Source organism: Virgibacillus siamensis, assembly GCF_900162695.1.
In the GTDB taxonomy this organism is placed as follows: Bacteria; Bacillota; Bacilli; order Bacillales; family Amphibacillaceae; genus Lentibacillus; species Lentibacillus siamensis_A.
Map to the genome: position 1 here is coordinate 2,185,306 of NZ_FUIH01000007.1, position 57,671 is coordinate 2,242,976.

51 protein-coding genes, 1 pseudogene and 2 riboswitches (2 of these 54 only partly in view) are annotated in these 57,671 nt (G+C 42.5%); of the genes and pseudogenes, 15 read left to right on the forward strand and 37 right to left on the reverse strand.

Annotated elements, in window-relative coordinates:
* On the reverse strand, nucleotides 1-767 hold the 5' portion of the coding sequence (sat, locus tag B1K71_RS14730) for a sulfate adenylyltransferase (protein WP_077328362.1). The gene continues 385 nt to the left of window position 1, outside the view; only the first 767 of its 1,152 coding nucleotides appear in the window; the start codon lies at nucleotides 765-767; its stop codon lies off the left edge, out of view.
* Between the two features lie 189 nt (nucleotides 768-956).
* Between sat and B1K71_RS14735 the strand changes: the two genes are divergently transcribed.
* Nucleotides 957-1,976 carry an NADP-dependent oxidoreductase gene (locus B1K71_RS14735; protein WP_077328364.1) on the forward strand — a complete coding sequence of 340 codons (1,020 nt, stop codon included), beginning with the start codon at nucleotides 957-959 and terminating at the stop codon, nucleotides 1,974-1,976.
* A 512-nt stretch (nucleotides 1,977-2,488) separates the two neighbouring features.
* On the opposite strand, the gene uidA is transcribed toward B1K71_RS14735, so the two are convergent.
* The 6 genes from uidA to uxaC all read right to left on the reverse strand — a co-directional run bounded on the left by uidA (nucleotide 2,489) and on the right by uxaC (nucleotide 9,390).
* The gene (gene uidA, locus B1K71_RS14740; RefSeq protein ID WP_077328366.1) at nucleotides 2,489-4,291 is read right to left on the reverse strand and encodes a beta-glucuronidase; all 1,803 of its coding nucleotides are present in this window, start codon (nucleotides 4,289-4,291) and stop codon (nucleotides 2,489-2,491) included.
* Nucleotides 4,292-4,434: 143 nt separating this feature from the next.
* Entirely contained in the window at nucleotides 4,435-5,436 is a 1,002-nt protein-coding gene (locus B1K71_RS14745; protein WP_077328368.1) for a sugar kinase, read from the reverse strand.
* 4 nt (nucleotides 5,437-5,440) lie between these two features.
* A complete protein-coding gene (locus B1K71_RS14750) occupies nucleotides 5,441-6,070 on the reverse strand; it encodes a bifunctional 2-keto-4-hydroxyglutarate aldolase/2-keto-3-deoxy-6-phosphogluconate aldolase (protein WP_077328370.1) in 630 nt (209 codons plus the stop codon).
* A 14-nt stretch (nucleotides 6,071-6,084) separates the two neighbouring features.
* Nucleotides 6,085-6,936 (reverse strand): SDR family oxidoreductase, encoded by an 852-nt coding sequence (locus tag B1K71_RS14755; RefSeq protein ID WP_077328372.1) that lies wholly within the window; start codon nucleotides 6,934-6,936, stop codon nucleotides 6,085-6,087.
* A gap of 4 nt (nucleotides 6,937-6,940) precedes the next feature.
* On the reverse strand, nucleotides 6,941-7,975 hold the full coding sequence (uxuA, locus tag B1K71_RS14760; RefSeq protein ID WP_077328373.1) for a mannonate dehydratase: 1,035 nt from the start codon (nucleotides 7,973-7,975) through the stop codon (nucleotides 6,941-6,943).
* A 17-nt stretch (nucleotides 7,976-7,992) separates the two neighbouring features.
* On the reverse strand, nucleotides 7,993-9,390 hold the full coding sequence (uxaC, locus tag B1K71_RS14765; protein ID WP_077328375.1) for a glucuronate isomerase: 1,398 nt from the start codon (nucleotides 9,388-9,390) through the stop codon (nucleotides 7,993-7,995).
* Between the two features lie 181 nt (nucleotides 9,391-9,571).
* Here uxaC and B1K71_RS14770 point away from each other — a divergent pair, with 181 nt between their 5' ends.
* The 4 genes from B1K71_RS14770 (at nucleotide 9,572) to B1K71_RS14780 (ending at nucleotide 13,430) form a co-directional block, all read left to right on the forward strand.
* Entirely contained in the window at nucleotides 9,572-10,759 is a 1,188-nt protein-coding gene (locus tag B1K71_RS14770; protein WP_077328377.1) for an ROK family transcriptional regulator, read from the forward strand.
* A 257-nt stretch (nucleotides 10,760-11,016) separates the two neighbouring features.
* Nucleotides 11,017-11,127, forward strand: a complete 111-nt coding sequence (locus tag B1K71_RS20325) for a symporter small accessory protein (RefSeq protein ID WP_342742148.1) — start codon at nucleotides 11,017-11,019, stop codon at nucleotides 11,125-11,127.
* Between the two features lie 37 nt (nucleotides 11,128-11,164).
* Nucleotides 11,165-12,748 carry a sodium:solute symporter family protein gene (locus B1K71_RS14775; RefSeq protein WP_077328379.1) on the forward strand — a complete coding sequence of 528 codons (1,584 nt, stop codon included), beginning with the start codon at nucleotides 11,165-11,167 and terminating at the stop codon, nucleotides 12,746-12,748.
* A 229-nt stretch (nucleotides 12,749-12,977) separates the two neighbouring features.
* Nucleotides 12,978-13,430, forward strand: coding sequence for a YndM family protein (locus B1K71_RS14780; protein WP_077328381.1), 453 nt, complete (start codon nucleotides 12,978-12,980; stop codon nucleotides 13,428-13,430).
* Between the two features lie 214 nt (nucleotides 13,431-13,644).
* Here the strand turns inward: B1K71_RS14780 and B1K71_RS14785 are convergent, their stop codons facing one another.
* From B1K71_RS14785 to B1K71_RS20180, 11 genes are all read right to left on the reverse strand, one after another.
* A complete protein-coding gene (locus B1K71_RS14785) occupies nucleotides 13,645-14,559 on the reverse strand; it encodes a type II secretion system F family protein (protein ID WP_077328384.1) in 915 nt (304 codons plus the stop codon).
* Between the two features lie 2 nt (nucleotides 14,560-14,561).
* The gene (locus B1K71_RS14790; protein WP_245799295.1) at nucleotides 14,562-15,491 is read right to left on the reverse strand and encodes a type II secretion system F family protein; all 930 of its coding nucleotides are present in this window, start codon (nucleotides 15,489-15,491) and stop codon (nucleotides 14,562-14,564) included.
* A 5-nt stretch (nucleotides 15,492-15,496) separates the two neighbouring features.
* On the reverse strand, nucleotides 15,497-16,993 hold the full coding sequence (locus B1K71_RS14795; RefSeq protein WP_077328386.1) for a CpaF family protein: 1,497 nt from the start codon (nucleotides 16,991-16,993) through the stop codon (nucleotides 15,497-15,499).
* Nucleotides 16,920-17,810, reverse strand: a complete 891-nt coding sequence (locus tag B1K71_RS14800) for an AAA family ATPase (RefSeq protein WP_175631924.1) — start codon at nucleotides 17,808-17,810, stop codon at nucleotides 16,920-16,922. Before B1K71_RS14800 ends, B1K71_RS14795 begins: the two co-directional genes overlap by 74 nt.
* A 90-nt stretch (nucleotides 17,811-17,900) precedes the next feature.
* On the reverse strand, nucleotides 17,901-18,740 hold the full coding sequence (gene cpaB, locus B1K71_RS14805; protein ID WP_077328390.1) for a Flp pilus assembly protein CpaB: 840 nt from the start codon (nucleotides 18,738-18,740) through the stop codon (nucleotides 17,901-17,903).
* A gap of 8 nt (nucleotides 18,741-18,748) precedes the next feature.
* A complete protein-coding gene (locus B1K71_RS14810) occupies nucleotides 18,749-19,660 on the reverse strand; it encodes a pilus assembly protein TadG-related protein (protein WP_077328392.1) in 912 nt (303 codons plus the stop codon).
* A gap of 10 nt (nucleotides 19,661-19,670) precedes the next feature.
* The gene (locus B1K71_RS14815) at nucleotides 19,671-20,057 is read right to left on the reverse strand and encodes a TadE/TadG family type IV pilus assembly protein (RefSeq protein WP_077328394.1); all 387 of its coding nucleotides are present in this window, start codon (nucleotides 20,055-20,057) and stop codon (nucleotides 19,671-19,673) included.
* Nucleotides 20,054-20,560 carry an A24 family peptidase gene (locus B1K71_RS14820; RefSeq protein ID WP_077328396.1) on the reverse strand — a complete coding sequence of 169 codons (507 nt, stop codon included), beginning with the start codon at nucleotides 20,558-20,560 and terminating at the stop codon, nucleotides 20,054-20,056. Before B1K71_RS14820 ends, B1K71_RS14815 begins: the two co-directional genes overlap by 4 nt.
* A gap of 293 nt (nucleotides 20,561-20,853) precedes the next feature.
* Complete coding sequence (locus tag B1K71_RS14825) at nucleotides 20,854-21,033, reverse strand: Flp family type IVb pilin (RefSeq protein ID WP_077328398.1); 180 nt, start codon at nucleotides 21,031-21,033, stop codon at nucleotides 20,854-20,856.
* A 35-nt stretch (nucleotides 21,034-21,068) separates the two neighbouring features.
* Nucleotides 21,069-21,431 (reverse strand): DUF192 domain-containing protein, encoded by a 363-nt coding sequence (locus B1K71_RS14830; protein ID WP_245799296.1) that lies wholly within the window; start codon nucleotides 21,429-21,431, stop codon nucleotides 21,069-21,071.
* 199 nt (nucleotides 21,432-21,630) lie between these two features.
* A complete protein-coding gene (locus B1K71_RS20180) occupies nucleotides 21,631-23,730 on the reverse strand; it encodes a response regulator transcription factor (protein WP_245799297.1) in 2,100 nt (699 codons plus the stop codon).
* Between the two features lie 321 nt (nucleotides 23,731-24,051).
* Here B1K71_RS20180 and B1K71_RS14840 point away from each other — a divergent pair, with 321 nt between their 5' ends.
* Nucleotides 24,052-24,870: a metallophosphoesterase gene (locus tag B1K71_RS14840; protein WP_077328402.1), complete on the forward strand. Its 819-nt coding sequence runs from the start codon at nucleotides 24,052-24,054 to the stop codon at nucleotides 24,868-24,870.
* A gap of 282 nt (nucleotides 24,871-25,152) precedes the next feature.
* On the opposite strand, the gene B1K71_RS14845 is transcribed toward B1K71_RS14840, so the two are convergent.
* From B1K71_RS14845 to B1K71_RS14860, 4 genes are all read right to left on the reverse strand, one after another.
* Nucleotides 25,153-25,776, reverse strand: coding sequence for a queuosine precursor transporter (locus B1K71_RS14845; protein ID WP_077328403.1), 624 nt, complete (start codon nucleotides 25,774-25,776; stop codon nucleotides 25,153-25,155).
* Between the two features lie 50 nt (nucleotides 25,777-25,826).
* Nucleotides 25,827-26,324 carry a preQ(1) synthase gene (gene queF, locus B1K71_RS14850; RefSeq protein WP_077328405.1) on the reverse strand — a complete coding sequence of 166 codons (498 nt, stop codon included), beginning with the start codon at nucleotides 26,322-26,324 and terminating at the stop codon, nucleotides 25,827-25,829.
* A gap of 67 nt (nucleotides 26,325-26,391) precedes the next feature.
* Nucleotides 26,392-26,438, reverse strand: a riboswitch (PreQ1 riboswitch).
* A 123-nt stretch (nucleotides 26,439-26,561) separates the two neighbouring features.
* The gene (locus tag B1K71_RS14855; RefSeq protein ID WP_077328406.1) at nucleotides 26,562-27,539 is read right to left on the reverse strand and encodes a LacI family DNA-binding transcriptional regulator; all 978 of its coding nucleotides are present in this window, start codon (nucleotides 27,537-27,539) and stop codon (nucleotides 26,562-26,564) included.
* A gap of 39 nt (nucleotides 27,540-27,578) precedes the next feature.
* Nucleotides 27,579-28,940 (reverse strand): glucose transporter GlcP, encoded by a 1,362-nt coding sequence (locus B1K71_RS14860; protein WP_077328408.1) that lies wholly within the window; start codon nucleotides 28,938-28,940, stop codon nucleotides 27,579-27,581.
* Nucleotides 28,941-29,174: 234 nt separating this feature from the next.
* Here B1K71_RS14860 and B1K71_RS14865 point away from each other — a divergent pair, with 234 nt between their 5' ends.
* The 3 genes from B1K71_RS14865 to B1K71_RS14875 are packed head-to-tail and all read left to right on the forward strand — an operon-like array spanning nucleotide 29,175 to nucleotide 32,894.
* Nucleotides 29,175-30,347 (forward strand): galactokinase, encoded by a 1,173-nt coding sequence (locus B1K71_RS14865; RefSeq protein WP_077328410.1) that lies wholly within the window; start codon nucleotides 29,175-29,177, stop codon nucleotides 30,345-30,347.
* A gap of 1 nt (nucleotide 30,348) precedes the next feature.
* The gene (gene galT, locus B1K71_RS14870; RefSeq protein WP_077328412.1) at nucleotides 30,349-31,854 is read left to right on the forward strand and encodes a UDP-glucose--hexose-1-phosphate uridylyltransferase; all 1,506 of its coding nucleotides are present in this window, start codon (nucleotides 30,349-30,351) and stop codon (nucleotides 31,852-31,854) included.
* The gene (locus B1K71_RS14875; RefSeq protein WP_077328414.1) at nucleotides 31,851-32,894 is read left to right on the forward strand and encodes an aldose epimerase family protein; all 1,044 of its coding nucleotides are present in this window, start codon (nucleotides 31,851-31,853) and stop codon (nucleotides 32,892-32,894) included. The genes galT and B1K71_RS14875 overlap by 4 nt, the downstream gene beginning before the upstream one ends.
* 189 nt (nucleotides 32,895-33,083) lie before the next feature.
* Here B1K71_RS14875 and B1K71_RS14880 read toward each other — a convergent pair whose 3' ends face one another.
* Nucleotides 33,084-35,027 (reverse strand): LTA synthase family protein, encoded by a 1,944-nt coding sequence (locus tag B1K71_RS14880; protein ID WP_077330279.1) that lies wholly within the window; start codon nucleotides 35,025-35,027, stop codon nucleotides 33,084-33,086.
* A gap of 303 nt (nucleotides 35,028-35,330) precedes the next feature.
* Between B1K71_RS14880 and B1K71_RS14885 the strand changes: the two genes are divergently transcribed.
* A complete protein-coding gene (locus B1K71_RS14885; RefSeq protein WP_077328416.1) occupies nucleotides 35,331-36,302 on the forward strand; it encodes an N-acetylmuramoyl-L-alanine amidase in 972 nt (323 codons plus the stop codon).
* 47 nt (nucleotides 36,303-36,349) lie between these two features.
* Here the strand turns inward: B1K71_RS14885 and B1K71_RS14890 are convergent, their stop codons facing one another.
* Entirely contained in the window at nucleotides 36,350-38,902 is a 2,553-nt protein-coding gene (locus tag B1K71_RS14890) for a beta-N-acetylglucosaminidase domain-containing protein (RefSeq protein ID WP_245799299.1), read from the reverse strand.
* 431 nt (nucleotides 38,903-39,333) lie between these two features.
* Nucleotides 39,334-39,440, forward strand: a riboswitch (SAM riboswitch).
* Between the two features lie 160 nt (nucleotides 39,441-39,600).
* Between B1K71_RS14890 and B1K71_RS14900 the strand changes: the two genes are divergently transcribed.
* Nucleotides 39,601-40,047: an OsmC family protein gene (locus B1K71_RS14900; RefSeq protein ID WP_077328420.1), complete on the forward strand. Its 447-nt coding sequence runs from the start codon at nucleotides 39,601-39,603 to the stop codon at nucleotides 40,045-40,047.
* Between the two features lie 80 nt (nucleotides 40,048-40,127).
* Entirely contained in the window at nucleotides 40,128-40,664 is a 537-nt protein-coding gene (locus B1K71_RS14905; protein ID WP_077328422.1) for a TraR/DksA family transcriptional regulator, read from the forward strand.
* Between the two features lie 217 nt (nucleotides 40,665-40,881).
* Here B1K71_RS14905 and B1K71_RS14910 read toward each other — a convergent pair.
* Both B1K71_RS14910 and B1K71_RS14915 read right to left on the reverse strand, forming a co-directional pair.
* A pseudogene (locus B1K71_RS14910) lies at nucleotides 40,882-41,910 on the reverse strand (DUF3231 family protein).
* Between the two features lie 128 nt (nucleotides 41,911-42,038).
* Nucleotides 42,039-42,680 (reverse strand): LuxR C-terminal-related transcriptional regulator, encoded by a 642-nt coding sequence (locus B1K71_RS14915; protein WP_077328424.1) that lies wholly within the window; start codon nucleotides 42,678-42,680, stop codon nucleotides 42,039-42,041.
* Between the two features lie 370 nt (nucleotides 42,681-43,050).
* On the opposite strand from B1K71_RS14915, the gene B1K71_RS14920 reads away from it, so the two are divergent.
* From B1K71_RS14920 to B1K71_RS14930, 3 genes are read left to right on the forward strand one after another with little or no spacing between them, the layout of a single operon-like run.
* Nucleotides 43,051-43,488 (forward strand): hypothetical protein, encoded by a 438-nt coding sequence (locus tag B1K71_RS14920; protein WP_139343337.1) that lies wholly within the window; start codon nucleotides 43,051-43,053, stop codon nucleotides 43,486-43,488.
* A gap of 13 nt (nucleotides 43,489-43,501) precedes the next feature.
* Nucleotides 43,502-44,272 (forward strand): hypothetical protein, encoded by a 771-nt coding sequence (locus B1K71_RS14925; protein WP_077328428.1) that lies wholly within the window; start codon nucleotides 43,502-43,504, stop codon nucleotides 44,270-44,272.
* A gap of 56 nt (nucleotides 44,273-44,328) precedes the next feature.
* Nucleotides 44,329-44,793, forward strand: coding sequence for a hypothetical protein (locus tag B1K71_RS14930; protein WP_077328430.1), 465 nt, complete (start codon nucleotides 44,329-44,331; stop codon nucleotides 44,791-44,793).
* 52 nt (nucleotides 44,794-44,845) lie between these two features.
* On the opposite strand, the gene B1K71_RS14935 is transcribed toward B1K71_RS14930, so the two are convergent.
* From B1K71_RS14935 to B1K71_RS14985, 11 genes are all read right to left on the reverse strand, one after another.
* Nucleotides 44,846-45,703 (reverse strand): fumarylacetoacetate hydrolase family protein, encoded by an 858-nt coding sequence (locus tag B1K71_RS14935; RefSeq protein WP_077328432.1) that lies wholly within the window; start codon nucleotides 45,701-45,703, stop codon nucleotides 44,846-44,848.
* A 205-nt stretch (nucleotides 45,704-45,908) separates the two neighbouring features.
* Nucleotides 45,909-46,808, reverse strand: coding sequence for a methylisocitrate lyase (gene prpB, locus B1K71_RS14940; RefSeq protein ID WP_077328434.1), 900 nt, complete (start codon nucleotides 46,806-46,808; stop codon nucleotides 45,909-45,911).
* 19 nt (nucleotides 46,809-46,827) lie between these two features.
* The gene (locus tag B1K71_RS14945) at nucleotides 46,828-48,261 is read right to left on the reverse strand and encodes a bifunctional 2-methylcitrate dehydratase/aconitate hydratase (protein ID WP_077328436.1); all 1,434 of its coding nucleotides are present in this window, start codon (nucleotides 48,259-48,261) and stop codon (nucleotides 46,828-46,830) included.
* Between the two features lie 16 nt (nucleotides 48,262-48,277).
* Nucleotides 48,278-49,657, reverse strand: coding sequence for an SLC13 family permease (locus B1K71_RS14950; RefSeq protein ID WP_077328438.1), 1,380 nt, complete (start codon nucleotides 49,655-49,657; stop codon nucleotides 48,278-48,280).
* Between the two features lie 4 nt (nucleotides 49,658-49,661).
* Complete coding sequence (locus tag B1K71_RS14955) at nucleotides 49,662-51,149, reverse strand: tripartite tricarboxylate transporter permease (protein WP_077328440.1); 1,488 nt, start codon at nucleotides 51,147-51,149, stop codon at nucleotides 49,662-49,664.
* A 19-nt stretch (nucleotides 51,150-51,168) separates the two neighbouring features.
* Nucleotides 51,169-51,618, reverse strand: coding sequence for a tripartite tricarboxylate transporter TctB family protein (locus B1K71_RS14960; protein WP_139343338.1), 450 nt, complete (start codon nucleotides 51,616-51,618; stop codon nucleotides 51,169-51,171).
* Nucleotides 51,619-51,672: 54 nt separating this feature from the next.
* Entirely contained in the window at nucleotides 51,673-52,686 is a 1,014-nt protein-coding gene (locus tag B1K71_RS14965; RefSeq protein ID WP_077328442.1) for a tripartite tricarboxylate transporter substrate binding protein, read from the reverse strand.
* A 175-nt stretch (nucleotides 52,687-52,861) separates the two neighbouring features.
* The gene (locus tag B1K71_RS14970) at nucleotides 52,862-53,545 is read right to left on the reverse strand and encodes a response regulator (RefSeq protein WP_077328444.1); all 684 of its coding nucleotides are present in this window, start codon (nucleotides 53,543-53,545) and stop codon (nucleotides 52,862-52,864) included.
* Nucleotides 53,546-53,565: 20 nt separating this feature from the next.
* Entirely contained in the window at nucleotides 53,566-55,161 is a 1,596-nt protein-coding gene (locus tag B1K71_RS14975) for an ATP-binding protein (RefSeq protein WP_077328446.1), read from the reverse strand.
* Between the two features lie 225 nt (nucleotides 55,162-55,386).
* Nucleotides 55,387-57,150 carry an L-lactate permease gene (locus B1K71_RS14980; RefSeq protein ID WP_077328448.1) on the reverse strand — a complete coding sequence of 588 codons (1,764 nt, stop codon included), beginning with the start codon at nucleotides 57,148-57,150 and terminating at the stop codon, nucleotides 55,387-55,389.
* Between the two features lie 116 nt (nucleotides 57,151-57,266).
* Nucleotides 57,267-57,671 carry the 3' portion of a fumarylacetoacetate hydrolase family protein gene (locus B1K71_RS14985; RefSeq protein WP_077328450.1) on the reverse strand. Its footprint extends 360 nt past the window's final position, so the window shows 405 of its 765 coding nt (coding positions 361-765); its start codon lies off the right edge, out of view; its stop codon occupies nucleotides 57,267-57,269.

The following is a 57,671-nucleotide window of genomic DNA, read 5'->3' on the forward strand; positions in this document are numbered from 1 at the left end:
ATTGCCAGACGGGTACGATCTTCCGGATAATAATGCTTTAGGATTGTCTGGTAGCTTTCCATCCGCACATCAGCAGGGATGTCGTCTGCTTTTGTTTCCCCGACTAATGGGTTCAGGAGCAAACCGTCAACTGCTTCCAGGGCACATTTTTGGATGTACTCGTGTGCACGATGCACTGGGTTACGTGTCTGAAATCCGACAATTGTTTTCCAGCCGAGATCATCAAACATTTTACGTGTTTCGGTAGGATCCATGTAAAATGCATTGAATTCGCCATGGTCCGGACGCTGCAGCAATGTAATTGGTCCGCCAAGATAAACATCACCGCGCTCATACAATTTTTTAACACCAGGGTGCTTGTCTTCGGTCGTTCCATAAATGTTTTGCGCTTCAAGTTTACTGTCATATGTAAACTTTTCTTCCAGTTCAATGGTTCCGTAAATAATACCATCTTCACCTTTCAGCGCTACCTCATCTCCAATTTTTAATTCTTCAGCCTGCGCTTCTGTTACCGGCAACGTAATCGGAATCGTCCAAACCGTTCCGTCTGCCAAACGATAATTATTTACAACACTTTCATAATCAGCCTGACCCATAAACCCTTTCAATGGGCTGAATCCGCCAATTCCAATCAATTCAATATCTGAAACAACCCACTTGTTCACTGTCAGTGATGGGAGTGTTTCGGCTTTTTTTATCGCTTCTTCTTTTTCCTGTCCTTCCAGTTCGCGGTTAATCAAAGTACCGCCATGTGGTTCATTTGCCATTCTATTACCTCCAAAATCTGATTTCATACACTTTTACAGTATACCATTGTTTTTCGTCAATTTCTATCATTATTCGGGGGTGTTCGCTATAAAACAATAAGCAGGAATCCGGAAAAAACCGCTACTTTTGACTGCTGATTTTCAGGGGAATAGAATAGTGGTAAATCATTTGTGAAAAAGGTGGTTATCATGACAAAGGAATTGCAAAATCAGCAGATTATACTTGCCAAACGCCCATCTGGAATGCCAGCAGCGGAACATTTTTCTTTTCAGGACGCACCAATTGCAAACCCTGAAGATGGGCAAGTTCTGATTCAGACACTTTATATTTCCGTTGATCCGTATATGCGTGGAAGAATGAATGATGAAAAATCATATGTAACACCATTTAAACTGAACGAACCCATTAACGGACGGATTGTGGGAAAAGTTCTGCAATCGGAATCTGATCAACTGCAGGTTGGTGATAACGTAGTCGGCATGCTTGACTGGAAAAAATACAATGTGACTAGTGCAAGCAATGTTCGTAAAATTGAAGAAACCGGCGCACCGCTCCCAGCCTATTTAAGTGTCCTCGGAATAAACGGACTTACAGCATATTTTGGCCTGCTGGATATCGGTCAGCCCCAAAAAGAGGAAACCGTTGTCGTTTCAGGCGCTGCCGGTGCGGTCGGTATGATCGTGGGGCAAATTGCAAAACTTAAAGGCACACGGGTTGTCGGAATTGCCGGGACTGATGCCAAGACAGACTTTTTGAAAAATGAACTCGGATTTGATGATACGATTAATTATAAAACAACGGATGACATATCCAAGGCCATAGCTGCATCTTGCCCAAACGGAGTCGATGTTTATTTCGATAATGTCGGCGGCCCAATATCAGATGGAGTCATGAATCATTTGAACGATTTTGCGCGCATTCCATTATGTGGTGCCATTTCATCCTACAATCGGACAGATGGTGACCTTGGAACAAGAATCCAGCCGAAATTAATAAAATCCCGTTCCATGATTAAAGGCTTTATCGTCGGTGATTACAGTGACAGATTTGGCGAAGGAATGCGGGACCTGTCAACATGGCTGGCAGAGGGGAAACTCAATTACCGGGAGAACATTATAGAAGGATTTGAAAATGTACCGGACGCATTTCTTGGTTTATTTAAAGGTGATAATCTAGGTAAACAATTGGTTAAAGTCGCAGAAGAATAACATTTTGTATAATTGCTGTTGCAGAGAGAAAACTGCAACGTTAATTGTTGTGATTTTGTCATTTTCAAGGGATAAAAAATAGACCGCCCTTGAGTGGAATGGAGCAGCGGTCTATTTAACCGTGTCGCCGGCCCCTCTTAAAGGGGATCGACTATTGTTCGACCGTTGGCGTTGCTGCGTCAGCGGTCTTTAATTAGTTTATTCAAAAGCTAACTTTCTATGTTCATCATACTACTTTTAATCTACTTGTACATTTAATTTAAATAAAATACAATTACGCTGATAAACTGAGTGGCAATAATTTAACAATCGGACCAGGCCATTACAAGGCCTTTTCCAATGCGAAAAGGCTTCAGTATTTAGCCTTGGCAAGTTAATTAAGTTAAAATTAGGACTGCAAGGAAATTTTTATAGAAATTAAATTAAATTACTCAATCGATAAGTTTTCTCCAGGCACATTTCTTTACAATTTCTCTTACAGGGGTATATTTAGGACAGTCCCATGTTCCAGCTTACTTTTTATAATTAAAATCAGCTATGCTCTTCCAGCGTTTACGCATTAGTTGTGCAGCAGATTTTGGCTTGCGGTCACGGGTGAACAGACCTTTTTTGTTACCCTGTACACGCATCGCACCCTGGCTCGTGTTAAAATCAGCAAAATTCCAGATGTGTTCGCCTGCGAAGTTTTTAAATTCATCAAAGACATCATGATTCGCCTTTAAATATGCAGCCTGATATTCCTCTGTAAACATTACAGGTTCCACATCATGCAGGCCAGCCACAGTGTCTGCACCATACTCAGTCATAATTACAGGTTTTTCGGGACAGCGTTTCTCCCAGCCTTCAAGTTCTTTACGCAGTTTGGCCTTGGCGACATCCAATTCACCGCCATGTACATACCACCCATAATAACGATTCAATGCTAGCACATCGACAAAATCGCCAACTTTACACGTTTCCGGTGTGGACCACATATGTGTAACAATTGTAACCGGTCGTTTTTGCGGATCACACTCTTTTGTCAGTTCAACTAACGGTCGGAAGTATTCAGCTGCACCTTCTTCCTCGGATGCCGGCTCATTTGCTACTGACCACATCACAACTGATGGGTGGTTTTTATCCCGTGCGACCAAATCTTTCATGATATCCCGGTGATGCTCGTATGTCTGAATGTGCTCCCAAGTATTACGGAAGTCCCTCGGGCCGAATAAAACTGCGGCAAAGTTCAGGTGCACCCCAACCGCAGGCGATTCATCAATGACAACAATCCCTTCTTTGTCGGCAAGCCGCATCATTTCCTCCGAGTAAGGGTAGTGTGCTGTCCGGAAAGAATTCGCACCTATCCATTTCATCAAGTTAAAATCCGTAACATTCAGTGTTTCATCAAATCCCCGTCCATGGATTGGGGAGTCTTCATGTTTTCCAAATCCCTTAAAATAGAACGGTTCTCCATTGATTAAAAATTTTCCGTTTTCCACGCTGACAGTTCGTACGCCAAATGGCTGCTCGTAAACATCAATAAGCTGATTCCCATCATACAATCCCACTTTTAAAGTATACAAATATGCATCCATCGGCTTCCAAAGCGTTACATCCGGAATAGCCACATTTGATTCAGCGCCCCCGGCATCGGCTACCTGTTCACCTGCCTCATTAAAAATCTCAGTTTTTACTGTTACTCCTTCACCTTTCACATCAGCTTTGTAAGAAATTTTTCCGGTTGAGCCTTCAAAATCGGTTATAACCGTTACGTCTGAAATATAACGCTGTGGTGTTGTATAAATTTTTACCGGGCGATGCAATCCTGCATAATTGAAAAAGTCAAAGTTCGGATTGTTTTTCGCACGTTTTCCAAGTCCATCAACCTCTTCTTCCATATAATCACCAACAGGAAGTGTTGTTTCATCGACAACGTTATTGACAGCAACCGTCACCCTGTTTGTTCCTTCTGTAAGGTTATTGTTAATTTCAGCCTCAAACGGAGTGAACCCGCCTTTATGCCCAACTGTCAGCTCACCATTGACATAAACTTTGGCCAAATGGGTAGCGGAGCCAAACCGCAGTACAATCCGTTCATTTTTCATGTAAGCGGGAAGCGAAAATTCCCGTTCATACCAGACCCAGCCAACATGATCACGTATTTCCGAAATCACCCCTGCGTCGTTATAGGAAGCCGGTACAGCCATGCTAATTGCATCTTCCAGTTTGGATGCATACCATTTCTCATCAAAACCGCTTCCATTATCAAGTTTGAAATTCCAGATTCCGTTTAAATCAATTACTCCTCGTGTATCAGTCGTTATTGGGTAAAGCATGTTCTCATCTCCAATACAAAATTTTAGTTTTCATTGCCTGCATTTTCACTTTATTAAGCTCATAAAATTTCATTGCGACAAGGGAAATAATCCAGCCTATTATCGGAATACCGAATGTCAGCCCCTACCCGCCATAGTTTGTATCACCGATTCACATCCTGCATATTTCCTGCAAGGAATGCATCCACTTCATCTTCCGTAAACTGATTATGATCACCATAAACCATATGCTTTAAAATACTGGAGGCGATTCCAAATTGAACCGTTTCATCCGCTGTACGATTTGTTAGTATCCCATGCAGTACACCTGCAGCAAAAGCATCGCCACCGCCAATCCGGTCCAGAATTTCAAATGGAATACATTCTGTTTTATACAATTGCTGATCCTGGTATAAGTATCCCTGTAATGTGTTGCGGGTTGCTGATTTTACAGTTCTCCCTGTTGATGCAAAAACAGTAATATTATATTTTTCCGCGTACAGGCGATAAAAGTCTTCCAGTTTCTTTTCATTAAATTCCACCGGACCGTCCTCTCCAAATAAAGCCGTAAAATCTTTGTATCCGGCAAAACAAATATCTGTATACGGCAAAATTTCCTGAAAGGTTGCTTTTGCCTCAGCTGCAGTCCATAGCTTACTTCGGAAATTACAATCAAAACTTACTTTTGTACCGTGCCGCTTAGCCTGTTTCACTGCTTCCAGGGTAAACATTTTCAATTGGCTGCTTAAAGCCGGTGTGATACCAGTAATATGGAGAAACTCCACACCAGAATAAATCCCGGCCCAGTCAATTGGCATCTGCGGCAGCGAATGAATGGACGAATGCTTCCTGTCATAGATGACATTTGCCGGTTTCAATGAAAAACCTTCTTCACAGTAATAGGTACCAAGCCGTTCACCGCCCCGGAAAACAAAGGAAGTGTCAACACCGCCTCCAGCTAAATGTTTTGCAGCGGCATCGCCTAAATCGTTTTCCGGAAAGGCTGTCATGAACGAAACATTGTGCCCATACTGGCTAAGTGCCATGGCAACATTTGCCTCAGCACCGCCATAGTAAACATTAAATTGCTGTGTGTCACGCAGTCTCTTTTTATGAACAGGGGTGAAACGGGCCATTAACTCCCCAATCGTTATCACGTTTGCCATCCTATCACCCCTTCAATACTGCTTCCTGAAATGCCCTTGTGAGCTCTTCCACTTGATCAAAATCACCGTTTTTGGCAGGTCTGGTTATTTCACCGCCAACGCCCACCATGACTGCTCCTTTTGCAAGCCACTCGCCTGCATTATCAAGCGTAATCCCGCCGGTTGGCATGATGTTGACATGTGGCAGCGGACCATGGACATTTTTAATGAAAGAAGGCTGAAATGTGTCTCCCGGGAACAACTTGACAACAGACACACCATATTGCACTGCATACAATATTTCATTTACGGTCATGCACCCGGGAAGATACGGAATCCCATACCGGTTGCAGAGTTTTGCTGTATCCTTATCAAATCCGGGACTGACAATGAATTTTGCACCATTTAAAATCGCCAGCCTTGCTGTTTCACTGTCAAGTACAGTTCCTGCACCGACCAGCACATCATCATATTTCTCCGATAATTTTTCCAGTACACCGGATGCACCAGGCACTGTAAATGTTATTTCCAATGTTTTCGCACCGCCGCGAACACATGCTGCAGCCGTTTCTTCCGCAATTGCGGCATTGTCACCGCGTATAACAACCGCAAGTTTATGTTCCAACATTTGGTTCAGTAAATTATAAGTCTGCATTACACTTCACTCCCCTACACGCCTGAATAGGCTGAAAATCCGCCATCAATCGGGATGACGACTCCATTTACAAACGATGATGCCTCGTTATTAATAAGCCATAATAACGTACCAACAAGTTCTTCCGGCTCTCCAAATCGTTCCATCGGTGTCTGTGATAAAATTTTACCGGCCCGGTCACTCAGCTCGCCATCTTCCTGAATCATCAAATCCCTATTCTGTTCAGTTAGAAAAAATCCCGGTGCAACTGCATTAACCCTAATGCCAAGCTTGGAAAAATGCACCGCGAGCCACTGTGTAAAATTACTCACAGCTGCCTTTGCTCCACTGTAAGCTGGAATTTTGGTGAGCGGCGTGTACGCATTCATTGATGATACGTTAATAATCGTGCAGTCCTTTTGATTGGTCATATCCTTTGCAAACACTTGTGTTGGCAGTAATGTTCCAAGAAAGTTCAAACTGAACAAATTATCGACAGCGGAAGGTTCCAAGTCGAAAAATGACTGTTCTGAACTGTTCTGTAAGTTTTCCGCTGTGGCATATTCATGTGCGGTTGTGGCCTTCGGGTTATTGCCCCCTGCCCCGTTAATTAAAATCGAACATGGGCCAAATTGTGAAAGCAGATCTTCATGTACTTTTTCCAATGCCTGTTTATCAAGTACATCGACACTATATCCAATAGCGTTCCCGCCTTCGTCTCGGATTGCTCGGACAGTTTTGTCGATTTTTTCCTGGTTCCGTGCAAGCACTGCTACCGTTGCGCCAGCTTTGGCAAGCGCACGGGAAAGAACAGAACCAAGCACACCGCTCCCCCCGGTCACGACAGCTACTTTATTTTGCAAATCCACCTGAAATGGCAGCTGCATAACATCACTCCTCATGTAATAAATCTAAAATGCCGTTTAAATAGGCGGCGCCCAATGCCCGGTCATATAAGCCGTAACCTGGCCTGCCTTCCTCACCCCAGATCATTCTTCCGTGATCAGGGCGAATTGGACCGGTAAAGCCTGTATCATGAAGCTTTTTCATAACACCCGGCATATCAATCGACCCGGCACGCGTTAAATGGGATGTTTCCTGGAATGAACCCTCTCCCGTCCATTTAACATTACGTGCATGGACAAAATGGATTCTTCCTTTTGCCGCATCGATAATATCGAACAAGTTATTTTCCGGATCCGCACCATAAGAACCGGTGCAGAACGTAATCCCGTTATTCGGACTATCCACCGCACCTAACATAAAAGCAATATTTTCTTTTCCCGTCACAACACGCGGCAGACCGAAAATCGGCCATGGCGGATCATCGGGGTGGATTGCCATCAGGACCTCTTCTTCCTCGGCAACCGGGATGATTTCCTTCAAAAAGTAGATAAGGTTTTCCATCAGCTTTTTTTCAGTAACCTCCTGATAAGAATCGATCACCTGTTTTAAATCTTCCTTTTGAAAGGATAAATCCCAACCTGGCAATGTCAATTGACCACTGAGCGGGTCAATATGTTTAATTTTTTCCGCATCATATTTCAGTGAATTTGATCCATCCGGCAATGGTGCCTTAAGATTTGACCTGGTCCAGTCAAACACCGGCATGAAATTGTAGCAGACTGTATGGATGCCAGCCCTGGACAAATTCCGTAATGTTTCTTTATAATTAGCAATCCATTTTTCCCTTGATGGCAATCCAAGTTTAATATCCTCATGGACCGGCACACTTTCTATAACATTCAGATGTAATCCAACCTGTTCAATCGTCTCTTTTAGCTGTACAATTTTTTCATACGGCCAGACCTCCCCGGCAGGAATTTCATAGATTGCTGATACAATCCCTGTGACCCCGGGGATTTGCCTGATTTTATCCAGTGTAACCGGATCATCAGAACCATACCATCGGAAACTCATTTCCATCTGTAACACCCCCAACATTACAAATTAAAGTATCGTTTTGCATTGTAATAGCAAATATCTTTCACATATTGCTTTAACAGCGTCATATCAGCTGGCGCCTGTCCTTCCTCAACCCACGTTCCGAGCAGGTTGCACAGAATGCGGCGAAAATATTCATGCCTTGGGAATGACAGGAAACTTCTTGAATCGGTCAGCATTCCAATAAAGTTACTGATCAATCCTACATTTGCAAGTGTTTTCATCTGGTATTCCATGCCGTCAATTTGATCGTTGAACCACCAGGAAGTACCAAACTGGATTTTGCCGGGAATTTTGCTGTTTTGATAGTTTCCGGCCATCGCAGCCAAAACATAGTAATCTTTTTGATTCAGACTATATAAAACTGTTTTTGGCAGTTCTCCCTGATTCTCCAGTTCATCCATGAATTTTGCAAGCGGTTCGGCAAGCGATGCATCGCCAATCGAGTCAAAGCCGCTATCCGCACCAAGCATTTGGAACATCCGTGCATTATTGTTACGCAATGGACCGATGTGCAGCTGCATCACCCAGTCTTTTGCCGCATACATTTTTCCAAGTGAAAGAAGCGTATATGTTTTAAACTGATTGACTTCTTTCGGACTGAGCTTATTTCCCTGAAGACGCTTCTGGAAAATGGCATCCGTTTCCGCCTCCGAAACCGTTTCATAAAACATGACATTGATTCCATGGTCTGAACTTCTGCAGCCGTGTTCATCAAAGTAATCCACACGGTTCGACAATGCTTCCAGAAAATCAGGGTAACTTCCAATTGTTTTCCGGGACGCTTTTTCCAAGCTTTTCACCCATGGAAGGAATGTATCCTGCTCAATTCCAAGACCTTTATCCGGACGAAAAGACGGGGAAACCTGCACATCGAAATCTTCCTGCTGCAGCGCTTCATGTGTTTTTAAATCATCTGCCGGATCGTCCGTAGTGCCAACAAATTCAACCTTATTTTTCTTCAATAAAGACCTTGCTGACATAGAAGGCTGCTTTAGTTTCCGGTTTACTTCCTCCCAAATTTCCGGGGCTGTTTGTTCATTCAGCAATGTATCGATATCGAAATACCGCAGCAATTCCAGATGTGTCCAGTGATAAAGCGGATTTCCGATCATCTTCGGTACCGTTTCCGCCCAAGCAAGGAATTTTTCATATGCGGATTTTTCACCTGTGATATATGCCTCATCAATTCCATTAGCCCGCATCGCCCGCCATTTATAATGGTCTCCGGCAAGCCAAATGTCTGAAATCGTTCCAAATTGCTTGTCCGCTGCAATTTCATCTGGAACAAGGTGATTGTGATAATCGATAATCGGCATATCCTTGGCAGATTCATGATATAGAACTTTTGCCGTATCGTTTTTCAGTAAAAAATCATCCTGTATAAATGTTTTCATAAATAATAAACACCTTTCGAATAATTTCTTTTTATTTGTTTACTAAACAAACTAATAATTTTATAATATATGTAAGCGTTTCATATTTCAACCCTATTTTTCAATTTTTTGTTGAAAACAACTTTTAATGATAGATTAGAATTACATACAAATCCGATAATATCGGCTGGAGGGAAATCGAATGAACACTGGAGATGCCTCATACATCAAACAATTAAACAGACGCATCCTTATTCAGGAAATTATTAAAAATAAATCGTTGTCAAGAAGCAATCTGGCCAGAATTACCGGCCTGAATAAAGCAACTGTTTCCGCACAAATCCAGGAACTTATTGATAATAAACTGGTAGTTGAAACAAATGAAACAGCACTGATGACACGCGGCAGAAAACCAATATTGCTGGAGATGAATGCTAATGCCGGCTACAGCGTCGGTATTGATATTGATGAGAAGCATATCCGGGTTATTTTTATCGATCTGAAAGGAAAACCGTTTTCCAAAGTTTCCTTTCCTGTAGAATCCCAGGATCTGTTCAAGGAAAAAGATAAACTGATCGACAAACTGTTTCATTATGTAAAAAAATTTAATGAAGCATACCAGCCAATCGGCCTAACCGGAATCGGCATAGGAATACATGGCATCGTTGACAATACCCATCAAATTGTTTTCACACCGAAACAGCAATGGACAAACATTAATATAAAAGAAGATCTGGAAGAAACGTTCCAGACGAATGTACTGGTCGACAATAATGCAAATCTGTCAGTATTCGCCGAACAAGTTTACGATGAACAGATTTCGGACCTGTTCTGTATCACTCTGTACTCTGGTATTGGACTGGGCATTATCCAACGAAATAAAATTTACCGGGGATATGAAGGATTTGCAGGTGAAATCGGCCATATGATTGTCCATCCTGATGGCATACCATGTACTTGCGGCAACCATGGCTGCTGGGAACGTTATGCCTCCGAAAAATCATTACTTGAAAAGCTCTACGAAAATATACCGGAACATGTAAAAACGAAGGAAGTATTAGCCATGCTCCGTGAAGATGAACATCAGGAAACAGTCGATGAATTCCTGCGCTATTTAGCAATCGGGCTTAATAATGTCATCAACATTTTCAACCCGGAAAAAGTCATTATGAATGGCACCATCATTAATAAAAGCCCGCAATTACTGAAACAATTAGAAGGCAAACTATCATCCAAATTTAATAATTACCACCAAATCCGGCCATCAAGAATCGGCTCTGACGCCTGCGCACTCGGAGGAGCCGCGAGTGCACTAAGAAAATATCTCGGTATCGACAGCTTAAATTTTGTTCAGTACGATTATTTTGATAGTGATTTGGTTGAAGCGTAAGTGTTGCACCACACTTCTCCAGAGTGTGGTGTATTTGTTTAATTTTAAAGCACTTTATGGTGTGGGCATACTAGTTTTTATCTTTTCCTCCCCATTCACTAAATTTTATCAAGTGCGTTTTAATCTTCATATTTTATTGAAATTTCCCAAAACATCATATACTATTAATTATGGACAAAGGTAAGGGATTTAGCACAATTTTGAAAGCGTTTACACCACATAGAATTTCTTCACCCCAAATAAAAAGGAGGGAAAAAATGTTTGGATTAACGGATCCGATGGTAATTGTTGCATGGATCGGAACGATTGTATCCGCAATAATCTGTGTTGTGTTTGGTATTGTCACCTGGAATAAAGGGGATTCCTGAAAAGTTCGGCACTCATTAAAAGGGGGAGTACGGTTACATGAATTACATGATTCTTGTCGTAGTATGTCTAATCTTCGTCGCCATCATGTCCGGACTTGCATATTATGGCTATAAAAAGACGGTGACACAGGAGGATTACTTGGTTGGCGGACGCACCATCAGCCCTTTCGTAATGGCATTATCCTATGGAGCGACCTTTATCAGTACATCCGCATTAATCGGCTTCGGGGGTGTGTCGTCCCTATTTGGCTTTAGTCTATTATTTCTTGCGCTATTGAATATTGTTCTTGGTGTCCTGGTTGCCTTTGCGGTATTTGGCACACGCATACGGCGTTTGTCGGTAAAACTTAAGGCGTATACATTTCCGGATCTGCTGGGTAAAAAATATAATTCTAAATTCCTGACAATCTTCTCCGCTTCGATGATTTTCCTGTTCATGCCTGCCTATACAAGCATTGTCCTTGTCGGTGGCGGTCGATTTTTGCAGGAATCACTTGCCATTCAGTATGATCTAGCACTGTTTATACTAGCCCTAATCGTTGGAATTTACGTAATCAGCGGTGGAATCCGTGCCGTTATGTATACAGATGCATTTGGCGCAGTGATCATGTTTATCGGCATGTCCATTTTTCTCATTGCTACTTATAACATTCTTGGCGGAGTTGAGGTGGCTCATAAAGGACTTGCTGGTATGAAGGATATGGTTCCGGAAGCACTAGTTGAACAAGGTCATCGCGGCTGGACATCAATGCCCGCATTTGGATCGCAAATTTGGTGGACTGTTGTCAGCACCATCATCATGGGAGTAGGAATTGGCGTACTGGCTCAGCCACAGCTTGCCATGCGGGCAATGACCGTCAAGAATGATAAAGCCTTATATCGTTCCGTTTTAATCGGTGGAATCTTCATTTTCTTCATGACCGGTGCAGCATTTATGATTGGTCCATTGTCCAATCTGTATTTTTTCCAGGAAAGCGGTAAAATTTCCATTGATGTCGCATCCGGCAATGTCGATTTGGTCATTCCCATGTTTATTAATGAAATAATGCCTGAATGGTTTATTTACCTGTTTACCCTTACATTGCTGTCTGCAACGATTTCAACCATCAGCTCACTTATTCACTTGCAGGGTACAGCCTTTGGCGAGGATATTTTGAAAAAAGTTGGATTCAAAACAGTTGCAGGCATGAACCCGTCACGACTTGGGGTATTGATTGGCGTCATCGCAGCAATTATTCTGGCTTACATCCTGCCACCAGGCGTTATTGCACGTGCTACCGCATTCTGGTTCGGAATATGTGCAGCAGGATTCCTGCCTGCTTTAATCGGTGCATTATTTTGGAAGAATGCTACAAAGCAGGGCGCGATTGTCAGCACCATTTTAGGGTTTGCAGTTAGTATCATCGGGTTTATATTTTTCCATGTGAAAGAATCGGCTCAATTTGGGATTTCACAGGCGTTGTTCGGCAGAGATGCCCTGCTCAGTTTCCCCTGGACATACGTTGATCCATTGTTTTATGCCTTGCCGATTTCAGCATTCGCGTTAGTCGGGGTCAGTTTAATAACAAAAAATAAACAGAAAGAGAAAACTCAAAATGCTGGAATGGAGGAGAGTATCTGATCCGCTGAAGCTTATGTTATCAGCATAATGCAAAATTGTTAATGGATATCAATGGCCACCGGGACTTTCGCTTTGCCAAGGCGAGAGTCTTTTTGTTTTTCGCTGATTCAACATAACAATCATACAAGCACCATTTTCACCTCCCCCCTCCTTGCGTTGCAATAATTTTCCTCATAAAAATGGAAATTGCGGGGAAACTAGGAACAAATTTGGAAAGGTGGTAATAAAAATGGATCATGTTAAAGCATTAATCATTAAGTTTATTATGTGCACAGCAGTTCTGTGGATTGTACTCGGTGCATTTTATGGTGTGGGATTCGGCGACATATTGATGTTGAGTGTATTGTTGACCGCCGTCTCTTATATTGTTGGAGATCTTTTGCTCCTGCCTCGCTTTGAAAACTGGGGAGCAACACTGGTGGATTTGGGACTGACATTCCTTGGAATCTGGTTTCTCGGTCCGCTTCTATTTGAAGAAAACATTCCGCTCGGCACAGCTGCAATCTTTTCCGCCATCGTCATAGCAGTCGGGGAATACTTCTTCCACAAATATATGGAAAAAGAAGTGCTCGACGACTGGGATCAATTTGTCACTGACGAAGATCGCGATGTGGAACGTGCGAAAGTACAGACAGAATTCAGCGAGGAACTATCAGATACTGACAGAAAACGTGATGAGTAGAGGTACAGTGAAATAAAACGCGCGACTTGTCGCGCGTTTTTTGTTTGTTCAGCGGGTTATGGGGTTTCTTCAGCGGATGCGGCACTTTGTTCGGCGCTAAATACAATTCCTTCGGCGGATGCGGCGCTTTGTTCGGCGCCAAATGCGTTTCCTTCGGCGGATGCTTACCTCGCCAGCCGCACAATTTTTTGGAAAGTGGCGCGGCAAAAGAGATTTAAAAATTCGCCATGAACTGCAGGATGGCCGGTCCCAGCAGGATAATGAACAGCGTCGGAAAAATAAAGATGACAAGCGGGAACATCATTTTGATCGGAGCTTTCATTGCTTTTTCTTCGGCCTGTTGACGGCGGCGTTCTCGTATATCCTCTGTCTGTACACGCAGTACGGATACCATCCCGATTCCCAGTTTCTCCGCTTGGATAATACTGTATATTAACGTTTTCAATTCTTCCAATTGAAGCCTGTTATTCATATCATTTAACGCGTTTTTCCGGGTTTTTCCCAGACGCATTTCTTCCAATGTTACATTAAACGCATCAGCCAAAACACCCTTCTTTTTCTTAACCACCTGACTGACAGCTGCATCAAAACCAAGACCTGCTTCCAGACTGATTGTCAGTAAGTCAAGTACATCAGGAAGTTCCTTTATTGCAAGACGGCTTCTTTTATCAATTTTTATCCGCAGATACAAATTAGGAAGCTGGATGGCAACTGCCAGGCCAATTACAGCTGCGAGCAGTACAATAGCTCCACCAAGATGAAGTGCGAGTCCATACATAATCGCTACCGCCGGCAATACAAGTATTAACAGCAACTGGATAATTTTGAATTCTACAGGTCCCATCCCGAATGGTTCCCCTGCCTGCAGTAATTTTATTTCAAGCTTGGACACTTTTTCTTTACTTAATTTTCTTCTGAATTTCCGCTTCAGCTCTATCCAAAATGGCTTAATGATACGCTCCTTGAAAGATAGATCTGCTTCTTTTGCAGCTGCAGCCACATGCTGATTATTAATCAGATACGTATCAATCCGCTGCTGGACAAGACTCTGCTCTTTTCCGAATACACTGGCAACACCATATAAAAACAGACTTACGGTAATAAATAAACTAATATAGAATACAAGCATCCCTACACCTCAATTGTAGTGATTTTGTGGACAAATATAAAACCGATGATAAATCCGATACCTGCAGCAACCAGCATCAGCATTCCAATTGGATTGGTGAAAAGCGTCATAATATATTCCGGGTTAATGATAAATATCAAAAGACCGAGTACAACCGGAAGCAAACTAATGATCAGTCCGGATAATTTTCCTTGTGCGGTCAATGTTTTGATTTGGCTTTCTATTTTTGTTCTGGCCCGGTTTGTCTTGACAATTTTATCCAGCAGATAGGCAAGATTCCCCCCGGACTGCCGTTGAATAATAATCGCATCGACAAGTAAACCCAGTTCCGCACTCGGCATGCGCCGTTTCCATTCCAATAGTGCATCATCCATACTCGTTCCATACTGCAACGATTTAAGGACGAGTTCAACCTCATCCTTGATTGGAGAATACGATTCCTGGGCAACGATTTGCAGTGACTGCAGAAAGCCAAATCCTGCCCGTAAGGACCCGATAATTGATGTGATCATACCAGGTAATCCGTCATTAAATGCCTTAATCCGCTTTTTCTGTTTTCGTTTCAGCCACAACATCGGTAAAACAAACCCTGATGCAAATCCAAGCAGCATTAACACGAAATTTCCAGTAATCAGGTGCAACAAACCTGCCGTAATCACTGCAAACATCCAGCGGAAAATCGCGAATTCTTCCGGTTTCATAAGAACGCCGGCAATACTCAGTTGTTCCTGCAGTGTATTACGTTTCTTTCCTGGCTTCTTTTTCCGTATCAACAAATTTTTCAGCTGCTGGTTCGCATCCTTTAAAACTTCCGAAAAAGAACGCGGGGATTTTTCCCAGTATTGGTCATCTTTTGATTTACGAAGCATGCTGATACCCGACAATAAAAGAAATACGGTTAAAAACATACTGACAAACAATAAAATAGCCATCGTCATCACTCCGATTTTTCAACAAAAATGGATGGCGGTAATTCAACGCCCTCGTCTTTCATGCGCTCATAAAATCCAGGACGGACACCAGTAGGAACCAGCTTTCCCAGAATTCTTCCGTCCTTTCCAACACCGGATTGTCTAAATGTGAAAATATCCTGCAGCACAATGACATCCCCTTCCAGATTTTGCACTTCGGTAATATTGGTAATGCGCCGTGTGCCATCCCGAAGCCGTGATTGATGAATGATGACATCCAAGGCTCCGGCGATCTGCTCCCTGATAGCTTTAACAGGAAGATCCATTCCTGCCATCAGTACCATTGTTTCCAGGCGTGATACCATATCACGCGGACTGTTCGAATGCCCTGTCGCTAATGAACCGTCATGTCCGGTGTTCATTGCCTGAAGCATGTCCAGCGCCTCACCACTTCTGACTTCACCAACCACAATACGGTCGGGACGCATACGCAGTGCATTTCGAACGAGATCACGAATGGAAACTGCACCATTGCCTTCCATATTCGGCGGGCGGGTTTCCAGTGATACAACGTGTTCCTGCCCGAGCTGAAGCTCTGCTGCATCTTCAATTGTTACAATTCGATCCGTATTCGATATAAACGATGATAAAACATTCAATGTCGTTGTTTTCCCGGATCCTGTCCCGCCGCTTATAAACAAATTCAATTTCGCATCCACACAGGCCTGAAGAAACATCGCCATTTCTTCTGACAAGGTACCAAAATTGATCAGATCATGGATTGTAAAAGGTTCTTTGGCAAATTTACGGATTGTAATCGTTGGTCCAATCAAGGCAAGGGGAGGAATGATGGCATTTACCCGGGAGCCATCCTGTAAACGTGCGTCCACCATTGGACTGCTTTCATCGATACGGCGGCCTAGCGGTGCCACAATTTTTTCCAGAACTGCCATGACATGGTCGTTATCGCGGAACACTACATCAGTCAGAATAAGTTTTCCGTCACGTTCCGCATACACCTTGTTTGGCCCATTCACCATTACCTCCGTCACACTGTCATCTTCCAGCAATGGTGTAATCGGCCCGTATCCGGTAAGGTCGTTCCGGATTTCCGTTTTCAGCCGTTCCAGATCATGTACTTTTTTTACCCACGGATTCTCCTCATAAATCTCCCCGATGATGCCATTTAAATCATCGATGATTGTGTCCACATCATCATTCCGTCGTTCACGTAAAATAAATTTAAAAACAAGATGTTTAAATTCGCGGTCTTCCTCAGTATCCTCTTGTTGGACGGTCTTTTCAGACACCGATCTTTTTGGCAATACAGGTTTCAGTTCATACACAGCAGCTTCGGCTGGTTGTTCAGATACTTGATCCAGGTCCTTCGTTTTCATTTTCTTTTCCCGTACAGGCTGAATTTCCTCAACAGCCTTCTTTTCAACCGGATCAATTAACGGACTGTTTTCTGTTTCCCGGTACATGTCGCTGTTTTTTGCCTTTAGTTTTTCCAGCAGACTCATTTTCCTTCCCTCGCAATCGTTTATCTTTTTTTAAAGATGGAAGCAACCCTCGTTTTGGAGACTTTTTATCCGTTGCACCCCGTTCCAGCATAAACAGTTTTTTAGCCAATTCCTCAATTCCCTTGGAAATATTCAGATCCGGCTTGCTTCTGATCAACGGCATCCCTATATCCATGGAGTATGGAACATTTTTGGAGTCATCAAGCAAATAATAAACAGCTTCCAATTTGGTAAGGTTGGATACTTCTGTCTTTTTAATCACAGACGGTAATGTTGAACGATTCACAACGAGCTGCACTTTCTCTTTTAATCCCAACGTTTCCAGTGTTTCAATCATCAACCGGATACTTTTCAATGCTGCAAGGCCTGGTGTTGTGACAACTAAAATCATATCCGCCTCTTCCATGATTCTTAGCGAATGGTCATTAAAGCCTGCTGGGGCTTCGATAAAAACAACATCTGACTTACTCCGCAATTGCTTAATTACAGAAGAAACCATATACGGCTGAATCATGTCGGCAAATTCCGGACGTTTCGGAGCCGCAAGCAGGTTCACACCGGTCATATGGGTCGTTATATACTTTGGAACATTGAAATAATCATTTTTCTCAACGAGTTCTTTCATTGTCAATTCCGGGTCCAGGTTAAATGCCATGCTAAGATCCCCGAATTGCAGGTCACCATCTATTACACTTACACGTGAATAACGCATCGCCAGAAAGATTGCCAGATTAGCAGTGATAACGGTACGTCCCAATCCTCCCGTCGGACTGCAGACAGCAACTACCTGTCTATTGCTGGTTGTAAATCCATCCACTGTAATCCCTCCTTCTCTTCTGCTTTATTCCAAATGGTCATGCCCATCGTTCGGTAGATAAATACCGGATCCCGGTTTTCTGCTTCGACATTATTTTTTATCCTTATTTTTCTCACCATCATTGTTCTTGTTTTCCTCTTTTGAAGATTTCTTGTTATCTTCATTCGCTTCTACTTTTTCTTTAGATTGTTCTGTCTCTGATTCAACTTTTTCCGCTTCTGCTGCGGAATCAGTTTTTTCGGTTTTTTCATCCGTTTTCAGCCTGCTGTGAAGTGCCAAATGGAATGTTCCAATTTGTGCTGCATGGATCAATTCTGTTGCCTGTTCCGGGGTGACTTCCAAGGTAACCGTTATATAAGGCTCTTCACCTTCAGCCTTGCTTTTTTCAACAATACGTTCTCCTACAGCGAGGACTCGGGTTTTCTCTAGTAACCGCTCTGTTCTGACTTCAATTGGTGTAGTCTTATCATTCGTAATTACGTTTGAATAGACATCGACAAAATCTTCCGGTACTGTAAGATTGGAAACAGATTCATCGTATTTTACATCAATCGAAACCCCGCGCATTTTTTCGTTTATTTTCCGTGATACAAAGGCTGTCAAATCATTCTGTTTACGGACACGGTGCTGCAGGATAACCTCCCCTGCTTTTAAGGAGGCAGATGCATATTGACCGATAACTTCCTGCTTGTCCCGAACTGCTTCCTCGTGGATATCTTTTTTCACCATTTGTCTTATCGTTATATTTTCTTCTGTCAATTTCTCATCCTGTTTTATATCTGTACCAGCAACAACTACAGCCTCTAATTCTTGGTTTTCTTTCTGTTCTGCAGAATCTGCCGGAGAACTCTGGATGACAACCAAATAAAAAATTCCGGTCGTGATAATCCCCGAAAGAAGTGCCAGTAATAATATTTTTCCTGCTTTCATTTTTTCACCTACTCCATCAGACTGACTGCGTATGCTCCACTATCAATAGCTTCTATATCACCTGTACTGTCCCGTCCAGTCCGTTTAATAAAAACCCCGTTAATCTCGTCATCATTTTGTGACATTCGCTCATTGAGATAAAAATATGCAAATCCGGTAATTTTAACACTGTTTAATTTGCCGTTTTTCACTTCAAATGGTTCATATACAATTACAAGCATAATCCGCTCACAATCCCGATCAGTATAATCTCCGGCAGGACACGCATCTATCCGATAATCAACTCCGCGTCGGGTAGGTCCGGCCATATTACCGGATTCTGTCTCGATTGTTTCACCAATCTTCAATTCCTCATCAAAACCGTATGTCAGCGTCTGCTCATAACTTCTTGCACCAGGTCCATCCAATGCAAGTACCCCAAAGTTCCCATGGTCCACATCTCCGGAATCCACTTTTAAGGTATAGGATTGTCCATAATTCAATTCAACGGACTCATCGATCCCAAGCGGCACGGCCCCAACCGCAGCACCAATCGGATTAATGCCCGCCTTGGCATTTACCGTCACTGGCATCTTCTCAATGCCGAATAATGATGCAAAGAAAAGCGGAACATCCTTATTCAGAACAACATTCAATTGACTTCCCAGCGTTATGTCCAGATTTTTCAGGCTGGTGGATTCCCCGTGTTCCACAAGAATTTTATCCACTACCGTTGTCACATCCGTCTCACTGTTCACAATTTCCTGAGCACCGGACAGCGCAGCAGCGTTGGCCGTTTTTTGCAGGTGACTTTTTTGGTAAAATAAATGTCCGCCATCGATAACCAGCCCTGTCATCAGCAGCAACGCTCCCATGCCAGCAGCGACAAGCACCATCACATTTCCATTTTCCTTGTTCAGTTTTTTAAAAAAAGCTCGCATTGATTACACCTCATTCAACCCGTATCGTCGAACTTGATTCAACAGTAAAAGGAATAGATAAATCCCCTAATACCCGTAAAAATTGAACCGGGTAGGACAGGGTCACAGTCACATAATCACCTGAATCCCTTGCTCCTTCATCCGGGCTGATGGACACCACATTTACCCGCGAGGAATCAACCAACGAATAATGATTCGCATCGAGCGCATACGATATTATTTCACTATCGCCCGCTCCCAAGCCGGCTTTTCGGACAGTTTCCTGGGATACCATTTCCAATTCCAGATAGGAAAACATAATGCGTCCAAAGTCAAAAATCCCTACCAGGAGCAGCAATAATATCGGAATAACAAGCGCAAACTCCACCAGGGACTGACCATCCTCCTTTTTGATCATAGGACATTCCACCCCTGCATCACCATGCATAAAAATGCTCCACCGGCGATAGCAACACCGTATGGATAGGTTGCCGACAAGGAACCGCGTGATATCCCCCCACGAAGCAAAACGCCTTGTTTCAGACTGCTTATATAATAGAGAATCGATTTGAATACGCCGCGCCGAAATAAAATAATTCCGATAGCAAATACAGCACCGATCAGCGCCATATAGATAAATGATTCAAACACAAACGCGCCGCCCTTCATCGCACCGATTAAGGCAAGTAATTTCACATCGCCTGCTCCCATACCGCCAAGCATGTACGGGATCAGTAATAGTCCAAATCCAATCAAAAAACCAATGAAAGAATGGCCAAGTCCAGCCCAGCCGTCTGTTATCAGCTGGAAACCAAATGTGAACAGTAAGGCGGGGTATATTATTTTGTTGTAGATTTTACGGCTTCTGATATCAGTGATGACGCAAATTAATAGAATGATAATCAGCAAGATGTCTATCATTTGTTCCATCCTTTCATTCGTGGTTTGATAGGGTTAGGGAAAAAACGGCTGGGACAAAAGCGTAGTCTCTCAAAAAACCCGAACAACAATTGTAAAATGGAGCGTATAACCGCTTCGGAAATATACTTCGCTTTCCGCGGGCGGCTGGTGAGCCTCCTCGTGCTTACGCACTGCGGGGTCTCACCTATGCCTTTCCTCCCGCAGGAGTCTGCGTATATTTCCTCCGCTAATCACCTAATTGTTCGTCCTTTGAATTATGCGTTTATGATATGTCCCAGCCTCCTAATGCAGACTTAAACTGTTTCTTCTCCCTTTAACTTTTTAACTATTTCATCAAAGATATTTACAAGTTCATCACCAACGGCTACTAAAGCCGCAACAACCACAACAGCAACCAACCCAATAATCAAACCATATTCAACCATACCTTGTCCTTCTTCTTCCTTGAACAATCCTACGAAACGATCTAACATGTAAATCTCTCCTTCTTAAAATATAGTAAGTTTCTTTACTCCCATCTTTCGTCAACAAAGTCCAATGCATCACCTACATGAACAGCGGAATTGTGTAAGCTGCCTGCCGGGAACTCGATGACCGAGTGTCCGCCGGTAAATCGTTTTCCGACTTTACCTGGGGATAGTGCCCTTTCCATACCGATAATCTCGTTTTTCCTGTTTAGATATAAAATATCAATGCTGAACTTCATGAAAAACGTATGAATTGATGGGCATGGTGAAATATGCAGGGCAGATCCTTCAGGCATGTCCTTCCGCAGCATAAGTCCCTTGAAGCGCGGCCAAAATGAATATGCTGTCTCTATATCCGTTGCAATGACTTCCCCCGTATTCCTGTCGACCAGCTTCAAAATCATCACTCCATATCCCGGATGAACATTTTACCCTTTTAAAAAATAGGACTTTATTGCTGCATCTAATTATGCACAAAATTGTAAAATAATGACATCAGCCAGCATTCCTATTCTGTCTAAATTTGACGAAATAGGAATATACTCCTATGACGAACACAAAAAAATTACCCGTTGCCATGATTAACAACAGGTAACTTGAGCTTTAGTATGAATTATTCGATGAATACCTCATCTGATAGACTTTTGAAATAGCATGCGCTCTATCCGACACATCCAGCTTTTGAAAGATTTTTGTGACATGATTTTTCACCGTATGTTCACTGATATATAGCTTTTCTGCGATTTCCCGATTGTTTAATCCGTCCACAATGAGATCCAAAACTTCTTTCTCCCGTGGTGAAAGCGCCAAAGCTTCCATTTCGGATGATACGGGAAGTTCTACAGCATCAAATTCTTCTTCCACAATCGTATTTTCGTTCATATACTGAATAAATTTATCCAGTATCTCATCCGGATAGTCCGGGAGAAATGAAACTGTATCAAGATTATCATGATCAATATAAAATAAAATCAGTGCGATAATCCGGCTTTCCCTGGCAGCTGATTCCCAGTTTCTTTCCCCGGCTTGTACCTCATTGCTCTCCATTAGAATCGTACTTATCCTGTTTTCCGACAGCATTTCCTCAATAAAAGAATGATCATATGATGCAAGCATACAGCCGTATTTGATCATGCTCCGTTCTAGCTGATTCATTCCGATTTTTTTCGTAAACTCTTCGGCAATCCTTGTTGCTTCCGTTGCTTTTCGAAAACTTTCTACATCAAACTGTTCAATCGAACGGAACAGTGTCTGAATCTGCCGCTGTTCTGCCTGCTTTTGGTCCTGGCTGGCCAAAAACAATGTAATGCCGCCGATAATGGACAACGTCTGCAGAAAATTCATTTCCTTACTCAGTTGCGTATCTGTTGTCAGGTTTGTGCCAATGCATAATACCCCCAGCAAACTGTCCTTATAATAAAGCGGACATTCAATCACTGACTGCTCCCACGCGGTTTCATCATCACACACCTTCAGTGATACATTGAAGTGATCTGTTTTATCTTCATAACGTTTCATTACTTTACGGGCAAATGTCTTCACTTCCGGATGTTTCCCGCGTGACACCAGTTTGAGCTTACCGCTTTCCGAATCTTTTAAAATAATACAGGAAAATGTTCCTTCCAGTATACTTAGTCCGATATCAACCAAAATATATAAAGTGCTTTTTAAATCTGGTGCCGTTACCATCATCCTGCATATTTCACCCAGCGAGGAAAGACGCTGCAGCTGTTTCATATTTTCCTGTTTTAATGCGCTCGTTACCAGATTCCGTTCCAGGACCGCTGCAAGCATATGACCTATTTCAAGTTCTTTTTCTTCTATGTAAGAATTTCGCAGTTTACCGCCAAATAATATCGCCGTTGATCCGTCATGCTTCATTATCGGGAACCCAAAGAGCGTCTTCGGAAAAAGGAAATACCGGTGGAAAAATCGTGCCCGCGGATCCTCCTCTATATTTTCCCATTTTGTATAATCATTGCTGAGGAGAATCCTGCCAAGAAAGCCCTCGCCCAGGGAGAACGTTGCCCCCAGCAGTTCCTCTGTCGCCTCACCGGCTATATGGTTTATCGTATATTCATCATCTTTATGTATCTCCGCAAATCCCAGAAAATCAAAGATATTCCTGTTTCCGACGAAATTGTGTAACAGTTCATTAATATCCAGACCATTTTTCCAGGAAGCGCGCTGCAGCAAATTATTCTGCATCGGTGGAGTATCCATTTCCTTATCATACAGTGTGGAAAGGTGGACCAGTTTATGAATCCAGCTCATCCATAAGCCTTTTTTTCTTTTTGTCAGAACCGGTGTATTTTCCAGAATCCGTTTCCAGTCATGTGTTCCCGAAACAATGAATTCAAGATGGTTTCGTAACCAATCCCTTGAATCATCCCCGATCATCATGCCCGCCCATAAAAATTGCCTGCCGTTCGCTTTACTCTCAACAGGTGCAATGAGCGTATGCATACCTGGAATAATCTCGTAAAAAACCGGTTCACTGCCTATGCGGAGTTCCTGAAGGGCCTCTCTCATTCGATTGGTCAGACTGTTACCGTTCTGACGCAGAAGAATATTACACAACTGATTGTTCCCTTTAACCAAATGAATCGGGACTCCATTCGTATCTGTTACGATAGCAGTCAGTTCAAAACGCTCAGCATATAATTCAATTGCTTTTTCCATTAGCTCGTTGTTGTTTATCATCTACTCTCCCCTTCTTTTCTCATACGAAAAAGGAAAATAGTACTACATGTTTTATAACCCTATCCCCCATTGTTCTTATTTACAAATATAGTATATAATTTCCAAAAATTAAAGAAGGATGACTTATTTATTCAAAAAAGTACGAAAAGTAAAGAGAACTTTCGATTAAATTCCATTAAGGTAATGGCTTATCAAAGGAAGGGGCAATCCGCTATCTTATGGAAAATCCGGCCAGAGTTAGCCGGAATATTAAATGACACACAAAGTCCTCTATGCTACACTAAACTTCATATTAAAGACTACTTTACGAAGAGGTGCCGCATGAAAAAACTGTTAGCAGGCTTTGGCTTATTGGCTTCTGCATTTACCCTTTTACGAAGAATCCGCTTTGAAACCAACCACTTCAAACTGAACAGTGTTTCTTTTAAAAGCAGTAAGCTGCCGCCTGAAGCAAACTTCACTATTCTGCAGATGACTGATTTGCACAATAAGGTGTTCGGTTTTAATAATGAACGGCTGGTTGATGCAGCAAAAGCTGTTAATCCGGACATTCTGGTTTTGACAGGAGATTTTTTGGATGATGACACACAAACGCTTGGCAGTGTTTTTTCATTGGTGGAACGGTTAACGGCAAATCATGAGCACGTTTATTTTGTTTCCGGAAATCATGATTGGGCGAACAGCCGTAAAGCGGAATTTCTGAATGGACTGCATGAACGAAATGTCTTCATCCTGAACAATCAGAGTACCCGTATTACTATCCGGGATGTACACTTGAATCTCGTTGGCGTGGATGATCCATCGAAAGAACATGAGGATATAGTAGAAGCATTCAATAGTGTGGATACGGACAACTATACCATTCTGCTTTCGCATGCACCGGACATTATTAGGATGTATCGTGACATTCCTGCCGATCTTATTTTATGCGGGCATACACACGGCGGTCAGATACGTTCTCCGTTTTTTGGTGCTTTGATTGCACCGGATCAGGGGTTATTCCCTAAACTTGATAAAGGCGTATTTGAATTTGGACCGGAACAGTATCTTTATATTGACAGCGGGCTTGGCACCAGCAGAATCCCGGTACGTTTTTTAAATCAGAGTCAGCTGAGTTTAGTGACAATTATAGGTCAATAGGAAAGACGCTCCCTTATGGAAGCGCCTTTTAAATATAAAATTTTTTTGCTTGTGTATAATTGGATCACCAAATGAGCCACGTCCAGCCCCAGCGCCCAGCAACTAGCAAACTTCACACTCCTCACTACGATAAAGAAGACTTGCCGATTGGTGAAACCAGAGGCCTAGTCGCACTTATACCCTTGCGGTGAAAGTCAACATCGGTTCGCTTCCAGCTCACCGTGTTTCCTTTATCTCATTGCGGAGTGCTCCAGTTTGTACGTTGCTAAACGGGCGCTTGCGCTATTGCTCTTCTGTTGCTGCAATTTGCTGCCTTCTGCCTATTCGTACGAGTAAATATGCAAATGGTGTATCAATGATGGCGACACAAAGTTTAAACACGTACTGCGTTAAAATCATGCTGAGCAAAACGCTGGTTGGAACTGTTCCAAAAAAAGCAATGGTGATAAAAACAGCGGTATCAACAAGCTGACTGGTCATTGTTGAGGCATTATTTCGCAGCCACAGACCTTTTTTTCCTTGTTTTTCTCTCAAATAATGAAAAATCGTAACATCCAGGTTTTGACTGGCAAAATACGAAACGAGACTTGCCAGCATAACACGGAAACTGCCGCCTAAAATCTGTTCAAACTCAGGTTGCATGACAAATACCGGAGCAGCAGGCAACTGTATGGCAATAAAGATAAACACCATCGCAACAACCTGCGTTGCAAACCCAGCTAATACAGTTTTTCGCGCTGCCTCTTTACCATACAACTCACCGATGACATCCGTAATCAGATATGTGACCACATAGACAACAACCGCTGCGGGTAAAATATAGTCACCGATACGGAACAGTTTCACACCCAAAATATTTGATATTAATAAAAGTCCGACAAACATTGCATTTAAATAAACAAACACACAAATCCCTTCCCTCTCGCAGGAAAAAGAACAAAGCTAACCCTCAAATATTATCGATTATCGATTTTTTCCGGATACATATCATGGTTCATCATGCGATGTGATGCCATTTGCTCAAATTTGGTTCCCGGTTTTCCGTAGTTGCAATACGGATCAATGGAAATGCCCCCGCGCGGTGTGAACTTTCCCCACACTTCAATGTACTGCGGATCCATCAATTCAATCAGATCGTCCATTATAATGTTCATGCAATCCTCATGGAAATCCCCGTGATTGCGAAAACTGAACAAGTACAATTTCAATGACTTGCTCTCCACCATTTTCACGTCCGGAATATAACTGATATAGACCGTACCAAAATCCGGCTGGCCGGTTTTCGGACACAGTGTCGTAAACTCCGGACAATTAAATTTCACAAAATAATCCCTGCCAGCGTGCTGATTATCAAATGTTTCAAGCACTTCAGGTGTATAATCAAAAGCGTAAGTCGTACCCTGGTTTCCCAGTAGAGAAACCCCCGTTAACTCATCATCCTGTCTTCCCGCCATTCACAAAACCTCCTATACAAAAGAAAAAACCACGGCCCTAAGGCACATGGTTTACTAATCACTTCATCCGTCCCTAGTTTTTTATAGAGGGTTAAAGCTAAGAACCTCTTCCATCATTAATGGATATAACTATTTCACTCGATATAGTATATAGCGGAAAGATGCCCGTGTCAACGACCGATATTTCCATTCAACATTTACCGATAAAATTCGGGTGGTGCCTCTCACCTGTCGAATTTAGCTTTCGCGTTCCACCAATTGTGTTGCCAGGATGACTTTTTTGGCTATGATGCGTTGCTGCAGGATTCTTTCTTCCAGCAGCGTAACCGCACTCTCTCCCATCATTTCGGTATAAACTTTCACAGTGCTCAGAGCCGGCGAGACATATTTGGCTACACTGGAATCATTAAATCCAATAATTCGCACACGTTCAGGAATATTAATGTCGTGGTCATTTAGTGCTCTCATTGCCCCTACAGCAATCGAATCATTTGCGCAAAAGAAAGCGGCTGGAAGATCGTCTCCCAATATCCGAATCGCCTGTTCCATCATCACATAACCGGAATCGACCGTGAAAGTACCTTTAAAACAGTAGGATGCATTATATAATCCTTTGTCCTTCATAATGCTGCAATAACTTCTAAAACGCGGGTCTTCCAAAACTTCGCTTGATCCAAAAAACATCTCTTCACCTGCAAGCATGCCAATTTTCGAATGTCCTTGCTGCATCAGGCGGGTCAAAATATCGGAAGTCGCCTGATGAAAATCGACAACCACCGAATCACTGGATGGGCTGGCATGGACATCATCAACAAAGCAAACCGTTGAACTCCATTTTTCCAACTGCCTTTTCTGTCGCGCGGAAAATTTGCCGATTGCGATGATGCCATCCACATCAGGTTTCTTATCCGTATTTTGGAACAATCGGATATAGGCGTAATTGTTTTGCTCAAGCTTTTTCTCAACACCCAGTCTGATTGAGTAATAGTACAGGTCATTCAGTTCTTCTTGCTCGGTATACCAATGAACAATCGCAATCCTCAGCTGCTTTTGCTTTTTACGTTTATGTTTGGTATAGCCAAGCTGTTGAGCCGCATCAAAAATGCTTTGCTTTGTGTCTGCACCGACAGAAATAGTCGGGTCACTGTTCAACACACGGGAAACGGTAGCGATAGATACTTTCGCTTTTTCAGCAATATCCTTTATCGTTGCCACTTCATCAACCTCCATCCTGCAAAGTGCAGACAATCATTCTTATATATTCGTTTTGGCAGCCGAAGTCCGTTCTCTTAGCTCAGCCTCAATTTCCTCCAGGCTGCGTCCACGCGTTTCCGGCAGATATTTGATGACAAAAATCAAAGCTGCAACACCAATAGCTGCGAAAATCAGAAATACTTGTTCAATACCCATTACTTCGGTCAGCAGCGGGAAGAACTGTGCAACGAGCAGGCTTCCGATTGATAATGCCAGTGCGGCAATTCCTGTTGCAGCACCACGGGCGCGCATCGGAAACAGCTCCGGCAGCATAACCCAAAGTACCGGTCCCCAAGTAAATGCGAAAAAGATAATGAACATTGTCAGGCATGCTACTATAATCCACGCTCCAACTGTTGAACCAAGACCAATTGTCCAAATCAATCCGGCCATAATAAGCAGTGAGCCAACCATACCAATATTACCGATAATCAACAGTTTCTTCCGATCGATTTTATCCATAATCATGATGGCAAAAATTGTAATTATAACGTTTACAGAACCGATTCCGACTGTTCCAAGGATTGCAGTCGCATCGCCAAGCCCTGCTTCACTGAAAATTGTTGGTGCGTAGTAAATTATCGCATTGATTCCGATTATCTGCTGGAATAAAGCAAACGCACAGCCAATGACAAGCGTCGGCCGGAGCCAGGAAGACTTCAATACATTCCATGTGCTATCAGAAATGCGATTAATCTCAATCATTTCATCAATTTCTTTATCGATTTCAGCTGGTTTACGCGTTAATTTCATAACCCGCCGTGCTGCTTCTTCGCTCCGATTTTCAAGCAGCCATCTTGGACTTTCCGGCATAAACAGAACACCAATCATTAAAATGAGCGATGGAACGACGGCAAGTCCAACCATCCAGCGCCACGCCTCCATGTCGGCAAACGCATAGTTTACCAGATAAGAAGCCAATATTCCGATTGTAATCATCAGCTGGTTCAATGAACTTAGTGACCCGCGTGATTCTGTCGGTGCCATTTCTGATAAATAAACCGGCACAATTGCTGTGGATCCGCCAACCGCAAGGCCGATAATTAACCGTCCCGTTACAAGCGTTTCCATATTCGGCGCAAACGCCAATGTAAGTGCACCGACTATAAATACAAGCGAAATCATAAATACAAGTCTGCGCCGTCCGAATTTATCGGATAACGGGCCGCTGAATCCGGAACCAAAAATTGCTCCAACCAGCATCGAACTGACTACAAGACCCTCGGTAAAACTTGTCAGCGGTATATCATCTTTTATAAACAACAATGCACCTGAAATGACCCCCATATCATAACCATACAAGAGCCCTCCTAAAGCACCAAGGAAAAATATCATTTTTTTACCAATATTTTTACCACCCATAAACCGTTAACCTCCATTTTGTATAATCAAGATGTAAATTCATCAATCAGTATACGCTTTCATAGCATACATGTAAAGCGAAAATTTCTTCAGCGCCGGGAATTCTGCTGGCAACATATTTTTTACCATAATTTTTACTAAAAAATTAATCATATTTTATTGTATATTACGGTTTGATATAGTAAACTGAATGTAAAAATGTAAGCGTTTGAAAAAATAAGGGGGAATTATACGATGATCGACTTGGCCAAGGAATTCCGGAAAATATTCAATCATGCAAATCATAAGATACAGACATTTTTTGCCCCGGGCAGAATCAATTTAATCGGGGAACATACAGATTACAACGGCGGTCATGTTTTTCCAGCCGCCATTTCATTTGGAACATATGCAGTTGGAAAAAAACGTAATGACAGCAAGCTACGGTTTTATTCCATGAATTTTCCTGAGATTGGCATCATTGAATGTGACCTGAATGACCTAGCTTTTTCGGAAAAACATAACTGGGCAAATTACCCGAAAGGCATGATTAAATACGTGCTGGATGCCGGCTATTCCATCAGAAATGGTGCAGATATTCTTTTCTATGGTGACATCCCGAATGGCGCCGGTCTTTCTTCATCAGCCTCGATTGAAATGGTTACTGGTGTATTACTGGAAAATCTATTCCAGCTGAAAATTGACCGGATTGACATGGTACGAATCGGGCAAAAAGTTGAGAATCATTATCTTGGTGTCAACAGTGGGATTATGGATCAATTCGCGATTGGTATGGGCAAAAAAGACAATGCCATTTTGCTGGACTGTCAGTCACTTGCATATGACTATGCCCCAATCAAACTTGACCATCATGCCATTATGATTATTAATACGAACAAACAGCGTACACTTGCCGGATCTAAATATAATGAACGGCGTCAGGAATGTGAAAAGGCACTTGCTGATCTGCAGACGGAACTTCCCATTAAAAGCCTTGGTGAACTAACTGCGGACACATTCCATCAGTACGAGCAACTCATAGAAAACCCCATCCACCGCAAGCGTGCAAAACATGCTATCACGGAAAATGAGCGTACATTGAATGCACTGCATGCCTTACGTAATGGAAACCTGGAGGAATTTGGTGCTTTAATGAATGCATCACATCGGTCACTCCGGGATGATTATGAAGTTACGGGACCGGAACTCGACACAATTGCAGAAGCTGCCTGGCGCCAAGAAGGAGTTATCGGTGCACGCATGACAGGTGCAGGTTTTGGCGGATGCGCCATCGCGATTGTGGAAAATGATAAAAAGGATGCCTTTCAACAATACGTCAATCAAACATATCAAGCGAAGTTTGGCTACGAACCAACATTTTACACCGCAGCGATCAGTGACGGTGCAAAAACGGCAAAGGAGCAATAATATGATTTATAACGCTATTTCCTGTCTGATAAACAAGGGAATCGAAACCGGCTTAATTGAAAAAACAGACCATATTTATGTGCGCAATCAAATCATGCACAAACTGCAGCTTGATCATTTCCCTGAAAAAACAGAAGCTGCAACAGATGAAACGATACCGGATTTACTTGAACATTTGGTCGATTATGCCGTTCAGAACGAGCTGATCGATAATGTTTTGGACGAAAAAGAAATACTTGCTGCCAATATCATGAATTGTATGGTTCCCCTGCCTTCGACGGTCAATGCTGCTTTTTGGAGAAAATATGCATCGTCACCTGAGTCGGCAACCGATTATTTTTATCAGCTGAGTAAGAGCAGCAACTACATTCAGACGAAACGAATCGCCAACAACATTCATTTTAAAACCAAAACAGATTATGGAAATTTGGATATCACCATTAATTTGTCAAAACCGGAAAAAGATCCGGAACAAATCCGCCGGGAGCGCGAAATCAAACAAAATATCAACTATCCGAAATGTGTGCTGTGCATTGAAAATGAAGGATATGCAGGGCGTACCGGACACCCGCCAAGAGCGAACCACCGTGTCATCAGAGTGCCGCTGCTTGGGGAAAATTGGCATCTGCAATACTCACCATACGTTTACTATAATGAACATAGTATTGTTTTTGCAGAGGAACACCGCAACATGCGGATTGACCGAAATACATTTGAAAGGCTGCTCGCTTTCACAGACAGATTCCCGCATTATTTTATCGGGTCAAATGCTGACTTGCCGATTGTCGGTGGATCCATCCTGTCACACGATCACTATCAGGGCGGCCAATACCGGTTTGCCATGACAGATGCAGAGGATGCCTGTTCAGTTGAACTGGATGACTGGAAAGAAGTATCTGCTTCAGTTCTAAATTGGCCTCTTTCCGTTTTACGCCTGAAATGTGACCAACAGAAACCACTGCTTAATGCTGCTGACCATATTTTGCAGACATGGAAAAGATACACTGATACAGAAGCTGATATCAATGCTTTTACCGGCGACACACCACATAACACCATAACGCCGATTGCCCGGATTCGCGATGGGGCTTATGAACTCGATCTTGTGTTGCGCAACAATCGCACATCAGATGAGCATCCGCTTGGAATCTTCCATCCGCATGCTGATGTGCATCATATTAAAAAAGAAAATATCGGCTTAATCGAAGTGATGGGACTTGCCGTTCTGCCGGCCCGATTAAAAGATGAACTCGATGAAATCAGAAAACTTCTGCTCGGCGAAAAGAACAATGTTGCTGCTTATCATAAAGACTGGGCATTGGAAATAAAAGCTGCATATGGTGAGCAATCGGACAAAAGTAAAGCAACAGACATTATCCGGACAGAATTGGGTAAAAAATTCACTCGGGTTTTAGAGCATGCTGGCGTGTTTAAACGTACGAATACTGGTGAAAAGGCATTTAAAAGGTTCCTTCAAACCGTTAATGAGAGGATGGAGCGTCCATGAATATAACAGAAAATGTGATGACAGTTCAGGGGGAAACATGGCGTGAGTTTACGTTGTTTAACGATAGTAACATGGAAGTAAGCATTCTGAACTTTGGCGGAATCATTAGCCGGATCATAACTCCGGATCGCCATGGAAACGTTGAAAATGTTGTTCTTGGCTTTGAAAATTATCGGGATTATGCGGTTAACCCCGCCTTCTTTGGCGCAATCATTGGCCGCGTCGCCGGAAGAATCCCAAATGCAGCTTTCACCATAAATAATCAAGCCTATTATTTGGACGCCAATGACGGGAAAAATCATCTTCATGGCGGACCAAATGGTTTTCATCATAAACTGTGGAATGCGGATCCATATGAAACGAAGACGACTGTTGGTGTCAGACTATCGCTGGACAGTCCTGATATGGAATCAGGTTATCCAGGCAATGTCCGAATAAATGTATGCTATGAACTGGACAATCACAACCGGCTCAGAATTACGTATCACGCTGAAGCTGACAGAACCACCCCGCTTGCATTGACCAATCATACATATTTTAATTTGAGTGGAAACGTCACTCAGTCAGTTGCGAATCATCACATCACCATGAAAAATGCCGGTTTCGCCGAATTGGATCAAGAATTCATTCCTACTGGCAGCATACTTGATCCGGCTGGGACTCCATTTGATTTTTCAAGCGGAAGACCCATACAGGATGGGATTCAATCAATTCATCCACAAAATAAAATTGTTGGAAATGGGTATGATCATTATTTTCTGTTTGAGAAGAACGGGGATCCCGATGTTACTGTATATGAACCTGAAAGCGGACGCACATTGACAGTTACAACAAATGAACCCGGGCTGGTATTGTATACATCCAATAATCTTGATGATGGGTTGAAACTTGACGGCGGGGAATCCGGAAGATATGCCGGAGTTTGTCTGGAAACACAAAAACACCCGGCAGCACTGACCAATAGCAACTTCCCGTCAATCCTTGTCACACCAGATCAGCCCTATCACACCACAACAACTTTCACAATCAACACTAAATAAATGAACAAAAGCGGAAGCGCCCGTTTAGCAACGTATATTGTGAAACTTTATTCAGTGGTGGTTTCCCACTGAATATTAGTTGAACCAATCGGGCTTGAACTGGCAGTTTCCTCGCGTTTTTCAGCGAGGATTACTGCCAGTCAAACTATTAAGAACAAAAATCGGGTGGTGCCTGGCACCACCCGATTTTTATTTTTCCTTTTTCAAATACGAGAATTCTGATGTGTCCACTTGTTTCCAGGATTCAGATGGCTCATAGAACCGCAACAAATCACCATATAAAACATTGTCGGACAGTTCAAGCTCATGAAGAACTTTCTTTTCTAATTCCTTCATTTCCTTGGTCGGTTCCTTAATCAGCTCACCTGTATCATTGTCATAAAACTTCCCGGATGCTTTTGTATATTCCGGAGTTACAAAATCACCGTCACGGAACACAACATATTCATCATGCTTCTTAGAGAACATATCCGTTCCAAACATTATATAGTTGTTCGCTTTGATTCCCAGCAAATGCAGCATAGTCGGCATAACATCAACCTGGCTGGAGTACTCGTGCACAGTGCCTTTGCCATCAACACCAGGAATTTTAATCATAAACGGTACTCGCTGCAGCTGCGTATGCTTAAAGTCCGTTATCTTTTCCCCGGTAATCTGCTTCATTGCTGGTTTATGATTTTCGGAAATACCATAGTGATCACCGTAAATCATTATAACAGAGTCCTTATACAATCCGGCTTCCTTCAAATCCTTGAAAAATTGTTTCAATGATTCATCCAGATATCTGGCTGTCTGGAAATAGCGGTCAACGGATGGATCACCTGTATTTGCCGGTTTAATGGATGCCTCATCCTCATCAATCAAATATGGATGATGATGCGTCAATGTCATCATATGCGCATAGAACGGCTTATCCAGCGACTTCAGCATCGGAATCGACTGTTTAAAAAATGGTTTATCTTTCAATCCATAGTTAATGACATTTTCCTTATTCATATCATAATACTTGGCGTGGAAAAACTTATCAACACCAAAATGCTTATATACCTCATCCCTGTTCCAGAAACTCTTGTTGTCACCGTGGAACACAGCTGACGTATAATTTTGTTTTTGTCCCAGAATCGCAGGCAATGCCTGGTACGTATTGTTTCCCTTCGTCACAAAAGCTGCTCCCTGTGGAAGCGGATAAAGCGAAGTATCCATAATCAATTCAGCATCAGCAGTCTTTCCCTGCGCCACCTGATGGAAAAAGTTATCAAAGTACGTGAAATTCTTCTTTTCATTGTGAACAAGTGAATTGATAAATGGTGTTACCTCTTCACCATGAAGCTTGTAATCGATAAGAAACGACTGGAACGACTCCAGGTGAATTTTAATGATATTTTTACCTTTTGCTGCACCAAAAAGTTCCTTATTCGGTGCGGCATATTTATTGGTCGTATAGTTTTCCACTACAGTAATATCACTGCTGTCTGCAAGCACCCGCTGTCTGGATGATTGCGCCGTTTGAATCGCATCATAAATGGCAAAGTTATACGAGCCCAAATACTTTACAATATAGTTACGGTCGAATGTTCTTGTTAAAAGCTCCGGCCGATCTACTTCCGCCAGCCCGAGATTGACACAGAATGTCATGACTCCTATCGCGATAACAAGCATCGGCTTGCGGAATCCCATCCGGCTGTTGGACCAGTTGTTTCTGTTCCAAAAGTACAATCCTATCAGGACAATGAGATCCAATGCATAGAACAAGTCGTGCCATGCCATCAGATTCAGAATACTGCCCCCCAGACTGCCGAAGTTATCTGTCTGAGTAAGAGTCGGAAGTGTAATATAATCCGCTGCAGACCTATAATAAACAACGTTCGCATACAAAAGAAAACTCATCAGAAAATCTAATACAATAATCCAGATACCTGCACGTTTTCCTTTTGCAAACAATGCAAACCCGAGAAAAATCAGTACAGAACTGATTGGATTAATAAACAGCAAGAATTCCTGCATCACATTTTGGATATCCAGGTTAAATTCGAATACATACGTCAGATAGGATTTAATCCAAAGCATAATACCTGCAATATAGAAGAAACCCATTTTCGATATTGATTTATATTGGTTCGTCAGTTTATTCATCATTACCCCAAACCTTTTTTAAATTATAAAATCATCTATTCATTGAAACACATATTTTCATAACAAGCAAGTGTTTAATTATCCATTTTACTATTTTTATAGATGTTATTATAACACTCACCAAAAAATGTTCCCATAGCCGCATTTATTCCCAAAACCCCAAAAATCCAAACCCCTTACAGCTAACCAGCCTGAATCCTACATTTCCCGGCAAAATTCGGGTGATGCCAGGCACCTGTATATTTTTCTTCTATTATGGACAGTCTTGTAAAATAGCAATCTATTATTTGGGAGTGAGTTTTTATGCTGGGGAAGCATTTGTTTACATTAATATTTGGAGGTTTATTGATTTTCCTTATTTTCATTCCGGCAGTCCATGCGGATAATGAAGAAACTTATTCGGTCGGAACAGAAATGATGGATGTGAAAGCTGCACCTGCACATGATGCTGAAACCGTGGGCCATCTGGTCAGAGGAGATAGTGTTACCATTTTCCAGGAAAAGTATGGCTGGGCACAAACTTATTTTAACGGGCAAAAGGTATGGGTAGCATCGCAGTACCTTATTTCTAATAAAAAAGAAATTACAACACATGATGAAACTGCTGCCAATGTGGAAATGGCAAGCGCGGAATCGGAAACTGTCGATGATAATAGTAAGCCGCAAGCATCCACGAGAGAATTTGAACCAGGACAAGTCCTGACAACCTCCATATCCATCGACAAAGACAGGCCTTTATCCGGGTATCATATTGTGATTGATCCAGGCCATGGGGGCAAAGACCCGGGAGCAATTGGTGCGGAACATGCCAAAGAGAAAAGGTTTACACTGTCAACAGCTGAAGCAGTTGCCAAAAAGCTGCGGAATAAAGGCGCAGGGGTAACCTTAACCAGGACAGACGACACTTATATTTCACTGGAAAAACGTGTCGAAATCAGTAATGACAACCCGACCGACTTATTTATTAGTCTCCACTTTAATGCATTTGGGGAATCTTCTGTTGGAGGAGTCAGCACGTTTTACAGTAAAGACATGAAATCGAAAAATGTTGCGGAATCAATTCAAAATGCGTTAACAAAAAATATCGAACTAAAAACCCGCGGAACACAAAACGAAGATTATTATGTCCTGCGCAACAACAGCAACCCTGCAATACTGATGGAACTTGGGTTTATAACAAATCCAAAAGACCTTGAAAGCATCCAATCAGCGGAATACCGGAATAAAGTCGCAACAAGTATAGCAAACGCACTTGAACATCAATTCCGCAAATAATATTAAAAACGGGTAGTGCAGGCACCACCCGTTTTTTCTTCCTATTCTTACTGTTCGATGATCAGTACGATGTTGTCTTGGATTTGGATGTGGGTTCCGGGTTTTGCGTTGTCCCGCAGCCAGTCGTTGGCGTGGATGCTAAGAACATATCCGTCATCCGGAATTACGGAATTATTCCCTCCCCTATCGACAACAACGCCATCCACAACTGTTACTTCATATCCCCACTGATTTGTTCCGGTCCGTTCACCCTGTTCAGGGGTATACTTTATAAGCTCCCCGGCACCCCGAAACGTATTCACTCCATCCAGTTCCCGGTAATTTGTAACATTTGCCTCCCACATGCTGTCCATCAAAAATGGTTTTATGACACTTGCTCCAATTTTTTGCGGCATTTCATTTACCTGAATCATTAAGTCTCTAAGTTCGTCCTGGTATTGATCTGCTTTTTCCTGCTGTCCATCTTTTTTGGCCATCAGATAGTGAACGGCTGCCACACCAGCCTTACCGTAGACATCCAGATTTTGCAAATATGGTTCAACCGACTTCAAAAAGTCCTCATCGTCCAATTCCTCACGAAGTTTTTCCGGCATTTGATTCATTTCTTCGAACGCAGCAATCAGTTCCGCTGCCTCGGTTTCCGCATCCCCTGTTTCGTACGATTCCATGAATGCATCAATCGATGGCTGCAGCATTAATTCCATTGGCGGTATGTTCAATGCACTTTGCACCAGAAATGGCTTTATCACACCAACACCAATTTCTTGCGGGGTGTTTTGCGTATCAATTATAACCTCTATAAGGTTTTCCCGATATTTACGCGCCTTCGCTTTATTGCCGCTCTTTTCCGCAACTAAATAATTGACTGCCAATTCACCCGCTTCACCATACGTGCTCAACTTTTCCAAATAGGGATCTATTTCTTCCAAAAAGTGTTTATTTTCCATTTGAACAAGCATTTTTCCAGGCAGCTGCTGCAACTTTTCAAATTCTGCAATCAGCTCCCTTCTTGCCTGATCAGCATTATCCTTCTGATAGGATTCCCAGAATAGTTCAATCAGTGGTTTAATGGTCAGCGATTCTGTATTATTAATCGGAGAAGAATACGAATTCTCCGCAAATGTTCTCAATAAATCTGCTGCCTCTCCGCCAAATGACTGAATACTGCGTTCCCATGATTCCCGCGGGTTATAATTTTTTGGATTCCATGTATAATCAGCAATCGTAAACAGTGGAATTTTCGAAGCTTCTGCCTCATTCATCGGATTCGCGGTCAATCCGATCACACCATGTTCCGTCAAATTGGCATCCCTTTTTACGAGGGGCCCAAGAAACAATCGATTACGGTCATAATCATTCACAGGATAGTTATCCCATAAAAGTAAATCATGCTGAAAAACAGTTGCTGTCTTTTCCGCACCTTCCGAGGTAACTTTTTCCGAAACAACCTTTGGCCCTGTCCACATCACGACAATGTCATCATGCAGCAACTCTGCAAACCGCTCACGGTAGGCCGTTGAGCTGCTTCCGGCATATTCTGTCGGTACTGTAATCAAACGTTTCGCCCCATCATGTGTTTGGATAAATGCTTCATTAAAACGATTTAAAAGATACGCATGGGCTGCTGCAACGGGATTCTCATCATCACCGAATTTTTCCTGATCCTGTTCACAATGCAGACTTTTACTTATATCATCCAAAAAAATGGCATAAGATCGGACGCCAAGATCCCACATTTTCTGCATCTTGTCTTTTAATAAATTAAAATCTTCATCCCCAGAAAAACAAACCGTGTTTCCAGGTGACAACGAAAACGTGAACTGAACATGATTTTCGTTTGATTTATTTATCAGTTCATCCAGTTTTGCCAATTCATCTTCAGGATAGGGCTCCCGCCACTTTTCACGGTGATATGGATCATCTTTTGGTGCATAAATATACGTATTCAGCTTATTATCCCCATAAAATTCAATTTGGCTGAGCCGGTCCTCATTTGTCCACGGCGGACCGTAAAATCCCTCGATAGACCCGCGGATCGGCATTTCCGGCCAGTCACGGATCTCTACTGCAGGAACCCAATCCCTTCCAGTTCTCTTCAGAATCAATTGTTTGAACGTCTGAGCTGCATAAAATGTACCCGCCTTATCTTTCCCAGCAAGAACAATCTGTTTTTCGTCCGCATTTTTGGCGGCTAGAACATATCCTTCATCTTTCAAAGCTGCCGGTCCTTCGATTCCAAGATTGCTTAATACATCAGCGGCCCCCGAATTTTCCCCCGGTCCGCCGATCCAAATCGTTACCGGTGTATTGATATCGTCACCGGACTTCTTACGGACAATCCGCTTTACATCTGCGGATTTTAGTGCATCCACTACTTCGCGGACTGCCTGTTCATCTGTGTTTTCTCCAATCACCAAGCCAACGACCGGTGTCAGCGGAAAACCCTTACCCAAGTCTGTTATTTCCTGTGGCTTTGGATTTATGGCCGGATTTTCTTCCCCTTTTGCATGTACCTGTTTTGCATTCATAAATAATGGTGCACATATAAATAAAGCAAGACAAGCAAGCACCGCCATTTTAACGTAACTGGATTTCTCCATCTTTCTCCTCCTTTGAATTGGTATTTGTTGATAATTTATACTAAAATAATGCACTATCAACCATAAAGTTAATAAAAAAGGCATGGTGATAGGAAAGAGAACTTCTCTTCAGTTATCACCATGCCTAATCGAATTAGTAACATGTAGTTCTATAAAATTATTGCTGTACCCTTGAATATTCCAGCTCACTATCATCTCTATCAAAAATATATCAAAAATATCGAAAAATTCCCATAGACATTCAGAAGCATCTTTTCCCCCAAGCTTCAACTTCATTTGACCTATTTTAGCAAAACCCATGAATAAAGTACTGTAAAATTCGACAAATTTCGAGTGTTGCCTCCCACCTGGCGAAAAAATTCTTCAGAAGGACTTGACATCTGCTTCAATGTGTCGTACTATTTTAAACAATTTCATAATAGTTCATGAAATTCTTATCATGAGAGGTGGAGGGAATTGGCCCTTGGAAGCCTCGGCAGCGGACCCGCCATGGGTACTGTGCCAAATCCAAAAGACACAATTGTCTTAAAGATAAGGAGAGGCTCGGATATACGTAGTTACACCTCTTCTTTAAAAAAGAAGGAGGTGTTTTTTAATGAGTGGCTGCAAGCAGGAAACATGTAAATTACACAATTAAACCCGAGTATTTCAATCACTTTACTTAAAAAATGCAAACCAACCCTAAGGAGGAATTTATAATGGCAAACGTTACATTCGCATCTGAAGTAACATGGAGTGGAAATGGAGTTCTTTCAACGGCAGATGTGCAAGGAAAGAAATTTAATATTGATGAACCAAGAGAACTCGGTGGCACTGATCAGGCTCCAAATCCGGTGGAGTATTTGCTTGGCGCACTGGGAGGGTGCATCAATGTACTGGTAACTTCATTCGCGAAGCAATTTTCGGTTGAAGTAAAGGATCTTAGCGTACACATCGAAGGGGATCTCGATCCGGATGGTTTTCAAGGGAAAAACCCTAACGTTCGACCGGGATATCAGGAAATACGTTATCGAATTGACATCGATTCTCCATCCCCGGATGAAAACGTAAAGGCCTTAATTGAGCACGTTGAAAAAGTTTGTCCAGTCAAAGATACATTACAGGGAACTGCCGTAAAGAACCTGAATTATATAAGTGCCACCTGATTGGAAACCAATTATTTATGTCACATGCACAGTTTAAACTCCTTTTAGAGAAGGAAGAAACTAACTAAAGGAGTGATTCTGTGACACTGACAAATACGCAGTTAAATGAGTTAAAGAATGACCTTTTGAGTATGAGAAAAAACTTGAAGGAACAGGATTCTGCGGAACAGGCAGTCGAAAATGATCCAGACGAATTGAATGTTGCAGATAACCATCTTGCGGATTCCGCCGGGGCTTTTGTGGACCGCCAGCAGCAAATTGCGGAAAGCAGTTTAAATGAGGAGCAGTTAACCCAGGTAAATGAAGCACTGGAGCGAATAAGCGATGGCAGCTATGGTATCTGTGTGGACACTGGAAAGGAAATTCCATTTGAACGGTTGAAAGCAATTCCGTACACCAAACGAACTGTCAAGGCTGAAAATAGTTACAGAAGACAGCAGAATCAGACGGCAACAGCTGCAGACGACAATACCAGTAAGCTTCTAAAGCCAAGCGGTCAAATGGAAGACTCCAGAAACCGCACACTTGAACGAATTGAAAAGGAACACAATACAATTGAAAGAGCGGATGATCCATCCCGATTCAATGAAGAACCAAACGACCAGACTAAATGGTAAATTAAACAGCGCGCCATTATCCCAAAGAGGCTGGGGCACATCAAAAAAGTGTAATCCAAAAGCCGAACAATAAGTATATTTCCGGAGCGGCTATACGCTCCATTTTCGAATTTGTTCGTTCGGTTTTTTCTTTTTAATAATACACTTTGGCCCAGCCCCTCCATATAAAAATCCACGCAACCTTAATTTGACATAGCCTGTCACCTGTCGAATTTTGTCACCCATCAAATCCTTGGCGTTTCTTTTTGGCTAGTTTTTGACGGTCTATGGTACCTGGCGGCTGCTCAAGCCAGTTGTTTTGTATCATAATATCCGCACCGCTTTTCGATAACCGGGCAACTTCCAATGACAAACGCTCATAATTGATTACTAAATCAGAGCGCTGACTGGCTGCTGCTGCTGTGGCATAGTTTCCAATCCCCGATGACATAATCAACGACATGTGAAACATCGCCAATTTATCGGAAAACGTTTATGTTGCTGAGTTGCTTACCCCGACATCCGGCAAATGCGGCGGTTCAATATTTTCATTCACCAACATATCCGCGAAAATCTGCATATCTTTTTTTGAAATTTCTCTTCCCCGCAGCATAAACTGCTGAACATCCTTTGTTGGTGACGTTTGTGCAAAGGCTAAACATAATTTAATCCCAAGGGAATTTGTCATTACATTAAAATACAAATGTGAGATTTCGATTGCATTTAGTGGACGCTTATCCCCAAATGGATTAATTCCGCTATAATACTTTTTGCTATCGACAAAATCAGTTCGCTTCGGCAGCTCAATATAAGGATGTCTTGAATTTACACCTTTTTCAAGCGCCACTCCCATTGATAGGTTATAAAGTTCATTTGTTTCAATCAAACACCGGGAGAAATATTGACGCATGTCATCCCGATAGGACATGGAGGAAAATCCGCTATACGTTATCATTCCAACCTTTGCCATATGATTTACATATGTAAGGCAAAACAAATCGGTAAAAAGCCAAGGCGCATCCATATTGATATCACTTTCTGTAAATCCGACTGGAATTTCACACTTTTCGTCCTCAAAAACAGCCTCAAGTTGCTCCAAATGTTTTGCCGATATATCATAGGCATGCTGTAAAACCGGTTTTATATCCGAATCCTGTATATCTTTCAGCATAAATCGCAACATACAGCGTGCCATACTATCATTCATATAACCCGTCCACAGACCCGCAATCTCGGAAGAAGTCAGATGAATCTTATTTTCACCCATAAAAGAACCTCCTGCAAAATCCATTAATACAAATATTATTCGCAACAACATACATCTTATACGAAACCACGGATTTCCATTCGATATTTTACAACAAAATTCAGGCGGCGCCTGTCACCTGTCGAATTTCAGCTGATTACATACTGTACGAAGCCTTTTGCGTTGGCGTACAGGGCAGCTTGGGTTCTGTCGGTGAGGGCAAGTTTTGCTAGTATTTGACTGACATGTTTTTTTACGGTGTACTCTGTTATGAACATTGACTTTGAAATTTGTCTATTCGAATACCCCTTACCCAGTTCAATTAATATTTCCATTTCCTTCGGAGTCAGCTTTTCCTGATATTCTTCTCCGGCAAAATGGTCCGCGGCGTTGATCACAAAATCCATTACACTGGGGTCATAATATTTGCGTCCTTTACTGACTACCTTTATAGCATGAAGCAATTCTTCCGGATAAGCTTCTTTTAAAAGGTAACCATCCACCCCCAGCTCTCGTGCCCGCCGAAAGTCCAACTCACATGTAGAGGATGTCAAAATGATAAATTTACATGTGGTTCCCTGATTCATCAATTCCGTTATCAGGTCAAATCTGGATTCATCGGCCAATTGAGCGCCAACCAATACGATTTCCGGGTTGACTTCCGCAAACAGTTCCACTGCTTGTTCGTAACTCCCTGCTTCTCCGGCAATATCGAATGTATCGTCCAATCCCAGTGCAGATGCCAATCCTATTCTGATTAATGGAAAATCATCAACAATTACTACCTTCATGAATACAGCCACCCCTTATATAATATTTGGGACGTATTTCACAACTGCGAGCATCGTCCTGTTATCGCTATCCTAGTCTATTATATCTAGTTCCGGAAGAAAATTTTGTCGGTTCCTGTAAATGTTAGCTTCTATTTTTGCCGAATACTATCAAACATTAGAGAAACATGGTAAAACTATCCCTCAAAAGGAGTATAACTACGTTGCAAAGCCCCATAAAAAGTAGACTAAAGTGACCAAAAAACCCCTCCAACGCGTGACGAGAATACAACTGTGTCCGCTTACACTTGAGTTATATACCACATCAGAACATATCGATTCAGGGGGTGAACACCCGTATTCCTACTATCCAAAGAAAGGAAAGGTGATTTTGAAAAAAACAATCGCTGCACTGCTCGTTCTCAGCTGTCTGCTTGGATTTGCCACCATATACGCAGCACCTAAATTATGGACAGGGCAACCGTTAATGGATAACGCGAAAATCAAGAAGCAGATAAAAACAGTCAACATAATAACTGATAAAGAATTAGCAGCTTTCCAAACGTTTTTGCGGGAACAGAAGAAACAGTCCACCATAAAAATAAATCGAAACATTATGCAATTCTCTCACGCCTCATCAGACCAAACACGGCAACGTATTAAAGGATATCGGGATCAGTACACGGAAGCATTAAAGGGGATCACAGCAAATCATGATCAGAACCCGCTAAAAGACTTTGCAGAAAAAGAACGTCACCGACTGCAATCCGAAATAGAACAAGACATTGCGGATGCACTTGCTGACAGATTAACTAAAACAAATCAATAAAGGGGAGAATACGATGAAGTCGTTAAAAGGAAAAATAATTGCCGGAACAATTGCTGCAGGTGTGATTACAAGTGCCGGGGCGGTATTTGCAAACACAGATGCAGGAAATGTTTTGCAGGATTGGTATGATGGAATGTTTCAAGACAGTGTTCAAACCATACAGGATGAGGCTACTGCGTATGGGACCGAACTTCTTCCGGAATTACAGGCTGAATACAACGGTATAAAAGAAGATGCAACTACTGACATCAATGCTACCAGGGATACGGAAACAGGTGAATCCATAGCTGCAATCAACTTGACCAAGGATAACCACCTCGAATCACTCGGTTCAAAAAAGCAGGAAATTTTAAGCAATATGGAAAAACAATTTTATGACGTTTATATGGAAGGCTGGCTGGAAATTCAGCGACTGGCGGATGAAGGACAGGCATATGCGGAAAATGACCTGACAGACCATACGGGGGCAAAAGGGCAGGAAGCGGTCAATCAGGTGACAGCAGACTTAACGACGGCAACAGATGCAGCTGTAATGGAACTGGAAGAAGCCATCCGACAGGCTAAAGAAGAGCTTTCCGGTCAGTTAACCCGCTATTCGGATATTACAGTGAAAAATCTTAAAAAAGGCGTTGACTTTGCAATTCTTGAATTACGTGAAGAAGTAAACCGGATTACCGACGAACTTGTAGCACAGCAGCAGGAAATTATCACAGCAAAAGCCCAGAACCTGGAAGATGCCGCGAAGGCCGAAATGGATGAAGTTGTTTCCGGTATTGGTAACTAATATTATCTCACAGGGCCCGCCAATTGGGCCCCGGTGATTTAAAACGGAGGTATCCCATGATTTCGCGAAAAGAAAAACACCGAAAAAAACGGTACCCTTCAATCATCAAACTGCTGATGGGATTTGTGACTGCGATCGTACTGATTGGAAGCAGTGTGACCGTTTCCTATGCTGATCAGAGTATCGAATCCCTTTTAACAAACTGGTTTTCCACACAAAAGGAAAATTCCATTGATGAAATTCAGCAAGCTATTGATAAAGAGCGTGTGAAGCAAACTACCCGCTTGGAAAAACAGTTGCAGCAGAAGATCCAGCAAGCCGAAAAGAACCTCGAAAAGTTTACCGAAAAGGAAAAAAAGAAAAGAGTCACTGAGTTGCAGCACTATGCAGACCAATTAATCAATCAAATGAAAATCGATGAATCCAGCCAAAAGAAAAAAATCCAACAGAAACTGAATGAAATCGTAAAAGAGGCCAAGAACACCATGCAAACTGTAAACACCCAAGACAGCACCACCTAAAATTCGACAAAATCCAGGTGGTGCCTGTCACCTATCGAAACAGGTGCCCCTTTTATTTTTTCATTGTATTGCTGAGTTTTCCGATTCTTTCTATTTCTACAGTTATTGTATCGCCGTCCTGCAGCCAAACCTGTTTGGATTCATCGTAACCCAAAATAACGCCTTCTGGGGTGCCTGTTAAAATAACATCACCCGGTTTCAATGTCATATACTGGGATATGTAGCTGACAATTTCTTTGCATGGGAATAGCATGTCCCTTGTATTGGACTGCTGACGAATGTCACCATTTACAGTACAGCTGATATCCAAGGCATTTGGATCCTGAATTTCATCTGCCGTAACAATGTGCGGCCCCAATGGACAGAATCCATCCAAACTTTTGCCAAGCAGCCATTGATTCGTCCGAAACTGCAGATCACGCGCACTCAAATCGTTTGCTGCACAATAACCGAAGACATAATTAAGTGCACTCGCTTCATCCACATTTTTTGCCTCTTTTCCGATTACAATAGCCAATTCCGCTTCATAATCGATTTTTTCCGCATTATCCGGCAGTTGAACCGTGTCATTATCCCCTGACAACGCATTTCTGAACTTGTTAAAGAGAATCGGAAATTTCGGGATCTCCGAATTAGTTTCCGCTGCATGTTTACCATAATTTTTCCCAATACATATTATTTTACCCGGGGCATCGATAGCAGGGCCAAGATCAACCTCGGATTCTTCTATGAATTCCCCTTTATTAACTGCCTTACTACTTAAGTCGCCCAGCGCATCAATAGAAAAATTTTCAATCAGGGATTTAACATCTGGCACTTCTGGCATAAATTCCGACAAATCCACAATGCCCTTATCTGTTACAATCCCCGGATGCGTCCCTTCTGTTGTTCGTATCGTTACCAATTTCATTGTTTCGTCACTCCTTCATAGTAAGAAATATATCTTTCGCCCTCTTTAATCTAGTATCACCGCGAGAATGGAAAGACCTATAACATTTATTCGACACACAAACAAAACATTCCTGCCCCATCCAAAAAATAAGCCACCAGTCAGCACAACCAGCAGCTTTAAATTATTCGACATAATTCAGGCAGCGCCTGTCACTTGTCGAATTTTATTCAAGTTTTGTTTTGGCGATTTTGCTGTCCAGGGCTTCGTAATCATAGTAGTTAATGGTTTCATATAGTTCTTTTCGGGTTTGCATGTCAGCCAGCATCCCCTGCTGGGAGCCTTTCTCCATGATTTCCTGAAAAACACGTTCATACGCTTTTGCCGCGACCCGTAACGATGTAACCGGATAAATCACCATGCTGTAACCGAATTGGGCAAATTCCTCAGCGGTATAATATGGAGTCTTGCCGAACTCCGTCATATTTGCCAGCAGCGGTGCATTAACGGCTTTTTTAAACCGCTCAAATTCCGTATTATCCGTCAGTGCTTCCGGAAAAATACCATCCGCCCCTGCTCTTACATACGCATTGGCCCGCTCAATCGCTGCATCCAATCCTTCCACTGCGTTTGCATCCGTTCTTGCCACCACAATGAGTGAAGGTGCAACTTCCTTCAAAATCCTGATTTTTTGTACCGCTTCTTCTGTGGTTACCAGCTTTTTTCCATTTAAATGACCGCATTTCTTCGGTAAATCCTGATCTTCAATCTGCACAGCAGCCACCCGGGCTTCATACATTTCCCTCGCCGTGCGCGCGACATTCAAAACGCCGCCATAGCCTGTATCAATATCAACTAGCATCGGCAAGTCTGCAGCCCGGATAATTTCTTTAGCCCTATCTGCGGTTTCTTCAGAAGTGACCATGCCAAGATCAGGAAGTCCCTTGCCAGCCGTAAATGCTGCACCTGAAAGATATAACGCCTGAAATTCAGCGCGCTTCGCCATCAATCCGGCCATTCCATCATGTGCACCGGGTAATTTTAAAATCTCATCAGCCAGCATCAATTCCTTAAACCTAAATGCAAGTTCTTCCTGTGTAGACTGCTTATCTGTTAACCAGCTCATTGTTTTCACCCCACTATCATTAATTATGCATGACGCCCATCAATTCACTTATCGGCATCTGCATTAGCTTATCCTCATCCGTTAAACAATCATAAATTTCCGCGGCTTGTTTCGCAGCAAAATGAGTTTCCACATTGTTACGGAATTTTTCAAGCAGTTTTGGAATCCCTTCATCACGCCGGAAACGATGCCCAAGCGGATATTCCCGGATAATTGTATCTGTCGACGTTCCATCATTAAAATGTACCTTGACAGCGTTGGCGATGGACCGTTTTTCGGAATCGAGATAGTCCTTGCTGTACCGTCTATCTTCCATCACCTCCATCTTATCACGGAGCACATCAATTCTCACATCAGCTGCCGCTTCATCCTCATAATGATCTGCCGTGATATTTCCAAATAGCAAACCGATTGCTGTAATGTATTGAATACAGTGATCACGGTCTGCCGGATTATGCAGTGGACCTGTTTTATCGATGATCCGAATTGCTGATTCATGGGTCGTAATGGTGATTTTTTTAATCTGATCGAGTCGATCAACCACCTGTGGATGCAGTTCAACCGAACATTCAGCTGCTGTTTGCGCATGAAATTCCGCTGGATAGGAAATTTTAAACAAAATGTTTTCCATTACATATGATCCGAATTTCCGGCCAAGCGTCAATTCCCTTCCACCAAACAACACATCTTGAAATCCCCATTCAGGTGCTGTTAAAGCTGTCTTATATCCCATCTCACCATTAACGGCCATCATTGACAAGCGGACACCACGGCTGGTCGCATCACCCGCGGCCCATGATTTTCGAGAGCCGGTATTAGGGAAATGACGATATGTTCGTAAACTTGAATTGTCAACCCACGCATTGGATACCGCATTTATGACCTCGTCGTTAGTCCCCCCAAGCATTGCTGTAACAACTGCAGTAGTCGCCACTTTAACAAAAAGCACATGGTCAAGCCCTTGTCGATTCAAACTATTTTCCAGTGCAAGGATGCCTTGAATTTCATGGGCTTTAACCGTTGCATGCAAAACACTATCCATTGTCAGCGGCATTTTACCCTCCGTAATACGCATACGGCTTATGTAATCAGCCACAGCCAAAATTCCGCCAAGGTTATCTGACGGGTGTCCCCATTCGGCCGCAAGCCACGTATCATTGTAATCAAGCCAACGTATCATTGTCCCAATATTAAAGGCAGCCTGTACCGGATCCAATTCATAAGGAGTACCCGGAACCCGGCTGCCGTTTGGTACAACTGTTCCTGGAATAATCGGACCAAGGTGCTTGGCACATTCCGGATATCGCAATGCTAAAAAGGCGCATCCCAAGGAATCCATAAACACATACCTTGCTGTTTCCACTGCATCTTCACTAACTGCACTTTCATCCAGTACATATTCGGCTATTTCCTCCAACAATAAATCTGCCTTCTGTAATTCATTTTCTGCCATTTTAAATCACCCTTTTTTACCAATAATATAAAGCGGCAATAACCGCCATTATCAAAATTATAAAACTGGAAAACACCCCTATTACATATTGTTCTTTTTTGGTAAATACTCCTGTTTCAAATGCGTAAAAAGTCGTTGGTGAATGGATTGGCAGCACCATCATACCACCAATAATCATCACAACCAGAAAGGATAGATTAACAGGAGCAATCCCGATTAATTCCGCATAGGAAATAACAATCGGAAAAATAACAATAACTGCCGAAGAAGGTACAACAAATAAAAACCGGAGCACAAAAATAAACAATGCAATAAATAGAACTTTGAGAACCATATTTCCGTCCTGCGGCACGAGTTCAAGCAACTGTTCGGCAAGTTCTTTAGCCGTACCATTCCTGCTCATCAGCATCCCAAGCGAAAACGATGCCCCAAGTAAAAGAAAGTTTTCCCAATCATAGCTTCGAATCACGTTATTATTAATCAGTCCCATCTTTGGCAATGCATACAGCACTACAAGCAGCATTGGGGGTAAAACCAGTGGAACCTGTTCGCGATCCGTAATTATCCATGCAACAATCATCAGTAAAAAACCAATTACCGCAATCCAAAATACGAGTGGCATGGAAACCTGTTCCTTTTCCTCCAAAGGTAATTCCTGGCGCTCATCCCCCCATTCATCATCTTTCGCTGTGGCTTTTAAAAAATGCCACACAAAAATCGTTACAATTAATAATCCGAACCATAATGGTGGTGCAATCCTACCGAACCATTCAAGCCAGCCAATGTCCGCAACCCCATAATCGCTTAAAAGCTGTGAAGCTAGTACCGGAAATCCACCACCAGTAAATATAATCATTGTGGCATTTTGGTTCATCATGCCGATGACATACAGACTAAACTTCTTAAATAGACTTTTTTCACCAAATCCAAAATACGTATTCAATCTTATCAAAAGGGGTAAAAGGATTTTAAACCGGGCAACGGCTGACGGCAATATGATCGGCAATACTGCAATAAAAACCGGAAGTCCACAAACTATCGGGCCAGGACCGCTCCTGCTGATTTTCACCAGCAGTCGAACAATAACCCGGTCAATCCCAACCTTAACAAGTGAATGGCTAATAAAGGAAAGCATAATGATGAAGTAGAGTGCTGGTGACAAGAATCCAACAACTGCTTCCTCTACTCCATCTGCAAGACCAAGAAGCATCATCAAAGCAATCAACAGGATACTTGTTGCACCAGAGGGCAATGGCGATGCCACCCAAAGATAAACTGCTGCAACAAGAAGCCCTAGTGTCAGCTTCTGCACAGTGGAAAATTCTGCTAACAGGCTGTCTCTTGTCAAGAAAAATAGGGACACCATCATTATAAAGAATGAAATTCTCCATTTCATGTGATCACTTCTGTTTTTTCAGTTTGTTATTACGAATCAGTGGTACTGTAAAGGATAAAAACGCCAATGCCAGCATACATGCTGCAATCGGACTAGTGAAAAATATAGAAAAACTACCATTTGAAATAGTCAATGACTGCCGGAATGCTTGCTCCAGCATTCCTCCCAAAATAAATGCCAACAGGAGTGGTGCAGCAGGAAACTTGATTAGGCGCATGACATAACCAATAATCCCAAATGCCAGCAGCAAGTATAAATCAAATGTGCTAAAACTGATTGCATATACACCAATCACACAAAATACAATGACAAGTGAAATGAGCAATGGCCGTGGCACAAGCAAGATTCTTGATAAATATGGAATTAATGGCAGATTCAAGATTAATAGAATGACGTTTCCAATGTACATACTCGCTATAACACCCCAAAAAACATCCGGGTGGTCGGTCATTAAAAGCGGCCCCGGCTGAATACCAAGCACTATCAGCGCACCAAGCATGACTGCGGTTGTTCCTGATCCTGGTATACCAAGGCTTAGCAGCGGTACAAATGCACCATTATTTGCTGCGTTGTTTGCGGTTTCCGGTGCTGCCACTCCACGGGCAGATCCTTTCCCGAATTCCTCGGGCTTTTTGGATATTTTTTTTTCGGTAATGTATCCCAGAAAAGAGGAAATCGTTCCGCCTGCTCCGGGAAGCACACCAACGAGGAAACCGAGAACAGACTGACGTCCCATCGTCGGTGCCAGTTCTTTGTAATCTTTTTTGGAAAGCTTTAAACTTCCCACGTTATGCATATCATCCATTTTTGCTTTTCTTCCCATAATCAGCGAGGTAACCTCTGCCAACGCAAACAACCCCAATGCGATGACAAGAAAGTCGATACCCTCCAGTAAGTGCGGATTTCCGAAAGTAAAACGCATTGTTCCTGTCTGGGAATCAATCCCGATTGTTGCAATCATTAATCCAATAACCCCGGAAATCAACGCCTTGATGGTGGAACCTTCCGCCAGACTGGATATCGCTGTAATTCCAAGCAGCATTAATGCAAAATATTCCGGTGGACCGAAAGAGACCGCTACTTTGGACAGTAATGGCGCAAAAAACGTAAGAAACAAAATACTGATGGTACCACCAACAAACGAACCAATCGCTGCAATCGCAAGCGCTTTACCGGCCTTTCCTTGCTTTGCCATCGGATAGCCGTCAAACGTTGTTGCCACTGCCTCCGAAACTCCCGGGGCATTCAGCAGAATTGATGATGCGGCACCTCCATATGCTGCTCCATAGTAAACACCAGCCATTAAGAGCAGAGCAATTGCCGGATCCATTCCATATGTGATGGGAATCATCACCGCAATCGCGGTAATCGGTCCAAGTCCAGGGATCATACCAATGATAGTACCAACTACAACCCCGATAAAAACAAACATAAGCCCATCAAAACTTAGTGCAACCTCAAACCCTTGGACCAGTCCTTGAAAAACATCCATGATGTGTTAACCTCCCTTTTTAAAACGGCAATATCCCCGTTGGTAATTGAACTTGTAAAAAAGAATCGAATAATAGGTAAATGAATATTGGTACTGTCAGCGATACAATCCCATTAATAATATGTCGTTTGTATCCGAGGAATAGAGAACAGAAAAATAGAAACAGTACAGTTACCAAAATAAACCCAATAATTTCGAGAAGAAAAATATACAGAATGATAAATCCAACCACCCCAAGCACAATCGGCAATTCATTTTTGGGGATTCGATCATTTGTGTCACTTTCCTGATCCTTCGTAAAAAATAATGCGGCTGCAAGCCCCAGAAGAATAAATCCAATTCCTATCGGGACCATATCTGAATCCACAGGTACATAGGCATACGCTGGAAGACTGAAACTGAGAATCAGGTAAAACACCGCCAGAGCCATCAAAAACAGGGACACTTTCTTATTTGTCGTATTGAACACATGTACACCACCTTAAGGAAAAGAGCCAATGCAAACATTGGCTCTTTCAAGCATTTATTTTGCAAGTCCGAGTTCTTCCAAAAGTCCTTTAATTTCTTCTTTTTCCTTATCAAGGAATTTCTTGTATTCCTCGCTATCCATGTATTTTTTAGTCCAACCATATTTCTTTCTTACTTCCGCGAAGGCATCCGATTCACTTAACTCTTTGAATTTCTTTTCATAATATTTGACAGCGGCAGGGTCCATATCTTTTGGACCAAAGAATCCGCGCCAGTTAACAAATGTTGCATCAATTCCCTGTTCCTTTGCCGTTGGAAATTCGGATAGCACATCCCCTTTCAAACGTTCAGGTGCGGTGATGCCAAGCACTTTGATTTTGCCGGCCTTTACTTGCTCAACTGTTTCAGCAATGCCTGTCGAATAAACGTCAACACTGCCATTTAGAAGTGATGTCAATGCTCCCCCATCTTGGTCGGAAACATATTTGATTTTTGTAATATCCACACCCGCTGCTTTAGCAATCTTTACAAATTGAATGTGGTCCATGCTTCCCGGTGAAGATGCACCGACAACCGTAATCTTAGACGGATTTTTTTTCATGTCGGCAAACAGTTCGTTTAAGTTATCCCACTTAGCATCCGCTTTAACCGCAAATGCACCATAATCAGCAATCATGTTGGCAATTGGTGTAAAGTCTTCATGCCCGTATTGGGATTGACCATTTAAAGGAACCAGCAAGATCGGTGGCGAAGATACGAATAAATTATACGGGCTGTCTTTTTCTGTAACATATGCCCAGCCTACAGCACCGCCTCCTCCCGGCTTGTTAACAACCCCAATATCCTGTTCAATGATACCGGTTTCCCCGAACATTTTGGCCACCATACGGGCTGTCGTATCCCAACCGCCGCCAGCACCGGCCGGAGCAACAATTTCAATTGGTTTTTCGGGTTTCCAATTCCCATCACCCGATCCGTCTGAACCACTCGCTTTCTCATTACCTCCAGAGCAAGCAGTTGCAACAATCATAATTAAAATAAGTACAGATGCTGCAAAAAACTTCTTCATTTAATCTCCCCCTCGTTTGAATTTAGGTACAATTTCAACCTTGTGTATTACTATAATTCAGAATTATAAATTTGTAATCGTTTCCAAAATAAACGATAATAAAGATTTAATGTGTATTTTGTTCATTTTGTCCACAGTGGTTTAATTAGCCATTAAAAAAACACCCCAACGCTTGTTAGGATGTCTTATCCATCAATGTGTATTTACGTTCAGGGCGGCCAACAATCCCATACTCAAGGTTAGCCTGCACTTCCCCGACAGAAATTAAATATTCCAAATACCTTCGTGCTGTTGTCCTTGATGCTCCAATTTGCTCCCCCATCTCTTCCGCCGTGATTCCCGTTTCCGTACCCTTCATAATCTCCTGAATGTTTTTCAAAGTCAACGGGTCGATTCCTTTTGGGGTTGGCTTAGATGTCTGAGTTTGGTCATTGTGGCCAAAATAATCATCCAATAAGGATTGATCCACTTCCGGTTTATTTATAAATGCTTTTTTTGTCCGTTTATACCGTTCAATCGTTTCTGTAAATCGGTTCATTTCAACCGGTTTTATAATATAATCAAAAATTCCGCTCTTGATTGATTTCTCAACCATCTCTTTTTCAGTGGCAGCCGAAATCATAATAACATCTATGCCGTGATGAATTGCCCGTATTTCGGCAATAAGTTCGGTTCCAAGCATGTCCGGCATATAAATATCCAAAAGCACTAAATCAACCTGATGGTCACGAATCAATTTTAAGGTATCACTTCCGGTTAATGCTTTCCCCACAACTTTTACTCCGGTCACTTCAGTCAGGAATTTTTCATGAATTCCCGCTACACGAAAATCATCTTCTGCAATAACAACATGAATCATTGTAATCCCCCCAACAAATTTCAAGCGTATTTATCTTTATGCAACTTTTTGGGCAAAAACACAGTAAACACTGCTCCGCCTTTGGTCTGATTATGAACTTCAACATGCCCCTGTAGTTCATCGACAACTTCATTTACAGTAGACAGTCCGTAACCTCTGTCAGTACTCCCTTTACTTGAATAGCCTTTTTGAAAAATCCTATAAATACCGGGAATATTGATACCACTGCCTGTATCGGAAATTTCAAAAACAACATCCGATCCAAGGTCCGTTGCGAAAAAAGTCACCTGCTTGCTGCTCGCGGTATCCACTGCATCGATTGCATTATCAATCAGGTTTCCCAAAACCATAATCAACTGGGACATACCGATATGGCTTGGCACCGCTTGCAGGGAACTATCTGAGTCAATCACCAGGTCAACTTTCTTCTCGGACGCTTTCCCCATCTTTCCGAGCAGAATTGCCTGCACAGTTCGATCCTCTATCTGACCCAGAAGCACTTTGTTTTGTCTGCTGTGAAATTCCGATTCCATGTGAATCAGCTTAATTGCCTCATTATAATGGCCTAACTGGAGTAGTCCTGATAACACATATAATTTATTTGTAAACTCATGGGTCTGTGCCCGCAGATCTTCGGAATACCTTCGCACTTCAGACAGTGTATTAAGCATTTCATTGACTTCAGTTTTATCCCGGAAAGTGGATACAACACCAACAACTTCTTTATCCTTAACAACAGGAGTGCGGTTTACAATCACGTTACGGTTACGAAAAATCATTTCCTTGTTCATATCTCTATTTCCAGTTTTCAGCACATGATACATTTCAGTATTTGGAAGCACATCTTCTATCTGCTGACCGGTACAGTCTTCCGGTAACCCCAGAATACGCTGCGCAGAATGATTCACCATGGTAATTTTTCCTTGATTATCAATGGCAATAATACCTTCCGAAATCGAAAGCAGAATTGCCTGCCGTTCCCTATATAGCGACGCAATCTGATACGGTTCAAGCCCCAGAATATCTTTTCTGATATTCCGGGAAAGCATAATACCGCCTACTATTCCCAAAAATACAATAATAAGTGCAAAACCACTCACTTTTATTAACTTTTCCAAGATTACTGACTGGACATCATTAATCATGAATCCGACAGACACGATGCCAATAATGTCACCGCTATCATTTAAAATAGGTGCCTTCCCGCGTAACGATGGCCCAAGACTTCCTACCGCTTTTGATGTATAGTATTCCCCATTAATAAGTGCCTTGCCATTATCACCACCGACCATATGCCTGCCAATTTTGTATGCATCCGGATGTGAATATCGAATACTGTCCGCATTCCCGACAACGATAAATTCGGCACCGACCTTTTTACGGATTTTTTCAGCAATCGGCTGGATTACTTTTGATGGTTCCTTCATTTCAAATGCTTCAATAATGGAAGGCATAAAAGAAACCGTTGTTGCTACCTGAAGTGCACGCTGCCCCATATTTTTCTCCGTCTGTTCCATTTCCATATACGCAATAATACATGTAAATGCCAATGTTACAAATAATATAAGTGATATAATCAATGTTAGTATTTTTGTTTGCATCGAAACTTTCATCATTGCTGTCACGATCCCCCTTTGCAATCCCCTGCCAATATTATAACACGACCCTCCCCCCATACAGAAAAAGACGCATATACCTAATTGGCATATACGTCTTTTTTTAGTTACAAAATCAGAACACCACCGTCACCCATCAAACTAGTATTTGCTTGCAGTATTGCTACAGGCAGAGTTATAATGATTTTCTATTACGATGCAGAATCGTCCTTCCATCGGAACTTTTTAAGATGCCATGTCGCGTTGAATCGCGTCTAATCGTTTATTGTTCGTGGCAATAAAGTAAATAACTACAAGCCAGATCATTAATGCGATAACCGTTCCGATGTTAAAAATACCTTTTTCGGCTGTCCACATAATCGAATAACCGATGGCTCCCAACAACAATGCATAATAGAAAAATGGAAGCAGCGTTTTACGAATGACATGTCCTTCTTTTCCCACCAAGCCAACAACTGCGGATGCAGCAACAACGTTATGCACACAAATCATATTTCCTGCCGCACCGCCAACTGCTTGGAGGGCAACCATCCAGGTCGGGCTGGCACCGATATTTTCACCGACCCCGTATTGGAAAAGGGAGAACATCATGTTGCTGACCGTGTTGCTGCCGGCCACAAACGCTCCAAGACCGCCGATAAACGTTGCTAAAATCGGATAGATGGAACCTGTAAGATTGGCAACACCTTCGGCCAAAACGAGCGGCATTTTATCGTAGCCTGCCTCCCCGCCGCCTGAATTAAGAAACACTTGTACCATTGGGACTGTAAAAACAAGTGCTGATCCTGCAGCAATCATGGTTTTGCCGGAATCTTTCCAAGCACGGACATATTCCGAACGCTTCATACTGTGCATAAAATAAGTCATAACCGAAACGACAACGAAAATAAATCCCGGTGAATAGAGAATCTCCCAACTGGATGAAATTTCCGTCCCAAAAATATTTGGTACCGAAATCTTAACAGATTGCAGCCAGTCCTGAAGCACAGTTAAACGTGAAAAAAGCAACAGGACAGCAATCAGAACATATGGAGCCCATGCACGCATCATGCTGATTTTACCTGCATAAATATCACTTTGTTTCAGTTCAACGCGCCCGGTCCATGTTGGATCCCAGCGGTCCTTTGCTTCAAAATCCCAAGTTTCATCATCCTTAGGCATTAAAAAGCCTTTTTTAGCGGCGGGAATGACAATTGCAAGCCCGAGTAAACCACCGATCATGGAAGGGAATTCAGGTCCTAACAAGTTTGCAACAATGACATACGGTATTGTCATCGCCAGAGAAGCAAATAACGCAAATTTCCAGACTTTTAATCCTTCACTCAAGGATTTATTCTTCCCGAAAAACCGTGTCAGCATGGCAACCAGAAATAACGGAATCAAAAGTCCCGCGACTGCATGAAGCAGGGCTACTTTACCGGCAACACCAAATACAAAACCTGAAACATCACTAACCTGAGAAAGCGGCTCAATTCCTGTACCAACCCCAACAACCATTGGCGTACCGACTGCCCCGAATGATACCGGTGTACTTTGAATAACCATGCCTGACACTACAGCCGCCATTGGCGGAAATCCCAGTCCAACCAATAAAGGTACTGCGACAGCTGCAGGTGTACCAAATCCTGCTGAACCTTCAATGAATGATCCGAAAAGCCATGCAATGATAATAACCTGTATACGACGGTCCGGCGTAATATCCGTAAAGCCGCGGCGAATGGTGTGGAGACCCCCGCTTTCCTGAAGTGTGTTCAAAAGTAGTATCGCACCAAAAATAATAAATAAAAGCGTAACAGCGACGATAAGACCATGAACAGATGCAGCAGCCACTTTCGGGAATCCGATATCCCAAATGAAAAGCGCCAGTAACACTGCTGTGATGTAAGAAAGCGGCATTGCTTTACTTGCTGGCCATTTAAGCCCGACTAGAAAAACAACAACAACAATAATCGGAAGTAAGGCCAGAACAGCTAACATTCCAGTGCCCATTTTAAAATCCTCCTTATAAAGGTTTTATATTGAACAACCATCAATTTTTTAATAATTGATATGGTTGTAAAAACAGAACGCAATTTAAAGCCTTTTCTTCCTCTTGTTGAAATTATTCAGCCTTGTACAACGGGATTACGAAGCTCCCCAATCTCAGCTATTTCACAGACGATTTCATCCCCCTCTTTTATCATTTCTGCCCCAAGCGGACTGCCGGTTAAGATCACATCACCCGGTTCCAGCGTCATCATGCCGGATAGGTACGCAACCATCTTTCGAAGGGACACAATCATAAGCGTTGTTGCACTATCCTGTTTTTTATCGCCATTCAGATATGCTTTAACCTTGACTTGATCCGGATCGAGCTCTGTTTCGATATATGGTCCAAGCGGAGTAAACGTATCAAACGACTTTCCAATCATCCAATGCCCGGCTTCATGGAAAAATTGCGGTGCAGTTACATCATTGGCTGCTGTATAGCCAAAGATATGGTCTGTTACTGCTTGTTCGGTAATGTTTTT

Excerpts from the sequence above, each read along its gene's own strand:
- B1K71_RS14735 (WP_077328364.1), top strand. The coding sequence starts at position 957 with ATGACAAAGGAATTGCAAAATCAGCAGATTATACTTGCCAAACGCCCA.
- B1K71_RS14820 (WP_077328396.1), bottom strand. The coding sequence starts at position 20,560 with ATGATAGACATCTTGCTGATTATCATTCTATTAATTTGCGTCATCACT.
- B1K71_RS14745 (WP_077328368.1), bottom strand. The coding sequence starts at position 5,436 with ATGGCAAACGTGATAACGATTGGGGAGTTAATGGCCCGTTTCACCCCT.
- B1K71_RS14930 (WP_077328430.1), top strand. The coding sequence starts at position 44,329 with ATGATTTCGCGAAAAGAAAAACACCGAAAAAAACGGTACCCTTCAATC.
- uxaC (WP_077328375.1), bottom strand. The coding sequence starts at position 9,390 with ATGAAAACATTTATACAGGATGATTTTTTACTGAAAAACGATACGGCA.
- B1K71_RS14790 (WP_245799295.1), bottom strand. The coding sequence starts at position 15,491 with ATGGCTATTTTATTGTTTGTCAGTATGTTTTTAACCGTATTTCTTTTA.
- B1K71_RS14915 (WP_077328424.1), bottom strand. The coding sequence starts at position 42,680 with ATGAAGGTAGTAATTGTTGATGATTTTCCATTAATCAGAATAGGATTG.
- B1K71_RS14885 (WP_077328416.1), top strand. The coding sequence starts at position 35,331 with ATGCTGGGGAAGCATTTGTTTACATTAATATTTGGAGGTTTATTGATT.
- B1K71_RS14810 (WP_077328392.1), bottom strand. The coding sequence starts at position 19,660 with ATGCGAGCTTTTTTTAAAAAACTGAACAAGGAAAATGGAAATGTGATG.
- B1K71_RS14780 (WP_077328381.1), top strand. The coding sequence starts at position 12,978 with ATGGATCATGTTAAAGCATTAATCATTAAGTTTATTATGTGCACAGCA.
- B1K71_RS14875 (WP_077328414.1), top strand. The coding sequence starts at position 31,851 with ATGAATATAACAGAAAATGTGATGACAGTTCAGGGGGAAACATGGCGT.
- B1K71_RS14890 (WP_245799299.1), bottom strand. The coding sequence starts at position 38,902 with ATGGAGAAATCCAGTTACGTTAAAATGGCGGTGCTTGCTTGTCTTGCT.
- B1K71_RS14980 (WP_077328448.1), bottom strand. The coding sequence starts at position 57,150 with ATGGGCACTGGAATGTTAGCTGTTCTGGCCTTACTTCCGATTATTGTT.
- uxuA (WP_077328373.1), bottom strand. The coding sequence starts at position 7,975 with ATGGAAATGAGTTTCCGATGGTATGGTTCTGATGATCCGGTTACACTG.
- B1K71_RS14955 (WP_077328440.1), bottom strand. The coding sequence starts at position 51,149 with ATGGATGTTTTTCAAGGACTGGTCCAAGGGTTTGAGGTTGCACTAAGT.
- B1K71_RS14950 (WP_077328438.1), bottom strand. The coding sequence starts at position 49,657 with ATGAAATGGAGAATTTCATTCTTTATAATGATGGTGTCCCTATTTTTC.
- B1K71_RS14830 (WP_245799296.1), bottom strand. The coding sequence starts at position 21,431 with ATGATTTTGAAGCTGGTCGACAGGAATACGGGGGAAGTCATTGCAACG.
- B1K71_RS14825 (WP_077328398.1), bottom strand. The coding sequence starts at position 21,033 with ATGTTAGATCGTTTCGTAGGATTGTTCAAGGAAGAAGAAGGACAAGGT.
- B1K71_RS14840 (WP_077328402.1), top strand. The coding sequence starts at position 24,052 with ATGAAAAAACTGTTAGCAGGCTTTGGCTTATTGGCTTCTGCATTTACC.
- B1K71_RS14775 (WP_077328379.1), top strand. The coding sequence starts at position 11,165 with ATGAATTACATGATTCTTGTCGTAGTATGTCTAATCTTCGTCGCCATC.
- prpB (WP_077328434.1), bottom strand. The coding sequence starts at position 46,808 with ATGAGCTGGTTAACAGATAAGCAGTCTACACAGGAAGAACTTGCATTT.
- B1K71_RS14925 (WP_077328428.1), top strand. The coding sequence starts at position 43,502 with ATGAAGTCGTTAAAAGGAAAAATAATTGCCGGAACAATTGCTGCAGGT.
- B1K71_RS14970 (WP_077328444.1), bottom strand. The coding sequence starts at position 53,545 with ATGATTCATGTTGTTATTGCAGAAGATGATTTTCGTGTAGCGGGAATT.
- B1K71_RS14900 (WP_077328420.1), top strand. The coding sequence starts at position 39,601 with ATGGCAAACGTTACATTCGCATCTGAAGTAACATGGAGTGGAAATGGA.
- B1K71_RS14795 (WP_077328386.1), bottom strand. The coding sequence starts at position 16,993 with ATGAGTCTGCTGGAAAAACTAAAGGCAAAAAACAGCGACATGTACCGG.
- B1K71_RS14975 (WP_077328446.1), bottom strand. The coding sequence starts at position 55,161 with ATGATGAAAGTTTCGATGCAAACAAAAATACTAACATTGATTATATCA.
- B1K71_RS20180 (WP_245799297.1), bottom strand. The coding sequence starts at position 23,730 with ATGATAAACAACAACGAGCTAATGGAAAAAGCAATTGAATTATATGCT.
- B1K71_RS14945 (WP_077328436.1), bottom strand. The coding sequence starts at position 48,261 with ATGGCAGAAAATGAATTACAGAAGGCAGATTTATTGTTGGAGGAAATA.
- B1K71_RS14860 (WP_077328408.1), bottom strand. The coding sequence starts at position 28,940 with ATGGGTGGTAAAAATATTGGTAAAAAAATGATATTTTTCCTTGGTGCT.
- galT (WP_077328412.1), top strand. The coding sequence starts at position 30,349 with ATGATTTATAACGCTATTTCCTGTCTGATAAACAAGGGAATCGAAACC.
- uidA (WP_077328366.1), bottom strand. The coding sequence starts at position 4,291 with ATGCTTTACCCAATAACGACTGATACACGAGGAGTAATTGATTTAAAC.
- B1K71_RS14750 (WP_077328370.1), bottom strand. The coding sequence starts at position 6,070 with ATGCAGACTTATAATTTACTGAACCAAATGTTGGAACATAAACTTGCG.
- B1K71_RS14935 (WP_077328432.1), bottom strand. The coding sequence starts at position 45,703 with ATGAAATTGGTAACGATACGAACAACAGAAGGGACGCATCCGGGGATT.
- cpaB (WP_077328390.1), bottom strand. The coding sequence starts at position 18,740 with ATGAAAGCAGGAAAAATATTATTACTGGCACTTCTTTCGGGGATTATC.
- B1K71_RS14755 (WP_077328372.1), bottom strand. The coding sequence starts at position 6,936 with ATGCAGCTGCCATTTCAGGTGGATTTGCAAAATAAAGTAGCTGTCGTG.
- B1K71_RS14815 (WP_077328394.1), bottom strand. The coding sequence starts at position 20,057 with ATGATCAAAAAGGAGGATGGTCAGTCCCTGGTGGAGTTTGCGCTTGTT.
- B1K71_RS14880 (WP_077330279.1), bottom strand. The coding sequence starts at position 35,027 with ATGAATAAACTGACGAACCAATATAAATCAATATCGAAAATGGGTTTC.
- B1K71_RS14865 (WP_077328410.1), top strand. The coding sequence starts at position 29,175 with ATGATCGACTTGGCCAAGGAATTCCGGAAAATATTCAATCATGCAAAT.
- B1K71_RS14785 (WP_077328384.1), bottom strand. The coding sequence starts at position 14,559 with ATGCTTGTATTCTATATTAGTTTATTTATTACCGTAAGTCTGTTTTTA.
- B1K71_RS20325 (WP_342742148.1), top strand. The coding sequence starts at position 11,017 with ATGTTTGGATTAACGGATCCGATGGTAATTGTTGCATGGATCGGAACG.
- B1K71_RS14770 (WP_077328377.1), top strand. The coding sequence starts at position 9,572 with ATGAACACTGGAGATGCCTCATACATCAAACAATTAAACAGACGCATC.
- queF (WP_077328405.1), bottom strand. The coding sequence starts at position 26,324 with ATGGCGGGAAGACAGGATGATGAGTTAACGGGGGTTTCTCTACTGGGA.
- B1K71_RS14965 (WP_077328442.1), bottom strand. The coding sequence starts at position 52,686 with ATGAAGAAGTTTTTTGCAGCATCTGTACTTATTTTAATTATGATTGTT.